Genomic DNA, 57,671 nt, shown 5'->3' on the forward strand with positions numbered 1-57,671 from the left:
GACGCCAGTCCGTTATTTCTCCGTTATTGCCAATATCACTGTCGCCATTCAGGCCGTATACTGCGCTCCAACCCGATATTTTCCCGAGCTGGTTAAATATCGGGCTGGCATGGGTATTGCTGAACCCAATCAAGCATGATTAACGACGGGCTTTTGACATGGCAAAGGACACGGGCAAACCGGCAGACGGCGCAGCGCCCAAAGTAAATAATCGAAAAAAATACCTGATGATCGCGGTAGCGGCTATCGCTCTGGTCGGTATTTCTGTTGGCGGCACGCTGGCGGTGGTCGGGTTGGGCTCTTCGGATACCACGCCTGCTACACAAAGCGACGCGGCAGCCGTCAAAAAACCGGCCATCTATTACGCTCTGCCTCCTGCCTTTGTGGCGAACTTTTCCGTTGGCGGCCGCCAGCGGTTTTTACAAACCGACGTCGCCTTGTTAATTCGTGATGCCGATGTTTCCGCCGCGCTGGATTTACACAAACCTGCTATTCGCAATAGCCTGGTCATGTTGTTCAGCGCCCAGAATTTTGAAACCCTGCAAACTATTGAAGGTAAAGAGGCGTTGCGCGAACAGGCGTTGGCCAATGTGCAGGCAGTGTTGCAAAAAGAAATTGGTAAAGCCGGGGTAGAGCAGGTTTTGTTCACCAGTTTTGTGATGCAATAACACGATAAAAAATGGCCGCTGAGGCGATTGAAGGGTATTCATTGTGCAAGATTTATTATCACAAGATGAAATTGATGCGTTATTGCACGGTGTTGATGACGGCGATATCAACACCGATGCCGATCAGGACTCGGGTTCAGTTCGCTCCTATGACCTGACCAGTCAGGATCGGATTGTTCGTGGGCGTATGCCCACGCTGGAAATGATCAACGAACGTTTTGCCCGCTACACGCGTATCAGTTTGTTTAATTTGCTGCGGCGCACCGCGGATGTTTCGGTGGGCGGTTTGCAGATTCAAAAATTTGGCGAATACGTGCACACGCTTTATGTGCCCACCAGCCTTAATATGGTGAAGTTTCGTCCTTTGCGTGGCACGGCGCTGATTATTCTCGACGCCCGGCTGGTATTCAAACTGGTTGATAACTTTTTTGGTGGTGATGGTCGCCATGCCAAAATCGAAGGCCGTGAATTTACCCCGACAGAATTACGCGTTATTCAAATGGTGTTGAATCAGGCTTTCGTGGATCTTGCCGAAGCCTGGAAAGCCATTATGCCCATCAACTTCGAGTACATTAACTCCGAAGTGAATCCCTCCATGGCCAACATTGTCAGCCCCAGTGAAGTGGTGGTGGTAAGCACCTTTCACGTAGAGCTGGATGGCGGCGGCGGTGAAATTCATATCACTATGCCTTACTCGATGATCGAGCCAATCCGCGAAGTGCTGGATGCGGGTTTGCAAAGCGATAGCGATGAACAGGACGAACGCTGGGAAAAAGCACTGCGGGAAGATGTATTGACCGCCCGCGTTGATCTCGAATGCGATATCGCCCGTCGCGATATTTCGCTGCGCGATGTTGCCGCACTCAAAGCCGGTGATGTGATCCCGATTGAGTTTTCTGACGTACATGTCATTACCGCCAATGGGGTTCCTATGTTTCGTGCCGAGCTCGGCCAGCATAAGGGCAATCTGGCATTAAAAATTAACGACTTTATCGACAGAAGTCATACACAAAATATTACGGCAACCGGAGGAGTACCCGATGACAACAAATGATGACATTGATCAGGATTCCATGGCCGATGATTGGGCCGCTGCCATGCAGGAACAGGCAGCGGTGGACGCGATTGATGTCAGTCGCGTGCCATTGGACGAGCTGCATGTTGAATCGGAAAAAAATATTCACAACCCGGATCTGGATGTCATTCTCGATATTCCAGTGAGCATTTCCATGGAAGTAGGGCGCACCTCGATCACCATTCGCAACCTGCTGCAACTGAACCAGGGCTCGGTTATTGAGCTGGATCGTCTTGCTGGTGAGCCGCTGGATGTACTGGTTAATGGCACACTCATCGCCCACGGTGAAGTGGTGGTGGTGAACGAAAAATTCGGCATCCGCATGACCGATGTTATCAGCCCCTCCGAGCGTATTAAAAAATTACGTTAATAATAACTTGCTGGTAATGTCCAGGATCCGACACATGCTCGCGTTAAAACGCTTCATTGCATTTTTTATAGTACTGGCGGCCATCGGGTCGCCATTTGTTATGGCCGAAGAAATAGCCAATGGCCTATCCTCAAGCAGCAGTGGCTCGATCGAGTCGATAGAAAATGCTCAAGCTATCGATGCGGCTGAAAACGCTGACGCTGGTGAGCTGGAAGAAAACTCTGGCTCTGCCGATGTTAAAAACAGTGCTGAAGCTCTCACGTTGGAAGACAAGGCACAAGCTATTCCATTAAAAGAGGCGGCCCCATTAAAAGAAGGGGCTGAATCTCCTGCTACTGAACAGCCGGTAAGCGGTAAAGCGAAACCGGTACCGCCGCCCGCCGCTCAATCTCCTGTCAAGGTAAACGGTGTAAGCAGTTTACTCAGTGTTTTTGTCGGGTTGTTGTTCATTCTGGGGCTTATTCTGGCCTTGGCCTGGTTTGTAAAACGTATCGGGCAGGGCGGAATTACCGCCAACAACCATTTACGTATTGTAGCCAGTTTGCCGTTGGGTACGCGCGAAAGGCTGGCACTGGTTGATGTTGGTGGTAAGCAAATTCTGCTCGGTTTAACCCCGCAAAATATTAATACCCTGCATGTGTTCGATGAACCGGTGATTGACTCAGCGTCAGCTGAACCTTCGGAGTTCGCATTGAAGCTGCGCAGTTTACTTAACCCGACCGCTGCCAAAAATAATCAAACCACGGAGCCTCACCCTTGAAACGCTTCGCTGATGGTCAAATAAATACCGGTATCGAACATACCTGTAAAAAGTTGATACAGGGCATTTTGCTATTGCTTTGCATGGTTTTGCTAGCGTCTCCTTTGCACGCCCAGGCGCCGGCACCGGTCAATGACCCGACCGCACCTTCGGCAACAGCGATTGGCGGCAGTTTACCGGCTATTCCCGGGTTGCCTGCCTTGACGGTACAAACCAACCCGGACGGCAGCCAGGACTATACGGTTACGCTACAAATTTTAATGATCATGACAATGCTGACATTTTTGCCAGCCATTCTCATGATGATGACCTCCTTCACCCGCATCATTATTGTGTTTTCCATCTTGCGCCAGGCGCTTGGTTTACAGCAGTCGCCGTCCAACCAGATTCTTATCGGTCTTGCACTGTTTTTAACGTTTTTTATTATGCAGCCGGTATTGAATCAGGTTAACGAAAACGCCTTGCAGCCGTACATCAATGAACAAATCACCGCGCAGCAAGCCATAGCCAATACCACGGCACCGTTTCATGATTTTATGTTGTCGCAAACCCGCGAAAGCGATATCGCCTTGTTTGTCGGTATTGCCGGCTTGGAGCCTATCGCAACGCCGGAAGAAACGCCTTTCAATATTCTCGTACCGGCTTTTATCATCAGTGAATTGAAAACCGCCTTTCAGATCGGCTTTATTATTTTTATTCCCTTTCTTGTGATTGATATCGTGGTATCCAGCGTGTTGATGGCGATGGGTATGATGATGCTGTCGCCGCTGATTATTTCTCTGCCGTTTAAAATTATGCTGTTTGTACTGGTCGATGGCTGGGCGATGATTGTGGGTACACTTGCCGCCAGTTTTGGCGTGTAGAGGGCAAAGCCAATGACTCCCGAAGTGGTAATGGATATTTTTGCCGACGCCTTTTTCCTTACCATGCTCATGGTGTTGGTGATTGTTGGTCCGAGCCTGGTGGTGGGCTTGATCGTCAGTATGTTTCAGGCTGCCACCCAGATTAACGAACAAACCCTCAGTTTTTTGCCGCGGCTTATCATGACTATCGCGACCATCATGATGGCTGGCCCCTGGCTGATTACGCGCTTTATGGATTTGTTTGACCGCTTGTTCAATAACATCCCCTATCTCATCGGCTAGCGTATGAATGAGCTACTGATCAGCGAAGCGCAACTGAACCAGTTTATTGGTCAGTATCTGTGGCCCTTGCTACGTGTCAGTGCTTTCTATTTTGCCGTCCCGGTTATCGGCGCGCGGATGGTGCCAGCGCGCGTGCGTATCTTGCTATCGCTGTTAACCGTCATGCTGCTGTCGCCCATGCTACCGGAAATTCCCACTACACCTTTTCTATCTCTGGGTGGCATGGTAATGGTGGTCAAGGAAGTATTGATTGGCCTGGCGCTGGGCTTTATGTTGCAAGTGGTGATGCATGTGTTTGTGCTGGCCGGGCAATTGATAGCGATGAAAATGGGGCTGGGTTTCGCGTCCATGAATGACCCGTCCAACGGCGTTAGCGTTACCGTGTTATCGCAATTCTATCTGTTAATGACCACCTTGCTTTTCTTGTCTATCAACGGACATTTAATTGTTATTCAAATGCTGGTCGATAGTTATGAGGCTTTTCCCTTAACCGGGGAAGGCTTGCAACCTTCGCACTTTTTTACGGTGTTCAGCATGGGCTCGTGGATGTTCAGCGTGGCCTTGGTGATTTGTTTACCGCTGTTTACCTCGCTGCTGGTGGTGAATATGTCGTTCGGCGTAATGAGCCGTTCAGCACCGCAAATGAACGTGTTTACCGTTGGCTTTCCCATCACGCTGATCTTTGGTTTGTTATTGATGTGGTACGGCCTGGGTAATTTTTTACCGCTGTTTGAATCCATTATGCAGGAAGGTTTCCTTATTGTTCTGCAATTGCTGGAGGCGCCCTGATGGCAGAAGGCGGCGACAGTAGTCAGGAAAAAACCGAAGAGCCCTCGGCACGAAAACTTGAAAAGTCTCGTGAAGAGGGCCAGATTCCCCGATCGCGAGAACTGACCACCACCGCTATTTTGTTAGCAGGCACAGTTGGCCTTTATATTTTTTTCGGTTTCATGACCTCCAAAATAGTGGGCATAACCCGCCATAACTTCACCATTCCCCGCGAGTCCATTTTTGATCCGGACGCGATGATCGCTTATTTGTCTACGTCTTTTTACGACGGCTTTGTCAGCATGTTTCCGCTGTTCGGTATTTTGCTGGTAGCTTCTGTGGCGGGCCCCATTGCGCTCGGCGGCTGGTTGCTCAGTGGCAAAGCGATGGCTCCCAAATTCAGCCGCATGAACCCTGCTGCCGGTTTGAAACGCATGTTTTCGATGAAGTCACTGATTGAACTGGCTAAAGCGCTGGGTAAGGTGGTGGTGATTCTGGGCGCGACTATTTTGCTGCTATTGGCGTTGCAGCAAGCGATGTTTCGTTTGTCCGATGAAAACGTGAATACCGCCATTGTGCATTCGCTGGAGCTGAGCGGTTATGCGGCGATTATTTTGTCGGCGGTTACGGTGGTGATTGCGGCGGTGGATATTCCTATTCAGCTGTGGGAGCACAACAAAAAGCTGAAAATGTCGAAACAGGAATTGAGAGACGAATCCAAAGATACCGATGGCAAGCCGGAAGTAAAAGGGCGCATTCGTCAGTTACAACGGGAGATATCACAACGGCGCATGATGTCCTCGGTGCCGGATGCGGACGTTATCATTACCAACCCGACCCATTTTGCGGTGGCGCTTCGCTATGATCAGGACAATATGTCGACGCCTGTTTTGTTGGCGAAAGGTGGTGATCGGGTTGCTTTGAAAATCCGCGAGATTGGCAAGGAGCATAAGGTCGAGATTATTGAATCGGCGGCGTTGGCGCGGGCGATTTTTTATACGACTGATATTGATCAGGAGATTCCTTCCGGACTGTATGTGGCTGTTGCTCAGGTGCTTGCTTACGTTTTTCAGTTGCGTACTTACCGTAAAGGCAAAGGTGAGCGGCCGCCGTTTCCTCGTAATATTAAATTGCCGAAAGATATGCAGTTTGATTGATTTGGCCGGTGAGGCGGCGAAATAACAAAAGCTATTGTGCAGGCAGCGGCGTTAAACCGTGGTTCAGAAGACGCCGTGAACCCATCCCTGGGGGCTCGACTGCCGCATCCATGCGGCAGACGCTTCTGAACCACGGTTTAACACCGCCGCTTTGAGGTTGGTGGTTTTTATTCTGTCGGATATCTCAAATATTTCCCGTATCTCTGGCCTTGAGGTATCGCAGACGCTTCTGAGCTACTGTTTAACACCGCCGCTTTGAGATTTGGGGTTTTCATTCTTTCGGGTATCCCGAATATCTCCAGTATCTCTGGCTTTCATACATCTCAGACCGTCTGCCGCATGGATGCGGCAGTCGAGCCCCCATGGATGGGTTTACGGCGAGTCTGAGATGTATGAAAGCCAGAGGTGCATTACACAATTTCTTTCGATTACGACTATTTTTAACCTTTTTTACAAATCGGTACGCTTTTTGCGATATGGGTCACACAGACTTATAACCGTCAAGAATCCGTACTCTTATGGCTCTACCAGGACTTCCGCAATTTCGTAAACCCGACGCCAGAGTTGTGTGGAGCCAGGCGCGTGGCCTGAGCAAAGGCAATTTGGGTATCCCGTTATTGCTGCTCATGTTGCTGGCAATGATCATATTGCCGATGCCGGCCTTTTTGCTGGATACGTTTTTTACCTTCAACATCGCGCTTTCTATTGTGGTGTTAATGGTTGGTATCTACAGCAAACGTCCGTTGGACTTCGCGGTTTTCCCCTCCATTTTGCTGATCGCAACCCTGCTGCGTTTGTCTCTCAACGTTGCCTCCACCCGCGTAATTCTGCTAAACGGCCACGAAGGTAGCGATGCTGCCGGTAAGGTGATCAAGGCGTTCGGTGAAGTGGTAATTGGCGGTAATTACGCCGTAGGTATTGTGGTATTCCTGATTTTGATGATTATCAACTTCGTGGTAGTGACCAAGGGTGCCGGTCGTATTTCAGAAGTAAGCGCCCGTTTTACCCTGGATGCAATGCCAGGCAAGCAAATGGCGATTGATGCCGACTTGAACGCAGGTCTGATTGATCAGGACGAGGCGCGTGATCGCCGTAAGGAAGTTGCCAAAGAGGCTGACTTCTATGGCGCGATGGACGGTGCGAGCAAGTTTGTGCGCGGCGATGCGGTGGCGGGCATTTTGATTATGGTGATCACCATCATCGGTGGTCTGGCTATCGGTATGATCCAGCACGGCCTGAGTTTTCAGCAGGCAATGGAGTTGTACATTCTGCTGACCATTGGTGATGGTCTGGTGGGTCAAATTCCGGCGCTGTTATTGTCTGTGTCTGCCGCTATTCTGGTAACCCGCGTTAATACCTCCGAAGACATGGGCCAGCAGGTGATCGGCCAAATGTTTGCTACGCCCAAGGCGCTGGCGATTGCCGCTTTTATCCTGTTTATGATGGGTTCCATCCCCGGTATGCCGCACGTGGCATTTATGGGGTTAGGCGCGGCGGCGGCTGGCCTGGCGTATTTTATTCACTGGAGAAAAAATCAGCCGGTCGCGGTTGAAGATAATGGCTATATTCCCTCGTCTGCGCGCATGGCACCGGACGCGCAAGGGCAGGGCGGCGGTATGCCCGCTGCTCCTCGTACGGTGGCCTCTCTGCCGCCGGCGGCAGAACCGACCGAAGTAGGTTGGGACGATGTACAGCCGGTGGATGTGATCGGTCTGGAAGTGGGTTACCGGCTTATCCCGATGGTGGATAAAAACCAGGGCGGCGAATTGCTGGGGCGAATCAAAGGCGTCCGCAAAAAACTGTCTCAGGATATGGGTTTTCTGGTGCCTACGGTTCACATTCGCGACAACCTGGATCTGTTGCCCAATGCCTATCGCATCAGTTTGATGGGCGTTGCTGTTGCCGAAGCCGAAGTCTATCCGGATCGCGAGATGGCGATTAACCCGGGCCAGGTATTTGGCACCCTGGACGGTATTAAAACCAAAGACCCGGCGTTTGGTCTGGATGCTATCTGGATTCAGGCATCACAAAAAGAGCAAGCGCAAACCCTCGGTTACACCGTGGTAGATGCAAGTACCGTGGTTGCCACTCACCTTAACCAGATTCTGCAACAGCACATCCACGAATTGCTTGGCCATGAAGATGTGCAAAAGCTGCTGGATATGCTGGCCAAATCCTCTCCCAAGCTGGCAGAAGAGTTGGTGCCCAACACCATCAACCTCAATGTGTTCCTGAAAGTTCTGCAGAATCTATTGCGGGAGCGGGTGCCCATCCGTGATATCCGCTCCATCGCCGAAGCGTTGGCGTCTACCGGCGGCAAGAGTCAGGATCCCGCCACTTTAACGTCAATTGCACGGGTTGCCCTGTCTCGCCAGATAGCCCAAAACATTGTCGGTTCCGAGCTAAACCTGCCAGTTATCTCGCTTGAGCCCGCGCTGGAACAGTTATTGCTGGGTAGTGTGCAACAGGCACAAAAATCTGGCGCTGATGACAGTGCGTTTATTGAGCCGGGGCTGGCTGAGCGCTTGCAGCAATCGCTGATAAGTGCGGCACAGAAGCAGGAAATGGCGGGTAAACCGCTGGTACTGCTGGTTGCAGCGCCCCTGCGCATGATGCTGTCACGGTTTGTTCGCCACAGCGTGCCGGATATGCGGGTATTGGCCTACACCGAAATACCTGACAACAAGCAAATTACGATTGATGCCAGCGTTGGCGCCAACAATTAATCGCCCCAGTGCGGGTCCGGAGAGACACCATGCAAGTAAAACGTTTCGTGGCTGCCGATATGCGTCGCGCACTGGAGCTGGTTCGTCAGGAGCTTGGCCCGGACGCTATTATTCTCTCCAGCTCCCGCACAAAAGACGGTGTTGAGCTGCTGACAACGCTTGCTGCTGACAGCGAATTGGCGCAGTTACAACAGGCGGCCCAAGTGCGCAGCCTGCCAACCCCGGCGGTGCAGACAGCTCCTGAACCTGCGCATCGCCCCACCTCCTTTGCCCCGGCTTTTGCCGAAGCCTCAGCGCTTTCAAGAGCCATGGACGCTGAAAATTATTCAGCATCCGGAAAAAGCGAACAGGAGTTGGCCGATGAAATGGAGCGCGCACGCGAGCGCATGCTGGCCAGTCGTCGTGCCGAAGCCTCTGCTAAAAGCTTGCTTCGCGAACAGCAGGAGCGTATTTCGCAACCTGCACCGCGTATTCAGGAAGATATGCCTGTCCGCGCCGCTACGCGTGCGCCCAGCGCTGCCGAGCGTTACCCGCTGGTTGATACCCAGGAAGAAAATTACCCGGTGCGTGCGGCGGCAGAAAGCCAACAATTATCCGATTTGCAAGCCGAGCTGGCGGACATGCGTTTTATGCTCGAGCAGCAACTGCAAGCGCTGACCGGGCAGCAAGGTATGGCGTCATCGCCGGTGCTTGCCAGCGTGGGTCGTCGTTTGGAACGGATGGGCTTTACGTCGAACATCATTGCCAACGTTTTGACCCGCTGCAAGCGTCAGGATGTATTGCCGGAAGCCTGGGCCGATGCGCAGGCCAATCTCGCCCGCCAATTGCCGGTAGCCGGCAGAGACGTGGTAGATCAGGGCGGAATCTATGCGTTTGTTGGCCCAACCGGTGTCGGTAAAACGACGACTATAGGAAAGTTGGCAGCGCGTTTCGTATTGCGCCATGGCGCTGACAGTGTCGCGCTAATAACTACAGATACTTATCGCATTGCGGCGCACGATCAATTACGCTCTATGGCGCGTATTATGCGCGTGCCGGTAAGGGTGGTAGAGGACAAACAGGAGCTCGGCCAGGTTATTGACAGTTTGAAAAATTACAAACTGATTCTCATTGATACGGCGGGTTTTCGACATGGTGATCCGCACCTGACTGCTCAGTTACAATCGCTGGCCAAACAGCCCGAGATTAAAACACTGCTGGTATTGTCGAGTAACAGCCAGCAGCAAATGTTGAAAGCGTCCATTCATGCTTACGGTGCTGCGGGTTTGAAAGGTTGCATTCTTACCAAGCTGGATGAAACCGCCAGTCTGGGAGAAGCCCTGAGTGTAATCCAGCAGAGCAAATTGCCGTTGGTCTACACCACTGACGGCCAGGATATTCCAAAGCACATTGAAGTTGCGCGTGGCCATCAACTGGTAACACGGGCAGCCGGTTTGTTAAAAAGCCAAATGCGACCGTCAACCCCGGTCAGTTCGCAACAGCGAACTCGTGCATTGGTGTAACAGCATTTTTATTAACTTCTGCGTTGCCACTGTTGGCAGCGCAAGCGTACAGAACAACAGACGTAGCAAACGTCAGGAGACAGCGCTCAAATGAGTCAATTGCGTCCCGTGCAGGTAATTGCCGTATCCGGCGGAAAAGGCGGGGTAGGTAAGAGTAATATTTCCGTCAACCTCAGTATTGCGCTGGCAGAATTGCGCCGTCGCGTGGTCTTGCTGGACGCTGACCTGAGTTTGGCCAACGTGGATGTATTGCTCGGACTAAAAGCCGAACATACCCTGGCAGATGTACTCGCCGGCACCCATACCTTGAGCGAAGTGCTGGTGACCGGCCCTGCTGGTATTAAAATTGTGCCGGCATCCTCCGGTGTGCAGCGCATGGCATCGCTGGGTCCTGCTGAACACGCCGGTCTTATCAACGCGTTTAACGATCTCGGTGACCAGGTTGATATTCTGGTGATTGATACCGCCGCCGGTATTTCCGAGACGGTGGTGAGCTTTCTGCGTGCTGCCAATGAAATCGTGGTGGTGGTGTGTGACGAACCCTCATCCATCACCGATGCTTACGCTTTGATCAAATTGCTCAATAAGGAATATCAGGTACAACGCTTCCGCGTTGTGGCCAATATGACCCGCACCCAGCACGAAGGCGCGCACATGTTTAATAAGTTGAACAGCGTCTGCGAACGATTCCTCGATGTGAGTCTACAATTTCTGGGTAGTGTGCCGTTTGATGAGAATGTTCGTAAATCGGTACAAAAGCAAAAGGCTTTGCTGGAGTTCGCCCCTTCTTCAAAAGCTGCTGTTGCCATTCGTAATCTGGCCAAAACTGTCGATCAATGGCCGTTACCCGGCGCACCCACCGGTCGTCTGGAGTTTTTTGTCGAGCGCCTGTTACAGGCTGCCAACAATCGCTATTAACCGCCTGCGAGAGTTCCGTTATGGCCGCAGTTGATGGATTAGCCATGTACGACAAGACACAACAACTGAATCAGCCTATCCGTGTTGAGGAATACGCCCCTCTGGTGAAACGCATTGCGTACCACATGATGGTGCGTATGCCTGCGTGTGTGCAGGTAGATGATCTGATTCAGGCGGGCATGATCGGGCTGCTGGAAGCGGTACAAAAATATGACGGTACGCGCGGCGCCAGTTTTGAAACTTACGCCGGTATTCGCATTCGTGGTGCAATTGTTGACGAAATGCGTCGTGGTGACTGGGCTCCCCGCTCGGTGCATCGCAACACCCGTTTGATCGCCAGTGCCATTCGCACGGTAGAAGCCCGCTGCGGGCGCGATGCCCAGGATTCGGAAATCGCCGCCGAGCTGGATATTCCTCTCAATGAATACCACGCGATGTTGCAAGACAGCAACAGCAGCCGCCTGTTCAGTTACGAAGAAACCTTTGGTGACGACGACAGTAACATTGATGCCAGTGAATCCAGCAGCGCCTACGCCAGCCCGCTGGAGGGGTTGCAACGCGATGCCATGAAACGCGCGCTGGCAGAAGCCATTATGCAGTTGCCCGAACGCGAGCGGCTGGTGCTGGCGCTGTATTACGACGAAGAATTAAACCTGAAAGAAATCGGTCAGGTATTAGGGGTAAGCGAGTCGCGGGTGAGTCAAATACACAGCCAGGCAGCGCTTCGCCTGCGTACCCGATTGACCGATTGGAAGAGCAAAGATTGACCCTGAACGCATTTATGAGTAATTTGACGCCATTTTAGCGTAATGAATGGCTTTTTTATCAAAATGCCACTCAGGAAAAGTGTTTCCAGGCCGACATAGTCAGCAAACACCGCATAATAGTGGCGGCTATAACACTCGTATTTGCCAACAACTACATCGCCGGTATCTGCCGGTTTGATAATGATTAGAGTTTCACGCTTGAGTAGCTGGAGGTTGCATTGGATAAGAATATGAAAATCCTGATCGTTGACGACTTTTCGACGATGCGACGGATTATTAAGAATCTGCTCAGAGATCTCGGGTTTTCCAACACCCATGAAGCAGATGATGGCGTGACGGCATTACCTATGCTCAAAGGCGGTGATTTTGATTTTCTGGTCACCGACTGGAATATGCCCGGTATGACCGGTATTGATTTGCTGCGTGCGGTACGCGCCGACGAACGTCTGTCGTCTCTGCCAGTGCTGATGGTAACCGCCGAAGCCAAACGCGATCAGATCATTGAAGCGGCGCAAGCCGGTGTGAACGGTTATGTGGTTAAACCCTTTACCGCTCAAGCTCTCAAGGAAAAAATCGAGAAAATTTTCGAGCGTGTCGGCTGAGACTGATTTAACGGAGCGCGTTATTCCGCCTGACTGTTGTGCTGTTCGCCGCCGGTCTTGCTGTTGAGTGATAAAACTCTGATTGTATTTCTCCGCTTTCATCATAAAACGTTCAGGCTTCGGCAAAGGCGTACCCATGACATCAGACATTCAGTTGCACACCAACGAGGATTTTATTGGCGAGCTGAAAGAGTGTGCCAAATTATTGACTGAGAAATTGCAAGACAATCAATTTGAAGACGCATCACACTTGATCCACCAAATGTTGGCCTCTCGTGATCACCATATTTTCCAATCCGTTGGTCGCTTGACCCGCGGTCTGCATAACGCCATCGTTAATTTTCATGTTGACGCCGATCTCTCCCGCGAACCGCCGCACATCGAATCTTCTGAAATTCAGGATGCCTCCAATCGCCTCAACTATGTCATCGAGCTGACCCGCAAGGCTGCCGAAAAAACCATGGACATGGTTGATGAAGCATCACCGATTGCGATGAATCTCGGTCAGGAAGCCAGTGTATTGCGCGACCAGTGGGCGCGTTTGAAACGCCGCGAAATGGGTCCGGATGAATTCCGTGAACTTTACGGCCGCATGGACGACTTCCTCGCGCAAATGGCGGTGGGAACCGAGCAGCTGGGTCGCAACCTGCAGGAAATTATTCTGGAGCAAGGCTTTCAGGATCTCACCGGGCAGGTGCTTAAGCGCGTTATTGGTTTGATTAACGATGTGGAACAGGATCTGGTGAGCCTGGTTCGCATCGCCGGGCAAGTAGAAGAAGTGGCCGGCATTACCAGCTCCGGTGATCAACAAGACCGCGCTGCACTGATTGAAAAACGAAAAACCGAAGCGGAAGGGCCGCAAATCAACCCGGTCGGGCGCAACGATGTTGTGTCCAATCAGGATGAAGTTGACGACTTGCTTTCCAGTCTCGGGTTCTAGAGGGTAAGGGCAGATGAGTTTTGGTGATGACGAAGATATTCTTCAGGATTTTCTGGTAGAAGCCGGCGAAATTCTCGAAAGATTGTCCCAGCAGCTGGTAGATCTGGAGCAACGTCCGGACGATACCGATTTGCTCAATGCAATTTTCCGCGGCTTCCATACGGTCAAGGGCGGCGCCGGCTTTTTGCAGTTGACCCCCATGGTGGAATGTTGCCACCTGACTGAAAACCTCTTTGATATCCTGCGCACGGGCAAGCGCACGGTGACCTCTGAACTGATGGACGTGGTGCTGCAGGCACTGGATGCGGTGAACCAGCAATTTGAGCTGGTATCGCGTCATGAAACCCTGCCACCGGTTGATGCATCGCTGATTTCTGCACTGGAGCGTCTGGTGTCCTGCGAAGATGTTGCCCCCGCTGCTGCACCCGAGCCGGTGGCCACTGCGCCAGCGCCTGCCGCTGCAGTACCCGATGGCGACATTACCGATGCAGAATTCGAGCAACTACTGGATGCACTGAGTCCGGAAACCGCTGCCAGCACAACGCCGTCTGTTGCTGCGGCCGGTTCTGCCAGTGATATTTCCGAAGATGAATTTGAAGCCTTGCTGGATCAATTGCACGGTAGCGGTAAAGCACCGGGTAAAACAGCACCGGCGCCAGCCGTAAAAGCCGGTAACACGGACGATATCAGCGATGACGAATTTGAAGCCTTGCTGGATCAATTGCACGGGAGCGGTAAAGCGCCGGGTAAAACAGCACCTGCGCCGGTAGCCGCTGCCGCACCTGCACCGGCTGCCTCAAGCTCTGCAAGCACGTCTGACTCCATCAGCGAAGATGAATTTGAAGCCTTGCTGGATCAATTGCACGGCAAAGGCAAAGCACCTGCCGCGGCCGCTAAACCGGCTGCGGCAAAACCTCTGCCGCAAGCTCCTGCTGCCGCTCCGGCGGCTGCAACACCCGCAGCAGCGCGTCCCGTAGAAGCTCCCAAAGCTGTGGCCGCCGCCAACCACGACCGGGAAACACCACCGGCTGTTGAAACAACAGTGCGTGTGGATACCCAGCGTCTTGATGACATCATGAATATGGTGGGCGAGCTGGTGCTGGTAAGAAATCGCCTGGTTCGCCTGGGTATTGGCTCGCAGGATGAGGCGCTGGTTAAAGCCGTTGCCAACCTCGACGTTGTTACCGCCGATTTGCAAACCTCGGTCATGAAAACCCGGATGCAGCCGATCAAAAAAGTGTTCGGCCGCTTTCCGCGTGTGGTTCGCGATCTTGCCCGCAACCTGAAAAAAGAAATCAACCTTGAGCTGGTTGGTGAAGAAACCGATCTCGATAAAAATCTCGTGGAAGCGCTCGCCGATCCGTTGGTGCATCTGGTGCGCAACTCGGTGGATCACGGTATTGAACTGCCGGAAGTGCGTGAAACCGCTGGCAAACCGCGCATGGGTCAAATTGTTCTTTCTGCCGAGCAGGAAGGCGATCATATTTTACTGGCAATCAGTGATGATGGCGCCGGCATGGACCCGGTCAAATTGCGTCGCATTGCCGTTGAGCGTGGCATGTTTGACGAAGACACTGCGGCGAGACTGTCTGACACGGAAGCGTTCAATCTGATTTTCGCGCCGGGTTTTTCTACCAAAAAAGAAATTTCCGACGTGTCCGGCCGCGGTGTCGGCATGGACGTGGTGAAAACCAAAATTACCCAATTGAATGGTACGGTTGAAATTCAATCCACCATGGGTAAAGGCACCCGGTTAATTATCAAGGTGCCCTTGACGCTGGCCATTATGCCGACGTTGATGATCATGCTGGAGAATCAAACCTTCGCACTGCCGCTGGCAAGCGTGAATGAAATTTTCCATATGGATTTGCGCAAAACCCACATTGTCGACGGGCAGGAATGTATTGCAATTCGCGATCAGGCGATTCCGCTTTTCCACCTCAAACAATGGTTGGTGAAGCGTCCCTGGCAACACGACAAAAGCGATTTCGCACACGTGGTTATCGTTACAGTAGGTACCCGTCGTGTCGGTTTTGTGGTGGATCAATTGATCGGTCAGGAAGAAGTGGTTATCAAACCGCTGGGCAAAATGTTGCAAGGCACTCCAGGTATGGCGGGCGCTACTATCACCGGCGATGGCACTATTGCATTGATTCTGGATATTCCCAGCATGTTGCGCCGTTATGCGCGCGGCTCAGCCAGCTGGGGTCATAATTAATGCTGGCTGAAATCTGGCAATTGCGTTTGTCTCATGGCTTGCTGATGGAGTTGCTTTCATGCGGCTGAGAGTTCTTGTGGTGGACGATTCGCATTTTTTTCAATTGCGATTGAAAGAAATTATTAATCGTCATCCGCAACTGGAAGTAATCGGCATTGCCAACAATGGCCGTGAAGCGGTAGAAAAAGCAGCGGAGCTGCGCCCTGATATCATCACCATGGATTTTGAAATGCCGGTGATGGACGGCATTACGGCGGTGCGACATATTCTGGCGCATCGTCGCGTGCCTATCCTGATGTTTTCATCGCTCACCTACGAAGGCGCGCGCGTTACCCTGGATGCGCTGGCTGCCGGGGCGATGGATTTTATTCCCAAGGATTTTGCCGAAGTATCGCGCAGCTCGGATGCTTTGACAAAAAAATTGCATGAACGGCTGGTAACCCTGGCTACCGCCGGGAAAAGTTTTTCAACGCAATCTACGCCGGCAATTGCAGCGCTGCGTCAATCGCGCCTCGCTTCTGCGGCTACTACACCCGCGCCAGCTCCCGCTGCACACCATGCACCGCTGCGTTCCCTGCGCGAGGCGGGTGCGGCGACGCCCGAACATTCTGCGTTGGAAAAAAATTCGGCTGATGATCGTTTAAAAAAACGACCGAATTTATTAATTATTGGCGCATCAACCGGTGGTCCGGTCGCGTTAAATGATGTTCTGGTTAATTTGCCCGCCAATTTTCCGTTGCCCATTGTACTGGTGCAGCATATGCCGGAGAATTTTACCCGTGCCTTTGCGGAACGCCTCAACAAGCAATGCAAAATTGAAGTGCGTGAAGCGGTTGATGGCGATGTGTTGCATCCGGGGCTGGCATTGCTGGCGCCAGGTGGCAAGCAGTTAATGCTCGATAAACGCCTCGGTGGCAGTGTGCGTATTTTGCCGGATGATGAGCGGGTAAATTACAAACCGTCACTCGATATTACCTTCGGCTCGGCCGCCAATGTTTATCACGACCGGGTATTGGGTGTGGTATTAACTGGCATGGGTTCGGATGGTTGCAAAGGCGCCGGGTTATTAAAAACCGCCGGTTCGGTTATCTGGTCTCAGGACGAGGCCAGTTGTGTTATTTATGGTATGCCGATGGCGGTTGCACGTGCCGGCTTTAGTGACAAGGTTTTACCACTATCGGATATCGGCCCACGTCTGGTTCGTGAGGTGATGTAATGGACATATTGAGCATCCTCGGTGTCATCATCGGTTTTGCGGCATTGATCGGCGGTAATTTTATTGAAGGCGGTTCCATTTATTCGTTAATTAATGGGCCTGCCGCGCTGATCGTTATTGGTGGCACTTTGGGTGCCGCTATTTTGCAAACGCCGCAACACAGCCTCAAGCGGGCGCTCAATATGTTTTCCTGGGTATTTCGCCCGCCGGTTAATCCCTTCAAACAATGCATCGCGCAAATCGTGCGCTGGGCAACCGCCGCCAGAAAAGAAGGTTTGCTGGGGCTTGAGCAACTGGCAGACCGCGAAAAAGATAAATTTGCCCGCAAGGGTTTGCAGCTGCTGGTTGATGGCAATGAACCGGAAGTGATTCGCCGTATTCTTGAAGCGGATTTGATTATTGATGAGCAGCGCGATCACGACGCCATCAAATTTTATGAAAGCATGGGCGGTTACGCACCGACCATCGGCATCATCGGTGCGGTGATGGGGTTGATTCATGTTATGCGCAATCTCGCCGACCCGGAACAATTGGGGCCGGGCATTGCGGTAGCTTTTGTGGCAACGATTTACGGTGTCGCCCTGGCCAATTTGTTGTTATTACCCATCGCTAATAAATTGCGGATGTGTGTGAACGAGCGCTCCCAGTACCGTGAGCTGGTGATTGACGGTATTACTTCCATTGCGGATGGTGAAAACCCGCGTTCCATTGAAATGAAACTCAACAGCTATTTGCATTGAGATTGCCATGGTACGTCGCCGGCGCCAGGAAATTCACGTAAACCACGAGCGCTGGCTGGTTTCCTACGCGGATTTTATTACCTTGTTGTTTGCTTTTTTTGTGGTGATGTATTCCATCTCCCAGGTCAATCAAAGTAAATACCGGGTGCTGTCTGAAACTTTTGTTCAAGCTTTCAATTCTCCCTCCCATTCCCTGCCGTCTCCGGATGAACAATCGGAGGAGGCGGCGCTGCCAGGCACCTTAAACCCGATTCAGGTCGGCGAACCGGCAAAAACACCAGCGCCCAGCAGCATTGATATTCGCAATGAACACACCGGCTTTAATGACACCAATCAGCGCGATGTGCTGACCGAAATATCCGATTTGTTTGTAGAGCGGTTTGCCGATTTGATCGCTGACAATATGGTAAGTGTGGCGGGTAATGAGCTGTGGCTTCAAATTGAATTGAATGACAGCATTCTGTTTTCTTCCGGTAGCGCCGACCCCAGCGCTCAGGCGCAGTCGATTTTTGACGAAGTTTCCCTGATCCTGAAAGAGTATCCCAACCCTATTCAGGTAGAAGGGCATACCGATAACGTGCCAGTCAATTTGCCGCGCTATCCGAGCAACTGGGAATTGTCTGCCGCGCGCGCGGCGGCGATTGTGAAGTGGATGGTGCAAAAAGGGGTGGATCCGGTGCGTCTTTCTGCCGTGGGTTATGGCGAGTTTCAACCGGTTGCCGAAAACACCACGGATGCAGGGCGTGCACGTAATCGCCGGGTGGTGCTGATGATCGCCCGTAAATCCATGCCTCGGCCTGGCGTAACGGTCAGCGCTGGTGCGCCAGCGGCGCTGTCGGCATCACCGGCAATGGATGATCTGCTGAATAATCAGGCAACCGCCGCAGCCGCACAATTTACCGGGAGCGTGTTGCAGGCCGACAGCGCGGCATTTACTTCCGCCAATACACAAGAGACGCTGGCTACAGACGGTGTATCGGGGCAGAATAGTAGTATTTCACTTTCATCGGAAGCGAGCGCCGCCAGTGTTTCCCAATAGTGGAGAACACGGCATGGGCTTTGCTTTTTTAATCAGTAAGTTTGGAAATTTGACACTTTTTGTGAGTGAGGAATCTGCAGTTTGCGTGTCCTGACAGTTGCCAATCAAAAAGGAGGGGTCGGAAAAACCACCTCCAGCGTCTCACTTGCGGGCCTCGCGGCCGAGCAAGGGCAACGTGTATTGTTGTTGGACCTCGATCCGCATGGTTCATTAAGCAGTTATTTCCGGCAAGACCCCGACACCCTGGCGTTGAGCGCTTTCACCTTGTTTCAGGAACGCAGCCAACTGACATTTGCGTCGGTAATGCGGTTGATTCAGGCTACCAGCGTACCGGGGCTTGATATATTGCCGGCCTCTACCGCGCTGGCCACACTTGAACGGCAGTCGGCGGGTGATGGCCTCGGTCTGGTGCTCACCCGGGCGCTGAACCTTATTGCCAGCAATTACGACTGGGTCATTATTGATACGCCACCGGTACTGGGCGTGCTGATGATCAATGCGCTGGCGGCTTGCGATTATCTGCTTATTCCGGTGCAGACCGAGTTTCTGGCCCTCAAAGGGCTGGAGCGCATGGTCAATACCTTGAATATGATGGGCAAGTCCCGCCGCAAAACACCGGAATACACCATCGTGCCGGTCATGTTTGACCGGCGGACGCAGGCATCGGTGAGCAGTTTGCTTACCATGCGACAGGCCTGGCGGGAGCGGGTCTGGCCCGGCCATATCCCGGTGGATACCCGTTTTCGTGATGCCAGTCGCGCCGGTGTTCCGCCCAGCATACATTCTCCCAGTGCCAGGGGTGTTGAAGCCTACAGCTCGTTGTTTCGCTTTCTTCAGGGGCAGTTACAGCAACTGGATGCCCGGCAGTCAGCGGAAACCATGAACAGCGGAATCAGGAGGTAAGTCGCCATGCAACGTGTTTCTCCTGATACCGCTCTGCAACATTATTTTGACGAATTGCTTAACGAGGCCGAACCTCAGGTTGCGGTGGCACTTGCCGAACCTGAGCCGGCTTTTGTTGAGCCGGCGGTTGAAGCAGAGCGTCAGCAAGAATTGCAGCGATTGCTGCAAACCTTTGCCTTGCCTGCGGTCACTGCACCAGCACCAGCACCAGCACCAGCACCAGCACCAGCACCGGCCGTTGTCGTTGCGGAGGTGGTCAGTATTCCCGAGCCGGCCCCGGTAGTCGCAAACGTTGTAACGCCTGCGCCGCCTGTTACTCGTACCGTTGTAGAGCCGGTTGTGCCACCGGTGGTTGAGCCGGAAGTCATAGTTGCACCGGCCACCAGTGAGGATGAGCCGCCCGCCTGGAACACCAATGGTCGGCCATCCTGGGCGCAGCAACGTTTTGATGTACTGCTGTTTCAGGTGTCCGGTTTAACCCTGGCAGTGCCACTGATGTCGTTGGGGCAAATACAACCGCTTACGGACGAGTTAACGCCGCTGTTTGGCCAGGCTGACTGGTTTATGGGACTGCAACCCACACCGTCAGGAAAAATTCGCACGGTGAATACCGCCAAATTTGTGATGCCGGAGCGGTACGACGAAAACTTTTTAAAAACCGCGCGCTACGTTGTTTCCATCAATGGCGTTCCGTGGGGGTTGGCGGTTGATTCGGTCAATCAGCCCATCACTTTGATGCCGGAAGATGTCAAATGGCGCAGCGAACGTGGCAAGCGCCCCTGGTTGGCCGGTACAGTGAAAGAGCACATGTGTGCTTTGCTGGACACAGAAACCATGGGGCATATGCTGGTGGCCGCCGACAAGAATGCAAAACGTCTGACCTGATTGTCAGATTTCACTAACCAGAGCAGTTGATTGTTCGCTGGCGAACAAACAAAAAACCGGATAACACCGAGGACATTATGGGCAGCAAAAATTTTACACAGCAAAGCAACGACGATCCGGTTCTGCAGTGGGTAACTTTCCGTCTCGACGGTGAAACCTACGGCATCAACGTGATGCAGGTTCAGGAAGTATTGCGCTACACCGAAATTGCACCGGTGCCAGGTGCACCGGCGTATGTGCTCGGCATTATCAATTTGCGCGGCAACGTGGTGACGGTGGTGGATACACGTCACCGTTTTAATTTGCAGAGCGGCGAGATTACCGACAACACCCGTATCGTGATTATCGAAACCGACCGTCATGTTATCGGTATTCTGGTTGATAGCGTGGCAGAAGTGGTTTATTTGCGCCAATCCGAAATCGAAATGGCACCCAATGTAGGCAACGAAGAAAGCGCGAAATTTATTCAGGGTGTTTGCCACAAGAACGACGAATTGCTGATTCTGATTGATCTGAACAAATTGTTGAGCAGTGAAGAGTGGTCCGAGCTGGACGACATTTGATTGCTTGATGACGGAACTGTTGCAGATGTCATTCTCTCTGGTCGAAATTGCGTTGGTAGTGAGTTTGCTGTTAAGTGTGGCTGCGCTGACGGTGGCAATCATTGCGCTAAAGCGCAGCGGTCAGCAAACCCATGAGAGCAAGGAACTGTTGGCGCGCGTAAATCGCGAATTGACAGTAGCCAATACCGGTGCGGTGGGCATGGGGCAGCGTCTGGTCGCGATGGAAAAACGCTTGCGGGATCAGGAAGCCCGTCCGGCAAGCAGCGCGCAAGCGCAGGCGCCCGTTGCGGATTATGCCGGTGATGATGAGTTTCGTACTTACAGCGAAGCGGTGCGGTTGTTTCGTTCCGGGCTGGGCAGCGAAGAGGTTGCGCGGCGTTGCGGGTTGTCGCGGGCGGAGGCTTCGCTTATCGAAGCGATGCAAAACGCAGGAAAAAATGCCGGTCGCTAACGATTTTCGGATTGCCTTTTCGGGTTTACCAAAAGGTCGGTTCGGAAATACATAGCGCCGGTATTTTTTTAGCTATTGGAAATGTTTTCTTCTGGCAGCGTTGCCGGTTCTGACCAGGAAAATTGTTGGCCGGAAACGCCATCAGACGCATCACTCAACAAAAATAAATAAGCAGGCATCAAGGCTTCCGGTGATTTGACGCTACCGGGGTTTTCCGCAGGATAAGCCGTCGCGCGCATGCGCGTGCGGGTTGCGCCCGGGTTAATGCTGTTAACGCGAATACGGCTGGTTTCCTGCAGTTCATCGGCAAGGGTTTGCACCAGGTTTTCCATAGCGGCCTTCGATGCCGCGTAAGCGCCCCAGAATGCTCGCCCTTGCAGGCCCACCGTAGAGCCGGTGAACAACACGGCCGCAGACGGGGCTTTTTCCAGCAATGGCATTAACGCCCGCGTCAGCATGAAAGGCGCATTGACGTTAACCTGCATGACGCGCAGCCACACATCCGGTGCGTAATTGATAATCGGTGTACGCTGCCCAAGTTCCGAAGCATTGTGCAAAATACCGTCCAGATGGCCGAACTCGTTGTTCAGCGCGTTGGACATATCCAGATAATCCTTTTCCTGAGCACCTTCAAAATTGATCGGGTAAATAGCCGGTTGCGGATAGCCGGCTTTTTCAATTTCGTCGTACACCATTTCCAGCTTGGCAAGCGTTCTGCCTGCCAATATCACCGTGGCGCCATGACTGGCGAAAGTGATCGCTGCGGTTTTACCAATGCCATCGCCTGCGCCGGTTATCAGAATAATTTTGCCTTGCAGGGCAGCCGAGGGCGGTTGAAATTCAAAAGGATTATTAATGGTCATAGGCATAAAATTTTTAATCAAATAAAAATAAAATGAAGTTGTCAGTCGCGAAATTAAACAAGCTGCTAACAGCCTGGCAGCAGGGGAGGTGTTTTTCCAAAGACCACCCGGCGAGAGTTCACAATCTGCGCAGCTGCTTGTGCGGTTTCGTGATGCTGCTCAATTCAACAGCTTTTCGATAATGGGCCAGATATCACTTGCTTGCTCAACACGGTAGTCCGCACCCCAGGCATCAATGTCATCGTTTTCTTCAATGTATCCGAAAGCTGCTGCGATGGTGATAGCGCCGGCATCTTTGCCGCAGTCGATGTCGCGCTTGTGGTCACCAATGTAAACGATGTTTTGCGGCGTGCAATCAAGGTGCTCGCTGGCGAGAAATAAAGACTCCGGGTGCGGTTTTCTGAATTGCACATCGTCCGGACATATTACGCTTGCCGGCGCCGGTTGAATATCGAGAACGCTTAAAAGCTTGTGGGTATACAAGGAGGGTTTGTTGGTGGCGATCCCCCAGGCAATGTTGTGCTGCGCCAATTTTTGCAACAGCTCATCAATGCCCGGGAAAAAGCGGGTATGGGAGCCAATTTTTTCCTGATAACGATCAAGGAGTTCGAGGCGCAGCGGCTCAAAACGGTCGTCTTCGGGTTCTACCTTGAAAGCGAAGCGAATCAACGCAGCAGCTCCATTGGAAACCTGGGCGCGAATGGCGTCGGCCGGGAGGGCAGGTTGGTTTTTTTCAACCAGCAACTGGTTGATCAGAACAACAAATTCAGGTGCGGTGTCGAGCAGCGTACCGTCAAGATCAAACATGACAGCCTTGATAGAGGGGGCGGACACAGTAGTTTCCTTTTATAGAGCCGGTAATGTTTCAATCAGGATTGGATGCTCAACCGTTGTCTGCAACGGCTGAGGTATTACCGGTGGTCGTGAATTCAGTCGCTGAATAAATCAGTTTTGCACAATGCGGCGCGCATGAACCATGTAGTTCACATCCACATCATGGGGATGCAATTTGTAGTGTTTGGTCAGCGGGTTGTAAGTAAGGCCGATGGTGTTTTGCAATTCCAGACCATTGTGGCGCAGCCAGCGCGCCAGCTCTGACGGGCGGATAAATTTGCGGTATTCATGGGTGCCACGGGGCAATAAACGCAACACGTATTCCGCGCCTATCACCGCCAGCGCGTACGCCTTGGGGTTGCGGTTGATAGTGGAGAAAAACAGGTCGCCACCGGGCTTTACCAGTTTTGCACAGGCGGCAATAACCGACGAGGGGTCAGGAACATGCTCCAGCATTTCGAGGCAAGTGACTACATCAAAACTGCCCGGCGCCTGTTCTGCCAGCGCTTCTACCGTAATTTGCTGGTAATCAATGGTTACACCACTTTCCAGCGCATGCAGCCTGGCAACCGCCAGCGGTGCAGCGCCCATGTCGATAGCCGTTACCTGTGCGCCACGCTTTGCCATGGCTTCGGCCAGAATCCCGCCACCGCAGCCGACATCCAGCAGCACCTTACCTGCGACCTGGGCGCGCTCATCAATATAATTGGCTCGCAGCGGGTTGATTTCGTGCAAGGGTTTAAATTCGCTGTTCGCATCCCACCAGCGGCTGGCAAGTGCTTCAAACTTGGCAATTTCAGCCTGATCTACATTGGTTTGCATGGGCATAGACTCCTGCATTTAACGGGTTAGGGGATTTTGTTGCCACCAGCGTGCTTTTGCAATGACTTCGCGTTCATTCAGGGTTTCCAGCTGCCGGTTTTGCAGCAAAGGCTTGCCCGCTACCCAAACATGGCTGACGCGGTGCCCGGTTTGGGTGTAAACCAGTTGTGACGCCGGGTTGTACAAGGGCTGCGATTCGAGGTCGTGTAAATCAATGGCGATGACATCAGCTGCTTTGCCGGTTTCCAGGCTGCCGATGCGATGCTCCAGCCCCAGCGCGAGGGCGCCGCTCAGGGTCGCCATACGCAAGGCGCGGTGTGCGTCCAGCGCGGTTGCGTCGCCTGCCACGGCTTTTGCCAGCAGGGCGGCCATATTCATCTCGGCGAACATATCCAGGCTGTTGTTACTGGCAGCCCCGTCGGTGCCAAGCGCGACATTGATGCCTGCTCCAAGTAATTGATGTACCGGCGTAAAACCGCTGGCCAACTTGAGGTTGGAGCGAGGGCAGTGCACTACATGAGCACCGCTATCATTCAATAGTGCCATGTCGGCTGCATTGACCTGGGTCATATGTACCAGCTGGAGTAACGGCGAGAGCAAGCCGGCATCGGCGATTTGTTGCAGCGGGCGTTTGTCATGTGCCTGCACAAATTCTTCAACTTCCTGCGCTGTTTCATGGGCGTGAATTTGTATGGGCGCATCAAGCTCCTGGGCCAGCACGGCAATTTTTTGCAGTATCTCAATCCCGACCGAGTAGGGCGCATGGGGGCCAAACCCTACGCTGATCAAATCACTGGAGCGATAGGCGTCATGCAGCTCAAGACCCTTGGCGAAGCATTCTTCAGCGCTATTGCTCCAGGGTGTGGCACCGCTGAACACAGGAAACATAATCTGGCTGCGTATGCCCGCCTGGCGGGCCATGTGAGCGGTTTGTTCCGGGTAAAAATACATATCGGAAAAGCAGGTGGTGCCGCTACGGATCATCTCGGCAATCGCCAGCATGCTGCCGTCGCGCACGAAATTGTCTGATACCAACCGCTTTTCCGCAGGAAAGATATGATCCTGGAGCCAGATTTCGAGCGGTTGGTCATCGGCTATGCCGCGTAGCAGCGTCATGGGCGTGTGGCCGTGGCAATTGACCAGCCCCGGCATCAGCAAATGATTGGGTAGCTCGATAGTGCGGGCAGGTATAAAACGGCGTGTGGCTTCTTCCTGAGGTAAGAGGGCGACGATGTTGCCCTCGCTGTCGATGGCCAGCGCACAATCTTCCAACAGGCGATTTTCGGGAATAATGGGCAGCACCCAGCGGGCTTTAATCAGTAATTCAATAGGTTGCGGGCCTGACATATCCAATCCTGTTGCTATCGAGGGCTTTGCGGGCGCGCAGTATACCTGCCGTTGCCAGCTGGCGGCAGCCATCGCGCGCGTTAGTGCCTATACGATTGATATTGTGGTATTATTTCAGGCTTTGTGTGGTCGCCTGAAGCAATATTGCAGCCGGGCTGGCCGGGGCGTCAGCGCAGGTTTATTTTTGCGCCAGAATCGCGCTTTCCGGCATCACCCGAGCTTTGAAGGCTGCCACCATCACTGTTTGCCACAATAAGGAACGCTGTATTCCATGGTCGAATTCGCGAAAGAAATTTCACCGGTAAATATCGAAGACGAACTCAAGCAGTCTTACCTTGATTACGCGATGAGCGTTATTGTCGGACGTGCACTTCCCGATGTGCGCGACGGCCTCAAGCCGGTTCACCGTCGTGTGCTGTTCGCTATGAGCGAGCTGAAAAACGACTGGAACAAGCCTTATAAAAAATCCGCCCGTGTGGTGGGTGACGTTATCGGTAAATACCACCCGCACGGCGACTCTGCTGTTTATGACACCATCGTTCGTATGGCGCAGCCTTTTTCCCTGCGTTACATGCTGGTCGACGGTCAGGGTAACTTCGGTTCGGTAGACGGTGACAGCGCGGCAGCGATGCGTTATACCGAAATCCGTATGGCGAAAATTGCCCACGATCTGCTCGCTGATCTCGATAAGGAAACGGTAGATTTCGTTGCCAACTACGACGGCACCGAACTGATTCCGGCGGTATTACCAACCCGTATTCCCAACTTGCTGGTTAACGGCTCGTCCGGTATTGCGGTGGGTATGGCGACCAACATTCCGCCACACAACCTGAAAGAAGTGGTGCAGGGCTGTCTGGCGCTTATCGACAATGCCGACATCACCATCGACGAATTGATGGAATATATTCCCGGCCCCGATTTCCCCACCGGTGCCATCATCAATGGCCGTGCCGGCATCTTGCAGGCTTACCGCACTGGCCGTGGCAGTATCATCGTGCGTGCAAAAGCAGAAGTTGAGCGCGATGAAAAAACCGGCCGCGAAACCATTATTGTTCACGAAATTCCTTATCAGTTGAACAAAGCGCGTTTGATTGAGCGTATTGCCGAGCTGGTTAAAGAAAAGAAAATTGAAGGCATCAGTGAACTGCGCGATGAGTCTGACAAAGACGGTATGCGCATTGTTATTGAAGTCAAACGCAACGAATCCGGCGAAGTACTGCTTAACAACCTGTACAAGCAAACCCAGCTGCAAACGACCTTCGGCGTAAACGTTGTTGCGCTGGATGATGGTCAGCCGAAGATTCTCAACCTGAAACAATTGCTTGAAGCCTTTGTTCGTCACCGTCGCGAAGTGGTTACCCGCCGTACCGTTTATTTGCTGCGCAAAGCGCGCGAACGCGGTCATATTCTCGAAGGTTTGGCGGTTGCTATCGCCAACATCGACAAGGTTATTGAACTAATCAAACGCTCATCTACACCGGCTGATGCCAAAGACGGTTTGATGACGCAAGGTTGGGACGCCACCGAAATGGCTCCTTTCCTTGAGCGCGCCGGTGACGATGCCTGCCGCCCGGAAGATCTGGGTGCGGAGTTCGGACTGCGCGATGGCAAATATTATTTATCGGCTGCGCAAGCCCAGGCGATTCTGGAATTGCGTCTGCACCGTCTGACCGGCATGGAGCACGACAAGCTGCTTGCCGAATACGACGAAAAGCTGATTCAGATCGCTGAATTCCTCGAAATTCTCGGTAACGCTGTTCGTTTGATGGAAGTGATTCGCGAAGAGCTGCAACAGGTTATTGCCGATTACAGCGATAACCGTCGCACCGAAATTGTTGCGTCGAGCATGGACCTGACAATTGCCGACCTGATCACCGAAGAAGAGCGCGTTGTCACCATCTCCCATGGCGGTTATGCCAAGAGCCAGCCGCTGACCGCCTACGAGGCACAGCGTCGCGGCGGCAAGGGCAAATCGGCCACTGGCGTGAAAGACGAAGACTACGTTGAGCACCTGCTGGTGGCCAACAGCCATGCGACACTGTTGCTGTTCTCCAGTAAAGGTAAAGTTTACTGGTTGCGCACCTTCGAAATTCCGGAAGCCTCGCGTACCGCGCGTGGTCGCCCGCTGGTCAACCTGTTGCCGCTGGATGAAGGTGAGCGCATCACCGCCATGCTGCAAATCGACCTCGAAGCCTTGCAGCAAAGCGCTGGCGATGATGAAGATCTGGACGACGACAGTGTAGTGCTCGAAGGTGAAGTTGTAGAAGCCGAGGAAGTTGAAGAGGTTGAAGGCGAAACTGCCGAGCTGGTTGCTGAAGCGACCGGCGCGTTCATTTTCATGGCCACCGCCTTCGGTACCGTGAAGAAGACACCACTGGTACAGTTCAGCCGTCCGCGTAGCTCCGGCCTGATTGCCCTCAAGCTGGAAGAGGGCGACACCCTGATCGCTGCTGCCATTACTGACGGTGCGAAAGAAGTTATGCTGTTCTCCAGCGCCGGCAAAGTACTGCGCTTCGCCGAGAGCAAAGTGCGCACCATGGGCCGTACTGCCCGCGGTGTACGCGGTATGCGTTTAGGTAAAGAGCAACAACTGATCTCCATGCTGATCCCGGAATCCGGTGCTCAAATTCTTACGGCTTCCGAGCGCGGTTTCGGTAAGCGTACCGGCTTGGGCAAGTTCCCGCGTCGCGGTCGTGGCGGCCAGGGCGTTATCGCCATGGTTACCAGTGAGCGTAACGGCAAGCTGGTCAGCGCTATTCAAGTGCACGACGGCGAAGAGATCATGCTGATTTCCGACCAGGGCACACTGGTGCGCACCCGTGTTGATGAAGTGTCCAGTTCCGGACGTAACACCCAGGGCGTTACCCTGATCAAGCTTGCCAAGGATGAAACACTGGTTGGCCTTGAGCGTGTGCAGGTGCTGGCGTCTCTCGACGACTATGCGGATGAAGACACCGAAAGCGAATTGACTCATAGCGAAGCAGACGATTCTGCTGTTGATGCGGCGCCGGAAAATGACGCAGCAGCGGATGATAGCAGCGAAAATTAATGACGCAGCCACCCGGTAACGGGTGGCTTTTTATTTTTCACAGAATTTCATTTATGTCGACAGAACTCACCGAAGCGCAAAAATTACTGGAACTGCGTAATCGCATTGATGCCATTGATGATGACATCGCCCGGCTGATTGCCGCACGCGCCAGATGTGCGCAGGATGTTGCAGAAGTAAAAAAAGCCAACTTGCCCGATGACGCGCGCATTTTGTTTTATCGCCCCGAGCGTGAAGCGCAAGTGCTGCGCAAGGTGATGGAGCAAAACCAGGGGCCGTTAAGCAACGAAGAAATGGCGCGTTTGTTCCGCGAAATTATGTCTGCCTGTCTGGCGTTGGAAAACCCGGTCAAGGTTGCTTATCTCGGACCGGAAGGCACCTTCACCCAACAGGCGGCCTTGAAACATTTCGGCCATTCTGCGGTGGTATTACCTTTCCCCACCATTGACGATGTATTTCGCGAGGTGGAATCCGGTGCGGTAAATTACGGCGTGGTGCCGGTAGAAAATTCTACCGAAGGTGTGGTTAACCATACGCTGGATAATTTTCTCGGCTCCAACCTGAAAATTTGTGGCGAAGTGGAATTGCGTATTCATCACAATTTGCTGGTTTCCGATGTTACCAGCGTTAACAATATCAGCCGCATCTACTCTCACTCGCAGTCGTTGGCACAATGCCGCAACTGGCTCGATGCGCATTACCCGAAAGCTGAACGTATCGCCGTGAACAGCAATGCTGAAGCGGCAAGACGTCTGAAGGGCGAGTGGAATGCTGCCGCGATTGCCGGCAGCCTGGCGGCAGAGCGTTACGAGCTGAAAATTCTTTCTGAAAAAATTGAAGACCAGCCGGATAACTCCACCCGCTTTTTAATTATTGGTACCCAGCAGGTGCCAGCGAGCGGTGTTGATAAAACATCCATCGTGGTGTCAACCCGCAATGAGCCGGGTGCGCTGCACAATTTGCTGGAGCCGTTCCACCGTCATGGCATTGATTTGACGCGCGTGGAAACCCGCCCGTCGCGCAGTGGTGTGTGGACCTACGTATTCTTCATTGATTTCTCAGGCCATGTAGACGACGACGCCATTCGTCAGGTACTGCAAGACTTGCCGGAACGTGTAGCGGATTTGAAGCTGCTCGGCTCCTACCCGAAAGCGGTGCTGTAAAATCGATGACTGTCAGTACGCCTTCTGTGAATAAGCTGGTTATTATCGGCATCGGTTTGATCGGCGGCAGTCTCGCCACCGGTTTGAAACAGCGCGGCGGTTGTCGTGAAGTTATCGGAATCGCTCGCAACCAACAAACCTGTGCCGATGCGGTACGTCTCGGTGTGGTTGACCGCGCTTATGATAATTTGGAGGCCATTGCCGGTGAGCTGACGGCAGGGGATGTTATTTTTATCTCGGTGCCAACGCTGTCGGTTGACCTGGTGTTAAGCCAGGTTCGTGAATTGATATCGCCGGACGTAACCATCACCGACGGCGCCAGTGTTAAAGGCAGTGTGCAAAAAGCGGTTGAGCGAATTTACGGTGACGTTCCTGCGCAGTTTGTGCCGGGGCATCCTATTGCCGGCTCTGAAAAAAGCGGCGTTACCGCAGCCAACCCTGACCTTTATGTAAACCACCGGGTAATTTTGACCCCTTCGGCAGAAACCGGTGCAGCGCATTTGCAGCGCGTCACTACCATGTGGCAGACAGTCGGCGCCGAAGTGCTTGAAATGTCGGTAGCCGAACACGACGATGTGTTGGCGGCGACCAGTCATTTGCCCCATGCCATTGCCTATTCGCTGGTTGATACGCTGGCGCAAGACATTGGCAACCCGAACATTTTTCGTTATGCCGCAGGCGGTTTTCGGGATTTTACCCGCATCGCCTCCAGTGATCCGATCATGTGGCATGACATTATGCGGGCAAATAAAGACAGCGTTTTAACGGCGCTGGATTTGTTTATTGATAATCTGATGCGCTTGCGCAGCAGTATTGAAAGTGAGGACAGTGACTATTTGCTGGAAGTATTCACGCGAGCGAAAACAGCGCGTGATCATTTTACAAATATGCTGACCAAAGAAAGTTAATCATTAATCCGGTTGTTGTCGCGCTCACACCGCTGCAATAACTGACCTGCGCTCACACCGCGGGGTTTATTTTATATTTACTCGGTAGTCCCTGAATGTCGAATTACAACCTGACACACCTGAAGCAGCTCGAAGCGGAAAGCATTCATATTATCCGCGAAGTCGCGGCAGAATTTGATAAGCCGGTGATGTTGTATTCCGTCGGTAAAGATTCTGCGGTCATGATGCATCTGACCATGAAAGCTTTTTATCCCGGTAAACCACCATTCCCGTTAATGCACGTTGACACTACCTGGAAATTCCAGGAAATGATCAAGTTCCGTGATGAGCGCATCAAGGAACTCGGTTGGGATCTGATTGTACATATCAATCAGGAAGGTGTGGACATGAACATCAATCCGTTTGTGCACGGTAGCGCCAAACACACCGATATCATGAAAACCCAGGGCCTCAAGCAAGCATTGAACAAGCACGGTTTCGACGCTGCCTTTGGTGGTGCGCGTCGCGACGAGGAAAAATCCCGTGCAAAAGAGCGCGTCTATTCTTTCCGCGACAAAAACCATCGCTGGGATCCAAAAAATCAGCGCCCCGAGTTGTGGAATATCTACAACGGCCGTGTTGATAAAGGCGAGAGCATTCGCGTCTTCCCGCTGTCCAACTGGACCGAGCTGGATATCTGGCAATACATTCACCTGGAAGGCATCCCGATTGTTCCGCTTTACTTTGCCGCCAAACGCCCGGTTGTCGAGCGCGATGGTACTTTGATCATGGTTGATGATGATCGTATGCCGATTGGTCCGGAAGACAAAGTAGAAGAAAAAATGGTGCGTTTCCGCACTCTCGGTTGCTACCCGCTCACCGGTGCGGTGGAGTCGGAAGCGACTACTCTGCCGGAAATTATTCAGGAGATGCTGTTAACCACCACCTCCGAGCGCCAGGGTCGTGTGATTGATCACGATAGTTCCGGTTCCATGGAAAAGAAAAAGCAGGAAGGTTACTTCTGATTACAGAAGTCCTGTTGTCATCCAGCCGGAATATCCAGTTAATACTGTAATTCGTTTCACGGATTACTATCGGGAGTGAATAGGTTTTATGTCTCACCAGTCAGATTTAATCGCAACGGATATCGATGCGTATCTTAAACAGCATGAGCAAAAAGAACTGCTGCGCTTTTTGACCTGCGGTAGCGTCGATGATGGCAAAAGCACATTAATTGGTCGCTTGCTGCACGACACCAAAATGATCTATGAAGATCAGTTGGAAGCGGTGCGTTCCGACAGCACCAAACACGGCACCACCGGTGAAAAAATTGACCTGGCGTTGCTGGTTGATGGCTTGCAGGCCGAGCGGGAGCAGGGCATTACTATTGATGTTGCTTACCGTTATTTTTCTACCGCAAAACGTAAATTTATTATTGCCGACACCCCCGGTCACGAACAGTACACCCGCAACATGGTTACCGGTGCATCCACTTGTGACCTGGCTATTATTTTGATTGATGCGCGTTATGGCGTGATGACGCAGACCCGTCGCCACAGTTACATTGCTTCGTTGCTGGGTATTCGTCATATTGTTGTCGCCATCAACAAGATGGATTTGCTGGGCTTTGACCAGCAGGTATTTGAGAAGATCAAGGCCGATTACCTGGCATTCGCTGCCGGTTTGAATATGAAAGACATTCACTTTGTGCCCATGTCTGCATTGGAAGGCGATAACGTCGTTAATCGTTCTGAAAAAGCTGACTGGTACAAAGGCCAGACGTTGATGGAAATTCTGGAAACTGTTCCGGTTACCGCCAACAACAACTACGATGATTTCCGTTTCCCGGTGCAATACGTTAATCGCCCGAACCTCGACTTCCGCGGTTTTTGCGGCAATGTTGCCTCTGGCGTAGTCAAGACTGGTGATAGCATTCGTGTATTACCTTCCGACAAAACTGCAGTTGTTAAATCCATCGTTACTTATGACGGTGAATTGGCCGAAGCCTTTGCAGGACAGGCCATTACCATCACGCTGGATCGCGAGATTGATGTGAGCCGTGGCGATACTCTGGTACTCGCTGACGACAATGGTGTAAAAGAAACCAGCCGTATCAAATCGCATCTGGTATGGATGACTGAGAAGCCCTGTCAGCCGGGCACAGAATATCTGTTCAAATTTGCCAGCAAGGTTGTCAGCGGTCGTGTTGAGTCGGTTGAGCATCGTATTGATGTCAACACTCAGGAACATACTCGCGTAGATAATTTGCAGCTGAACGACATCGCGTTGGTTGATATTGCGCTCAATCAGAAAGTGGTGGCAGATCGTTACGTTGATAACCGCGCAACGGGTGCTTTCATCGTTATTGATCGTCTTACCAATATCACTGTAGGTGGCGGTATGGTGACAGAACTGCTGGCAGACAGCGCTGCTGCGTCAGCGGGCTATAGCGAATTTGAGCTGGAATTGAATGCGCTGGTTCGTAAGCACTTCCCGCACTGGGGCGCGCTGGATCTGAATCGTTAATCGATTTTTTCGGCAATAAAAAACCGGCAGTTGCTCTTCAAGGCAACTGCCGGTTTTTTTTAATCTACGTAAGGGCGATGTTTCAGGACGGAATGGATGACGTGGTCGTTTTCAAAATACACCACGAAGTCTTTATATTCCCAGGATGAAATTGGCGGGTTGCCTTTGCCGGCCGTTTTGCTGATGGGTTCACCGAATTGTCTGCTAACCTCGGAACGCAGCGCTCCGGTTTTCGGGCGTTCCATATCTGCCGCATCGCCGGCTTGCTGGCCAACGGGAATAATCAGGGTATCGGCGTGTGCGGTTACACTGGTGCTAAGCGCAGCCAGTAGCAACGTGGCTGAAAAAATAAAAGTTCCTGCTTTAATCATTGTTCTCAATCCCGGATATGTTGTCTTCGGTCTGCCATTTGCGCACGCATTATTTGCTGGCCGATAATTTGCAATTGCGCATCCCGCGCTCTGATAAATTTTGCAGCAATTTGGTATTCGCCGTGTGGGTCGAGTTCACAGCGGATAATTTTCGCAAACACTACCACGCCGGCATAGCTCGGTAAAAATGTCATGCGCAAGGCAATGTGGCTATTAATATCAATCGGTTTGGTTGAGCCAAAAGCGATGCCGCCTTCACTCATATTCACCTGGCTGGGCAAGCTGGCCAGCGCCGGTGGCATATGGGAAGACATTAATTGCTGGCTGACCAGATCAATTTTTCGATTGATGTTGTGCAAATATTCGCCAAGCGTGCGGTTGTCATTCTTCAATTGAAATAACAGCGCGGCATTCTCGCTATCAATTTTCTTCAGCTCGGCATAGAGCGCCAGCGAGGCGGCATTCACATACAGATGCTCCGGCTCTTCCTGCAATGCGGTGGCTTCATCAACCTGCCGATACTCGAGTGCGATATTCTCGTTGATACGAAAAAAGCTGCGACGTTCTGACATGATTCCGACCCTTTCGATGGATAGCGCAACAATAGCACAAGTCCCATTTTGCGGTAATTGTTGTATCGAATAAGCGGCTATGCTTGTGCTGGATCAGACGTTGGGTTTAAATGCTGCCATGTTGAAAAATATCCCTTTGTATATCGGGTTACGCTACACCCGCGCCCGCCGGCGTAACCAGTTTATCTCTTTTATCAGCGCGTTTTCGCTGATAGGCATGGCGCTGGGCGTTATGTCGCTGATCGTCGTACTGTCGGTAATGAACGGCTTTGATCGGGAGATGAAACAGCGCATTCTCAGTGTTGTTCCGCACGGCTTTATTGACCAGCAACCCTACCTTGAAGATTGGAACGCAACCTCCCTTCGCATTGCTGAGCACCCGGAGGTCATCGCGTCTGCCCCTTATCTCAGCCGCTTTGCCATGGTCACTTACGAGCGCGGCGTCGAGAGCATTCAACTGCAGGGCATTCTGCCAGAGGCCGAAGGCAAGGTGTCTATTGTTGATCAGCACATGCTGGTTGGCAGTCTGGAGCGTCTTCAGCCAGGTGAGTTCGGCATTATTATGGGCAGCTTGCTGGCCCGCAGCCTGGGGCTGGCGCCCGGTGACAAAGTTACTCTGACATTGCCGGATATCAGTATCACCATGGCGGGCGTTTACCCTCGCACCAAGCGCTTCACGCTGGTCGGCGTATTTGAAGTGGGCGCCGAGGTAGACCAGACGCTGGCGATGATTCATCTGGATGATGCCCGGCGCCTGTTCAGAGCCTCCGGGCCGCAGGGTCTGCATGTTAAAGTCAATGATATTTACCGTGCCGGCCCGGTGATGTCCGAATTGGCCAATCAATTGGGTGGTGACTTTTCCGTAAAGGACTGGAGTCAAACCCAGGGCAGCCTGTTTCAAGCCGTCAAGATGGAGAAAATTGTTATCGCGACCTTGCTCAGCATTATCATTGCTGTGGCTGCGTTTAATATTGTATCCAGCCTGGTGCTGATGGTGGCCGACAAGCGGTCTGACATTGCGGTGTTGCGCACCCTGGGTTTAACGTCTCGCCAGGTGATGGCGATATTCGTGGTGCAGGGCAGTGCCGTCGGGTTTATCGGTACCTTGATTGGCGCGGTGTTGGGTTGTGTGCTGGCACTGACTCTGAATTCGGTCATCGCTTCAATACAAGCCATTACCGGCGTGCAAATTTTTGATCCCAACGTATTTTTTATCAGTTATTTACCATCGGTATTATTGGTTGATGATGTGCTGCGTATCTGTTTGACAGCGCTCGTTCTGAGTGTGCTGGCAACCTTGTACCCGGCCTGGCGTGCAGCGCAAATTGAGCCTGCTGAAGCCCTCCGTTATGAATAACTGCCAGAGGTTTTCATGAGTGAACAACATGTGGTGCTGCACTGCGACGCGGTAACCAAGGGTTACCGTCAGGGCGCCTTGAATGTCAATGTGCTTAAAAATATCAATTTTTCTGTGGTCGCCGGTGAGCGGGTGGCCATTGTGGGGGCCTCGGGCTCCGGTAAATCGACGCTATTAAATATTCTCGGTGGTCTGGATACGCCTGATCACGGCCAGGTGGCCGTTGCCGGCCAACAGCTGTCGGCACTGAATGCGGATGCGCGCGGCCGTTTGCGCAATCGCAGCCTGGGTTTTGTTTACCAGTTTCATCACCTGTTGCCGGAATTTACCGCGCTGGAAAATGTGGCCATGCCGTTGTTGATTGGCCGGCTGGATCGCAATGAAGCCAACGCGCGCGCCGCGGCAATGCTGGAGCGGGTAGGGCTGGCACACCGTGTTGAGCACAAACCTTCGGAGCTGTCGGGTGGCGAGCGTCAGCGGGTAGCGATTGCCCGTGCATTGGTTACTCAACCCGCGTGCGTATTAATGGATGAGCCTACCGGCAATCTCGATAGCCATTCGGGTGAGGGTATTCATCAGTTAATGCTGGAGTTGAACCACACACTGTCCACCAGTTTTGTGGTGGTAACCCACGATCAACGCCTCGCCGCGCGCATGGATCGCACCCTGACCTTGATTGACGGCGAATTATTTACCGACGTTCCGGCCAGTGTGTTCAGTCATGCGCAAGCGGGCAGGGTTTCGTCTTGATTAACCGGCTGACATTTTTTATCGGTGCGCGTTACGGCATCTCCCGCCGTCATAGTCGGCTGGTTTCTTTTATTTCCACGCTCTCTACGGTCGGGTTGGTTATCGGTGTGGCACTGCTGATTGTGGTGCTGTCGATCATGAATGGTTTCGACCGCGAATTGCGTGAACGTATTCTGGGCATCATGCCGCAGGCAACGCTCTATCACAGCGCCGGCAGCATTGCCGATACCGGCCCTTTAATTGATCTGGCGATGCGTCAGCCTCATGTGCTGGGCGCCTCGCCATTTGTTCAGGTGCAAGGGCTGGTTTCCTGGCAGCGCCGCGCTGAACCAGTCAACCTTTTCGGTATTGAACCGGCGCTGGAGTTGCAATATTCAGCACTGAAAAATTACTTGCCCGCGCGTGTGTTTGACGAGTTGTCCAACAACCCGCAAGCGCTGGTATTGGGAAAAGGCATTGCGGATAAATTGCAGGTAGCGGTTGGCCAAACAATCAGCCTGGTTATTCCGGCCAGTGGTCGTGATGGTCAAACGGCACCGCGTATTCGTGCGCTCGATGTTATCGCCATCCTCGACAGCGGTACCGGTATTGATCAGTACCTGGCATTAATGGGGCTATCGGCAGCATCCTCATTAACCCCCTTTCCGGGCGAGGCTACCGGGATTCGCTTGCAGCTTGATGATTTATTTGCGGCACCGGAAGTGATGCGGCTGATGGTTAACGAATTGCCTTCCGGCTATTACGGTTCCAACTGGACGCGCACCCAGGGTAATTTATACGAAGCCATTCATATGTCGAAGCGGCTGGTAGAGTTGCTGTTATTTTTGATTATCGCCATCGCAGCGTTCAATCTGGTTTCCACATTAATTATGGTGGTGGTCGACAAGCAGGGCGATATTGCCATCCTCCGCACGCTGGGTGCATCTACCTCCGACATCGTTGGCATTTTTATGGTGCAGGGTGGTTTGATCGGTTTGATCGGAACCTCTGCCGGTATTGTTCTCGGCGTCGGCCTATCGCTGGTGGTGACTGATCTGGCGCAGGGCATCGAACGCATTACCGGCATACAATTTCTTCATTCGGATGTGTATCCCATCAGTTATTTGCCATCCGACTTGCAGTGGGGCGATGTCATTTATATTGGCGGCACCGCTCTGGCCATCAGTGTGATCGCCAGCCTTTACCCCGCCTGGCGTGCCAGCCGGGTGCAACCGGCAGAAGCCTTGCGTTACGAATAGCCTGACATTCTACACCGCTGCCAGGGAGGGCAGATGTCATGTTACCTGCATTACTGCTCGCCGTTTCCTTTGGCATAATTGCCATCAGTTTATTGCCGGTGTTACCACACTGGCTATTCATCTTTGTGCCGCTTGTTCTGCTGCCGGTTTATCTGCGTTTTACGTCCCGTCCTCTTTTATTTTTCATCGCCTTGTCTGCTGGTATGTCGTGGGGAATCGGCTACGGCCATCATTTGCTTGATAATGTATTGGACGAGCAATGGGTAGGGCAGGAGTTGTTGTTACAGGGAAAAATAGTCGATCTTCCGGTAATAGATGAACAGCGGCAGGGGTTTGTAATAGCGGTTTCCCACCTTGAAAGCCTTGATGGTGTTTTGCCAGCGGCGGCACTGCCCAAAAAAATTCGCCTGAGCTGGTTTAATTACACCCACGAGGTTCAATCGGGCGAGCATTGGCAGTTCCTCGTGAAATTAAAAAAGCCGGGAGGCTTTGTTAATCCGGGTGGTTTTGATTATCAGGGTTGGTTGATGCGGCGAGATGTGGGCGCGATCGGAAGCATTGGGCAACACCATCGTATTAATAAAAAATTGCAAAACGCGGCGCTTTATGACGTCGACCACTGGCGCTTTCAAATACGCCAATGGATGTTGGCAACCACCGATAGCCCATGGCGAGGTATCGCGCTGGCGCTGATAATTGGTGATCGCTCGTTAATCCCCGCCGAACATTGGCAACTCTTGCAGCGCACCGGTACCAATCATTTAATTGCCATCTCCGGCATGCATGTCAGCTTTGTGGCGGTGCTCGCTTTTTTCATCGGCATGACGCTGGGGCGATTGCGTTTATTATTCAATGAGCGGGCATCGCCCTTATGGCTGGCATGCAGTTGTTCTGTAGCAGCAGCGGTGCTTTACAGTTTATTGGCCGGACTCAGTTTGCCCACCCGGCGAGCCATTGTTATGGTGCTGGTGGCACAACTGGTGGTCTTGTGTCAGCGCAGTTTTCGCAGTCGCGATGCCTTGTTGCTGGCGTGGGTGCTGGTATTACTGGTAGACCCGCTGGCGGCTTACGACCCGGGTTTATGGTTGTCTTTTGGTGCTGTGGCCACCTTGCTGGCAAGTTTTTCGGGTTACGCGTTTTTGAAAGAAAAACACTATCCCGGAAAAAGTCTGGTGCGTGCACAAACGGTTATTTTTGCCGGTTTGTTTGTACCACTGGCGCTATTAATTCACTCCGTCTCACTGGTTGCTCCCATCGCCAACCTGCTGGCCATCCCGTTGGTAACGCTGTGGGTGGTTCCCTGTTTGCTGCTCGCCTTGCCTCTGGAAATACTCTCGCCTACGCTGGCCGGGATGCTGGTGTCGCTCGGGTTGTACGGTATTCAGTTGTTATTGCAGTGGGATGCGTTACTGCTGACGCTGGCCGGCGATAAGGTGAACCCGGTGATCGCCTTGAATGGTTTGCAGGTGATACTGGCATTGCTGGCTTGCGCCTTGTGTTTGTTGCCGAAAGGTTTGCTCGGTCGTTGGTTGGCGGCACCTTTATTGTTGTTGGTAATCTGGCTGCCTTATGAACGCCGGTCGCCGTTGCAGCTGACTTTTCTGGATGTCGGGCAAGGGCTGGCGGTGGTTATCAAAACACCGTCGCAAACATTGCTTTACGACACAGGCCCGCGTTTTAGCGAAAAATTTGATGCGGGCAGTGCCATTGTTGTTCCTTATTTGCACCGCACGGGTACCCGGGTTCTTGACACATTAATTGTCAGTCATAATGACAACGACCACGCCGGTGGTCTGGACGGTGTGCTGAATGGCTTGCAGGTCAACCGTGTTTTGTGGGGCGATATGACGGCCATACCGGACACCTTGCTTGATGTTTCCGGCAATTGCCACGAAGAGGCATCCTGGCAGGCAGACGGTGTTGAATTTTCCTTTGTCGGTATTCCCGCTCACCTTGCCAGTACGTCGAATAATCACTCCTGCATTTTTCAAATAAGCTACGGCGAACATCGTTTCCTGTTGCCCGGCGATGCCGAGCAGGCTGTTGAGCGCTGGCTGGTTACACAACCGGCACTGACCAAACCGGTAACCTTGTTGGCAGCTGGCCACCATGGCAGCCGCACCTCTTCTACCGAAACCTTTGTAAGCGTACTCGCCCCCGAGGTTGTGGTATTCAGCGCAGGTTACCAAAGCCGGTTTGGCCATCCCCATGCCGAGGTGGTGAGGCGTTTCGAGGCACAAGGCAGCGCTATGTTCAACACCGCCTACGGTGGTGCCGTGATGGTGCGCTCCACCGGAGCCGGCCCGCTGACCATAACCGGGCAGCGGCAGATCAGTCGGCGTTACTGGCATGACAACCGGGAGCAATGACTTGCCGCGCTGCGCAAATGTGGGAATCGGGCGACAAAAAGGCGTGCTGCAACATGGTTTTCGCCGACGCTTGTGATAATGTACGCAGCGCTATTTGCAGCCGCCAGACGAGCGGAAAAATAAAAGGAGCCGTTACGTGTTTGAAATTATTGTCGCCGGTGGCTGGATGATGCTACCCATCATTCTTTGTTCAGTCGCGGTAATCGCCATTACGGTAGAGCGTTACTGGACCTTGAATCCGGCAAAAATTGCACCTCGCAACTTACTGGCACAAGTATGGAGCTGGATTAAAAACAACCAGATTGATGCAGCACGCCTGCGCGAGCTGAAGCAATCGTCCCCGCTGGGACAAATTCTGGCGGCCGGCTTGAGCAACTCCCGCCATGGCCGCGAAGTGATGAAAGACAGTATTCAGGAAGCTGCCAATCAGGTTATTCACCAATTGGAAAAGTACGTTGGTTTGCTCGGCACTATTGCCGCCATTGCGCCACTGCTCGGCCTGCTCGGCACCGTTTTTGGCATGATCAAGGTGTTCAGCGCAATTATGCTGGAAGGTGGTAGCGGCAACACCGCGGCGCTTGCCGGTGGTATTTCCGAAGCGCTGATTACTACCGCAGCCGGGCTGGGTGTGGCGATTCCTGCCATGATTTTCCATCGCTTCTTTCTGCGCCGTATCGACTCTATCGTAGTTACGATGGAAGAAGAGTCGATCAAACTGGTTGATGCGCTGCACAGCGATCGCCGTGTCGATGTAAAACTGGTGTAATTGCGAAAGGAGTAGCTGCCGTGCAATTTCGCAGACAGCGTCGGGAAGATGACATGATCAACCTGACACCATTAATTGATGTTGTATTTTTGTTGCTGATTTTTTTTATGGTGTCGACCACCTTCACCAAAAATACCCACCTCACCATTGATCTGCCGGAAGCCGTTGGCAACCCGTCAACCGAAACCGGTAATCGGCTGGATGTGGTAATTGGCGCGGATGGCGGTTACCAGGTGAATGGTCAGGGCCTGATTAACAACCAGGCTGAAACCCTGAAAACAGCGCTGTTGCAATTATCAGACGGTGATACGCAAACGCCGTTAACCATTACCGCCGATGCCCGCACACCGCACCAGGCGGTTGTAACGGCAATGGATGTGGCAGGGCAGGCCGGGTTTGTCCGGTTGAGTATCACCACCCGTGAACCGCAAGCCGAATCGCCCTGAGTTATTATCATGAGCGAACAACACATTGACTGACAATCGCGAAACCCGTTGGCTGGATGCCTGGTATGGCAAGGCGCGCTGGACGCTCTGGTTATTACCTTTGGCGTTGCTGTACCGGCTGGTGAGCTGTTTGCGGGCTTTCTGGCTAAAGCGTTTTGCGCAGAAAAAAATACCGCTGCCGGTGATTGTGGTGGGCAATATTACCGTTGGCGGCACCGGAAAAACGCCGTTGCTAATCGCCCTCGTAAGCCATTTGCAAGCACGCGGCTTCAAGCCCGGTGTGGTCAGCCGTGGTTATGGTGGTCGTTCCGCACATTACCCGCTACTGCTGAATGAGCAGACCCGGGCAGAAGAAAGTGGTGACGAGCCGCTGACCATTTTTCAACGCACCGGTTGCCCGGTGTGTGTGGGTTCTGACCGGGTTGCCAGCGCCCATACGTTGATGGCTTCCGGGTGCGATATTCTCCTCAGTGATGACGGCTTGCAACATTACCGCCTGGGGCGTGATATCGAGATTGTTGTTGTCGATGGCATTCGCGGTTTCGGCAATGGTTTTTCGCTACCGTCAGGCCCTTTGCGAGAGCCCGTTTCGCGACTTGCTTCGGTGGATTTGATCGTACTTAACAGCGCCCGGGAAATGCCATTGATTCCTTACGCCGTTCATTCGATGAGCATGCAACCCGTTGCATTGCAGCCGTTGCTGGCTGGCAAAGCCAAAGAATTTTTTCCGGACGGTGAACGTGTTCATGCGGTTGCCGGTATTGGTAATCCGGAACGTTTTTTTTCGACACTGCGCCAATTGCAGTGGAAACCGGTCACGCATGTTTTTCCCGATCATCACAATTATGGGGTTGGCGATTTTCAGTTTGCCGAAAAACTGCCCATTGTGATGACCGAAAAAGACGCGGTGAAGTGCCGCGCTTTTGCAAAAGATGACTGGTTTTTTCTGCAGGTAGAAGCAGCATTACCCAACGATTTTTTTACCGCATTTGATCAACTCGTTGATCGCAGTTTACTTTCACATTTTTCCAAAACGGATATCCAATGAGCTTTTACGTTGTCATTCCCGCCCGTTATGCCTCTACCCGTTTGCCTGCCAAGCCGCTGCGTGATATCGCTGGCAAACCGATGATTCAGCATGTTTACGAACGCGCCTGCGAAAGTGAGGCAAAAGAAGTCATTATCGCCACCGACGATGAGCGCATTGCCGACCTGGCTCGCAGCTTTGGTGCGCGTGTCAGCATGACTTCAAAAGATCACCCGTCGGGCACGGACCGTTTGCAGGAAGTTGCCTCGCAGCTCGGCCTTGCTCATGATGATATCGTGGTGAATGTTCAGGGCGACGAGCCGCTGATTCCTGCGGCGGTTATCAATCAGGTAGCGGCCAATCTGGCCTCGGCAGCGCACGCCAGTGTTGCTACGCTCAGTGAGCCTATTCATGCCCGTAGCGATTTTGAAAACCCCAACATTGTAAAAGTGGTGGCGGACAAAAACGGTCGTGCTTTGTATTTCAGTCGCGCCGCCATTCCCTGGCCGCGCGAGCATTTTGCCGGTGAGGATAAAACAAGCTTGCCGGATAATTTTGTGTTCCAACGGCACATTGGTATCTACGCTTACCGCGTTTCTTTATTGAATGAATTCGTTCATTGGAGCGTTGCGCCTATTGAGCGCGTGGAATTGCTGGAGCAATTACGCGTGATGTGGAATGGCCATATGATTCACGTTGATCAGGCTTGTGTTGATGTACCCGGCGGGGTAGATACCGAGGCAGATCTGGCACGGGTAAAAGCCATTCTGGAAACCGCATCATGACTGTCAGTGTACTGTTTGTGTGTCTTGGCAATATTTGCCGCTCACCCACCGCCGAAGGTGTTTTCCGCAAAAAGGTGGAAGATGCCGGCTTGTCGCATCTGATTCATATTGACTCTGCCGGTACCGCTGACTGGCACCGGGGCAAAGCGCCGGATGCCAGAACCATTCGTGCCGCGGCGGCGCGCTCCTTCGATTTATCGGCGTTGCGAGCGCGTCAGGTAATCGCTGCGGATCTGGATCAATTTGATTATGTACTGGCAATGGATGAAGCCAACCTTGCCGATATCCATCTGCTGGGCGTTGCCGCTTTTTCTGCAAAAACCGGTTTGTTTTTAAGTTTCTCCCGCCAGCAAACGCATACCGAAGTGCCAGACCCTTACTACGGCGGTGAAGATGGCTTTTCGCTGGTACTCGACTTGATTGATGATGCCGCAGAAGGACTGTTGGAGCATATTCGCCAGCATCACCTGAACCCGCCAAAGCAGGCCCGTTTGTGACAAACCTGTTTTCCCGTAATGTCGATTTGCAACCGCATAACACCTTGGCGATTACCGCCCGGGCCGAATGGTTTGTTGCCATTACCGACGAGCGCCAGTTGCCAGACGTGCTGGCCGCCGCCCGTCAGCAACAGCTTGCATTAACCGTGATCGGCGGCGGCAGCAATATTGTGCTGCGGGGCGATGTGCCCGGCCTGGTTGTGCATATCGCCAATAAAGGTTTTAGTGTAGTTGGCGAAGATGAGCAAACTGTCTGCGTAACTGTTGCCGCCGGTGAGGTATGGGATGACTGGGTAAGGCAATCGCTGCAACTGGGCTACTACGGTCTGGAAAATCTCTCTCTCATACCGGGCACGGTAGGGGCCTCGCCGGTGCAGAATATCGGCGCCTATGGTGTTGAGATTGGCGAGCTTATCGAGCAAGTGCAGGGTATTGATGCCGTATCGGGTGAGCCGATTACGCTTGCCGCTGCCGATTGTGCTTTTGCCTATCGTGACAGCGTTTTCAAACATGGCCTGGCGGGCAAGATTATTATTACCGCGGTTACCTTCCGGCTTTTCAGGAAGCCTCGCACCAATCTGGTCTATCCGGCATTGCAAGAGGTGTTATCTCCCACGGATGTTGAAATTGACCCGCACCGGATTCGTGAAGCGGTTTGCAACCTGCGCCGCGCCAAACTGCCAGACCCGGCGGTCATCCCCAATGCCGGCAGCTTTTTTAAAAACCCGGTGATCAGCCTGGTTCAGGCGGAGCAACTGCAATCCCGCCACCCTGATATGCCCGCTTACCCGGTGGATGCAACTTGCGTTAAGGTGCCGGCTGCCTGGCTGATTGATCAGGCAGGATGGAAGGGCAGGGTAAAAGGCCCGGTTGCGGTGCATCATTCGCAGGCGCTGGTGTTAACCAATCCCGGGCGCGGCAGTGGTAATGAACTGCTGGCCTTGGCGCAGGAAATTGCTGACAACGTTAAAGATTGTTACGGTATTTGCCTCGAAATGGAGCCGGTGATTATTCCGTTTCAATTAGATTGAACTAAAATGTGATTGAATTCCGAGCCTCGCCATTACCCGGTTGAAATGTCGGAATTGCTGTTGCATGATGCGTCGCACGCACGAATCAGGAGGGATTTGATCCTATGCTGAAAATCCGCTTTAAAAATAATAAGTACAATGCGGTATGGTTGGTCGAACCCCGGGTAACGATTGGCAGTTCCAGACGTAACGATTTGGTTATCAACGATACCAACGTGGCTGATGAGCACCTTGAGGTTCTCGTTAACCATGAGCAGCTGACACTTAAAAATCTTGCCGTTTCCCGCCCGGTTCATGTTAACAATGAGCCCGTGCACAGCTTTTGTGAATTGAAACCCCATGACATTATTTTGATTGGCAGTACCGAGTTACAAGTCGTCGACCCCAAACGGGAAGTGCTGGACACTCCGGTAGAGCCTATGCGGGTGGCTCGCAATCGGCCATTAGCCGCTACCGGCTGGTCATTAAAATCCTTGCATCCGGCGTTGAATAACCGGGTGTACTCACTGAAAGAAAGTAACCTGCTGGGGCGTTCCAGCGAGTGCGATATTACGCTGGCGGCCGCACATCTTTCCCGTCGTCACGCACGTCTGGACGTTGTTGATGGTGTGCTTTATGTGAAGGACCTGGGTTCTGCCAACGGCACATTTATTAATGGCAAGCCTGTACGCGAAGCGCGCGTGCGGCGCGGCGATGAACTGAAGTTCGACACAGTGGCCTTTGGCGTAATAGGCCCACCCGATGAGTTTGCCAAAACCTCGGTTCGTCGGGCGGCTTTCCCGGCCGATTCCGCTGCCGATAATGCCACCAAAAACCATCCGATCCTCACCAATGCACCTGAGAATCAGCAAACCAATCCGCTCATCAAAAAGCACAAAGGGCCCTACAGCATGGCCATCCTGATTGTGCTGGCTGCTGTTATCGTGCTTTCGCTTTATTTGCGGACGGCATAAACTCCTTTCAACCAACGATTATTCTGTCTACAAAACCGAAGGAAAAAGAAGTGACGGTGTTGACCTTATACAGCACGCTCGGGTGCCATCTTTGTGAAAATGCCAAACAGGTGTTATGGCCAGTGTTGAGCGAGGCGGGTTTGCAATTGCAGGAAGTAGACATTGCGGACGATGATCATTTGCAAGAACAATATGCGATTCGTATTCCAGTGATTCGCCTGCAAAATGCCACTGAAGATGTGGGCTGGCCATTTGATGGTGACGATGTACGCCGCTATCTTGAGCGTCAAAAATAATTTTCTCCCGCACTAAAAATTATTCCCAATAAAAAAGCCCCATGAAATAAAAATCTCATGGGGCTTTTTTGCGTGTTGGAAATTAAAGGGCGCTATCAATTTCCTGACGCGTTACCAGGGGTTGTTTTTGCCCGGTGCGGTAGGCATAAATCACAGAGAACGACAGCACATTTTGCACATAGCCACGGGTTTCCTGGAAGGGAATCGTTTCAATCCAGACATCGTAAGGTAATTTGGCGGCGTCCTTACTCAGCCATTGTCGCACTCGCGATGGCCCGGCGTTGTAGGCGGCGGCGGCGAGAATCCGGTTACCATTAAATTGCTGCAACAACTGGTTGAGGTAACGGCTACCCAGCGCAATATTTTTTTCCGGTTTTAACAAATCCTGGGGGGTAAAAGGAATGCCGGAGCGTTGCGCAGTTTGTTTGGCTGTGGCGGGCATTAACTGCATTAAACCGGTAGCGCCAACCGGTGAACGCGCGTCAACCGCAAAAGAGCTTTCCTGGCGAGCAATGGCGTAAAGCAACAGCGGATTGATAGAGGTGGCAGAAGCCGCCTGATTGACTTGTTCCTGATAGGCAATCGGGAAGCGCACCTGCAAATCGTCCCAGTGCTGTGCTTCAATCATTGCCTGAATGCCGTGGCGGTGCCAGCCCCAGACATTGGCAATGCGTCCGGCGGCTACCATCTCTTCCTGGGTCATGCGTCTGAGGGTGTGGTACCACTCGCGGTTGGCTGACAGCATATCGCCAACGACATAAAATTCCCGCGCCCGCTGCACACCGGGTGATTGTTCAACGCGATCCATAATCGCTTGCGATACCACCATGGGGCGGTCAACCAGGCCGTATTCAAAGCCGAGTTTATCGGCGGAGAGAAAGCCGTAAAAGGTGCGTGTGGTGGCAACGCTGGCATAAATATCTGCCGGGGTTTTACCGTTGATTTCACGAATTTTCAGTTCTTCCATCAAACGGGCTTGCCAGTAACTCCAGCGCTCGGTGGCACGACTTTCTTCTGGCAGGCGCGCCAGCCACTCGTAGGCTTTTTCCCAATCCTGTTTGCGCAAGGCGTCGCGAATCAGCCATTCCGCGAGGTCTGCACGCGTGACTGAAGAAATGCTGCTGAGTAATTTCTCCGCTTCTTCCGGATACTTTTGACGCATCAGGCGCGATGCGAGGTAGTACTGGGTTTCCAGGCGCTCATCATCGGTAAAGAGCTGCTGGGCATCGTAACCGACCCATAAATCCAGAGCGGTTTTGGCATCCTGACGAGCGAGCTTTTGCAAACCGTAAAGGAGTATTTCCCGCATTCTCGGTGTTTGCGCGGTGAAACGATTTTTTTGCAGTAACAGGCGCGGATTTTCATCAACATCCTGCAGCAGTTTTGCCAGTGGTTGATGTTGAGGATTCAATTGCCGTACTAAAAAAGTGGCCAGCGACCGGTTACCTGCCGTCAGCGCTTTCAAATGACGCACTTCGATCAGGCGCTGGGTTTGCATACCGGCAGCGTTCCATTGGGCAAATACCGGGTCGCAGGCGTCATGTTGCGATTTGCCAATCGTCCATAAATCACCCACTTCATTCAAGGCGGTTTTGTCGCCGGTTTGCATGCGTGCGTTGAGCGCGTTGCAAGCCAGTTCCGCGTCGCTGTTGAAGCGGGTAGAGTAGTAATCGTTGTATTCCTGCCAGCGTTTGTGCTGCGCCAGGGTTTTTAGCCAGGCGCGGGTGAGGCGATCTGCCAGTAATGAGTCCGGGTATTTCACCAGAAACGCGGTCACATCTTTACCGGGGAAGCTGCTTAACCGGCGCGCAATTTCATCATATTCAAGGTAAGGCAACAGCGGATATTGCTGCAATTTGGGCAGCAATTGGCGATAGGTAGAAAGCTGTTTCTGATCCAGCGCTTTGCGAGCGGCGGCATAATCCTTACGCTGTTGCAAACGCGCTTCCGATATTTTTACTTCAGCGGCTTGCGCAGGTGCTGGCAAGGTAAGCAGCGGAGCGCTGGCACTTCCGATGAAGGCCGCGATGCAGAGTGCTTTTAATGCAGGCGTGAATAATTTTCGCATATGAGAACCTCGAATATCTCATGACCTGTGGTCGTGCGTGTGGTTCAGTTTGCCACTGGCACCGCGCTCGAACCAGGCTTTTATAGTAGGAGGGTGGTGCCAAACAGGGTATGATCCCTCGCTCCCGATTGCAGGGCTTTATTTGAGCATATCAGGGTCTTTAATGGCTCGCCAGCTGTGTTCATCCTCCGGTTTCTTTTATACAGTTTTCTTCTATGTCGTTGATAAAAATTGAAAAAGCGTTTCTGAGCTACGGTTTGCAAGTATTGCTCGATAACGTTGAGCTTACTATTGAGAAAGGCCAGCGCCTTTGTTTGATCGGCCGTAACGGAGCCGGAAAATCCAGCCTGTTAAAAGTCATTGCCGGGGATGTAGACCTCGATAAAGGCGATGTGATCCGGCAATCGGGGATTCGTGTGGCGCGCCTTGAGCAGGATCTTCCCGAAGCGGATGACCAGCGCGTGTTTGACGTGGTGGCCAGCGGCTTTGGCGGCACCGGCGCGCTGCTTTCCGAGTACCAGATTCTGGCTTACGAAACCACCTTTGATGAAGCAGTGGGTGAGCGCATGGGCCATTTGCAGCAGCAAATTGAAGCTGCTGATGGCTGGCTGTTGCAGCAGCGAGTGGAAGAGATTCTTACCCGCCTTGAATTGCCTGCGCAAAAATACATGCGTGAATTGTCCGGCGGTTGGCGCCGTCGTGTGGCATTGGCGAAAGCGCTGGTGTTGAACCCGGATGTACTGCTGCTGGATGAGCCGACCAACCATTTGGATATCGCCGCCATTGATTGGCTGGAGAAACAACTACTGAATTTCAACGGCGCGCTGGTGTTTATCACCCACGACCGGGCGTTATTGCAGTCATTGGCAACTCATATTGCCGAGCTGGACCGGGGCAACCTGCGTTACTGGGCCGGTGATTACGCCGGCTACCTGACTTACCGTGAACAGGTGTTGGCCGACGAGGCACGCCACAACGCGCTTTTTGATAAAAAACTGGCGCAGGAAGAAGTCTGGATTCGTCAGGGCATCAAGGCACGCCGCACCCGCAATGAAGGCCGGGTACGGGCATTGAAAGCGCTGCGCGAAGTGCGCAATGAGCGTCGCGAGCAAACCGGTAAAGCCGGTTTCTCCCTCGCTACCGGCGATGCATCGGGCAAGCTGGTTGCCGAAATGGATATGATTTCGTGGCATTGGGGCGACAAAGTCATTGTCAGCGATTTTTCCACCCGCATCATGCGCGGCGATCGGATCGGCCTGGTAGGCGCCAACGGGGCCGGAAAAAGTACTTTCCTGAAATTGTTGTTGGGCGAGCTGTCACCGCAGTCCGGCACTGTTCGTCTGGGTACCAACCTCTCCGTGGCCTATTTTGACCAGCTGCGTGACCAGCTGGATCTGGACAAAAACGCGGTTGATAATATTTCAGAAGGCCGTGATTTCATCGAGATCAACGGTAACTCCAAACATATTTTTTCTTACCTGAGCGACTTTCTTTTTACGGGCGAACGGGCGCGTACGCCTCTGCGCGCCTTGTCGGGTGGCGAGCGCAACCGGGTGTTGCTGGCGAAACTGTTCAGCAAACCGGCCAATCTGCTGGTGCTCGATGAACCTACCAATGATCTGGATGTGGAAACCCTTGAGCTGCTGGAAGACATTCTCACCGAATATCAGGGAACCGTATTGCTGGTAAGTCACGACCGGGCATTCCTGAACAACATCGTCAGCAGTGTTATTGCCTTTGAAGGTCGCGGTAACGTGCTGGAGTATGTGGGCGGCTACGATGACTGGATTCGCCAGGGCGGCAAGTGGACCGAGAGCGATGAAGTTGTACCTGTGGTGGAACCGGTTAAAGCGGTTGTTGCGAGCCCGGCCACAGAAGCCGCACGCCCTGCGGCGAAAAACCGCAAGCTGAGCTACAAGTTACAAAAGGAGTTTGATGAGTTGCCAGCGCTGATCGAGACGCTTGAGCAGCAGGTAGAAAGCCAGCAAAAAATGGTATCGGCAGACGGTTTTTATCAGCAGACATCGGCTGAAGTCGAGAAAGCGCTGCAGGCATTGTCCAGCGCGCAAGAGAAGCTGGACAATGCCTTTGAACGCTGGGCAGAGCTGGAGTCGTTGCAGGTCGAATAATTATTCGGCCGCTTCGGTTTCACTTACCCGCACTGCCAGCACATCACAAATGGCACCATGCAGTACGCTGTTTGAGGTTGAGCCCAGCAATAGCGCGAAACCTTTGCGGCCATGGCTGCCGACGATAATCAGGTCGGCCTCCTGCTGTTTGGCCAGATAGTGAAGTTCGGTAGCGGGCTGCCCCACCAGCACGTGCTCCTGTTGAATGGGGTAGGCCAATTGAGCGGCCAGTCGTTGCAGTTCGTGTTCTGCCTTGAGCTGCAGCTGCTCCTGTACTTCTGATAAGTCCACTGGCATATCACCACCATAAGCAAAGGTGATGGGTTCAATAACGTGAGCTATGCTCAGCTGAGCCTGGCAGGCTTTGGCCAGCGCCACGGCTTTATCGAGCACCTGAGGTGCCTCATCCGAAAGATCCAGGCCGACAATAATGTGCTTGTACAGGAAGGGGGTCGCAGTCATGGCTATGCCTTTTTTTATCCAATTGTAATCAGGGGTCGCGACGAAACGTCAACAGCTACAGGATACTAGCGCTATTTTTTCCAACTGACCAGAGAGAGATAATATGGATTCCGGTATGTGGTTAATCCTGTTGATAGTCGGCGTTATTGCCATGATTTTCGGGCCAATTATGATGTTGCAGCCCAACTCCAGTCAGCGTCGGCAGGAAAAGCTCAGAAGTCACGCACTCACCACCGGCTTTCGGGTGGCAATGCGCCCCTTGTCCAAGGCAGTAAAGGGGTTGGAAGTGGGCACCATGATACCGGTGTACACCTTTTTGCAGCAGCGGGATGCAGAGAAGTTTGGCGGCTGGTTTTTGCAGCGTTCGGATTACGCCCATGAAAGCCATTTGCTCGACTACTGGGAGTGGCAGGATAGAATCAAAGCCGGTGCTGAAGATCTGCAGTGGCTTACCCGGATATTACCGGAGGTTCCCGGCTCGGTTGTGGCCATAGCCGCCAGCGCTCAAGGTATTCATTGGTACTGGATGGAGTCGGGCGGTGAAGATACTCTGGCCAAATTAAAAGCCCTGTCGCAGGGCTTACCAAGCTGAATAATTCTATAGTTAACTTTAATTTTGGGTTTTATCTTTTTGAATTTAAAGGCTTAATTTAAAATTATCAGTCCGCCTCAAAATACTCTCCAATCAGGTCGGCGCCCGGGCGTTCAGTATTGCCTGCCAGTAGCTCACTCATATCCCGAATCATCCGCATGCGTTTGCTGTTGGGGTGGGTAGATTCCATCAGTTTATTTTGTGCGGTTTGATAGTAAGCAAAGTTTCCCGGCAGGTTGCCTCGTAACTTGGCTTTATATCCTTGAGCCACCAACGATTGAACGTCAATCATCAGGTCGGCCCAACTTAATTCGGTCAGGTAAATACGCAGCTCCACCTCCGGCAGCTTGCCGATGCTGCAGCGCTTTTTTAGCGTCTGTGCTGCTTCATTTAAATAGTATTGGCTGCGGGCAATCTCCACATCGTTAGCTTTGCGGTAACTGAATTCACTGTTGCTGCTCATCTCGGCCAGGTGTTCTGACTTTTGCGTCGCATTATCCAGCGAAGCTTGCACACCGGCACTGTTGTCGCCGGCCAGCGGCAACATCTCTTCCAGCCGTTCAATCAGTTCGTCGTTAATGCTACGAATGATCGCCGGGTTGGGGATGGTTTGTTCCATTCCATTAACAATTTCATCGAGATTGTCCGCCTCGTGGCGCAACCGGCGCAGCTTGAGTCGGTTTTTTCGCTTGCGTTTCTGTATGGTATTGATGGTGTTGACCGTCACCAGGGCAATTATCAACAACAACAGCGGTATCAGGATCATCCACATAAAAAATATTCAGACACAAGTTGATGGCAGCATTGAAAGTAAAGTCTTAAATGAATATATTTTTCTTAAAAATATAAAAATCAATAGCTTAATATAATCTATTAATGTTATTTATTAAAAATGAAGTGGCACTTGAATTCGCCTTACGGGCATTATGCGCCATCAACATTCGCTTGACCCTGAGAGATTGACATCATATATATGCGCACCTTTGCTGTTGTCAGCGCCTATATTGTCAAGCATTACGAACGCGGATCAACTATTTTTCATGCGTAAGCTGTTTCAGGCGCAAGCTGATATTGCCGGATAGTACGCCCTTTTGGACCTGGTTTTGGGAAGCATTGCGCTCCTGGCCTGGCCACACCGACCAATTGTTTTGGGACATAGAACACTCATGGGTAAATCGCTAGTTATTGTGGAGTCGCCAGCCAAGGCGAAAACCATCAACAAGTATCTGGGCAACGATTTCATCGTGAAATCGAGTATTGGCCATATTCGTGATTTACCGACCAGCGGTGGCGCCAAGACCGTGGATGCCAAAGAGCGCGCCAAACAGGCTGCCGCTACCCGTAAATTATCCGCCGAACAAAAAGCTGTTTATCAGGCAGAAAAAAGTAAAAAACAGTTGATCAACCGCATGGGGATCGACCCTGAAAACAACTGGCAGGCACACTACGAAATTCTTCCCGGCAAAGAGAAGGTCGTTGAGGAGCTGCGTAAATTGGCGGAAACCGCCGACACCATCTATCTCGCAACCGATTTGGATCGCGAAGGGGAAGCCATTGCCTGGCATTTGCGCGAGGCCATCGGTGGCGACGAAAACCGCTACCGCCGGGTGGTGTTTAACGAGATTACCAAAAGCGCCATCCAGAACGCTTTTAAAGAGCCGGGCCGGGTTGATCAGAACCGTGTAGACGCACAACAAGCGCGACGCTTTCTGGATCGGGTCGTGGGCTATATGGTTTCGCCCTTGCTCTGGGAAAAGGTCGCCCGCGGATTGTCGGCTGGCCGGGTACAGTCAGTTGCTGTAAGGCTGGTGGTGGATCGCGAGCGCGAAATTCGCGCCTTTGTGCCGGAAGAGTATTGGACCGTACACGCCAACCTTGCTGCTAACAAAAAAGAGCAGGTACTGTTTGAAGTTAAAAAGCAGGGTGACGAAGCCTTCAAGCCGTTGAATGAAACCCAGGCGATGGCCTCGGTGGCTATTCTCAACAAGGCGGCCTACGAAGTTATCAGCCGCGAAGACAAGCCCACTCAGTCCAAACCGTCTGCACCTTTTATTACCTCAACGCTGCAACAGGCGGCGAGCACCCGCCTCGGGTTTGGCGTGAAGAAAACCATGATGATGGCGCAGCGCTTGTACGAAGCGGGCTACATAACCTACATGCGTACCGACTCGACCAATCTGAGCCAGGAAGCGGTCGAATCCTGTCGCGAATTTATCGTCAGCCAATACGGCGACCGCTATTTGCCGGCCAAACCGGTGGTTTACTCCAGCAAAGAGGGCGCCCAGGAGGCGCACGAAGCGATTCGTCCTTCCAGTGTTACGGTAAAACCGGAAAACCTCAGTGGTATGGAACGTGATGCTGAACGTCTTTACTCGCTCATCTGGCAACAATTTCTTGCCTGCCAGATGACGCCGGCGGAATACACCAGCACCTCCATCGTGGTGAAGGCGGCCGACTTTGAGCTGAGAACCCGTGGTCGGGTTATTCGTTTTGACGGCTTCACCCGGGTACTGCCGCAAGTTGCCAAAAAAGATGAAGACGTGGTGTTACCGGATATCAAGCCAGGCCAGGTATTATCCTTGCTCGAAGTAAAACCCGCGCAACATTTTACCAAGCCGCCAGCGCGTTACAGCGAAGCGACTCTGGTAAAAGAGCTGGAAAAGCGTGCCATCGGCCGCCCGTCAACTTATGCCTCGATCATCTCCACGATTCAGGAACGGGGTTATGTGCGGGTTGAGAATCGCCGTTTTTACGCAGAAAAAATGGGTGATATTGTTACCGAACGCCTCTCGGAAAGTTTCGAAGATCTGATGGATTACAGCTTTACCGCCAACATGGAAGAATCGCTGGATAAAGTCGCGCAGGGCAGTCGCGACTGGCGCGGCCTGTTAAATGAATTTTATGCCGGTTTCAGTGCCCGCTTGAAGCAAGCTCAAGGCAATGATCACGGCATGCGTGACAACGACCCGACCGATACGGACATTCCGTGCAGTCTTTGTGGTCGTCACATGCAAATCCGAACCGGCAGCACCGGGGTTTTCCTCGGTTGCTCCGGCTACGCGCTGCCACCGAAAGAGCGCTGCAAGCACACCATGAATCTGGTGTCCGGTGACGAAGTGATTGATGCCGATGCCGATGATGAAGCGGAATCACGACTGCTGCGCAACAAGCATCGCTGTAAAATTTGTAATACAGCCATGGATAGTTATTTGCTGGATGAGCACCGCAAGTTGCACATCTGCGGCAACAACCCTGACTGCTCCGGCTATGAAATAGAGCAGGGCACTTTCAAGCTGAAAGGCTACGAAGGGCCGGTGCTTGAATGCGACAAGTGCGGCAGTGAGATGCAACTGAAAACCGGCCGCTTTGGCAAGTATTTCGGTTGTACCAACAGCGAATGTAAAAACACCCGCAAACTGTTGCGTAGCGGCGAAGCAGCACCACCGAAGGTTGATCCTATCGCGATGCCGGATTTACGCTGTCAGAAAGTGGATGACTATTACGTACTGCGTGATGGCGCTTCCGGTTTGTTCCTTGCTGCCAGCCAGTTCCCGAAAAATCGCGAAACCCGGGCGCCACTGGTCGCAGAGCTTCTGCCTTACAAGGAAAAAATTGATCCCAAATACCATTTCCTGCTCTCGGCACCCGCTGCTGATCCCAATGGTCTGCCCACGGTGATTCGCTTCAGCCGTAAAACCAAAGAGCAATATGTGCAGTCCGAGGTAGAAGGTAAGGCGACCGGCTGGAAGGCGTTTTACCAAAAAGGAAAGTGGGTAACGTCCGAAAAATAGCCGCCCTGGTAATAAAAAAACAGCCTTCGCCTCACCGGCAAGGCTGTTTTTTTATGGCAAAAGTCAATCTGCGGTAGCCATCTCCCGGTTTGCCGCTTCACAACGTTTACAATGGCTCCCGGCCATTTCTATGGGGGTTAGCATGTCTGCTACCAGTCAGTCGCTGGTGAATCAAAAGTTGGCATTTGCGCGTTTTTTGCTGGCGCAATACGCACAGATACCCGCTTCTACAGAGGCGCGCTTGCAAAAAGGCGCGGTGCTGGAGGGCGCCTTGATGCACCTCGCTTGTGCTTACCGGCACTATCTTCATGAGCTGGCCGGGAATGCGCGCCTTAAGCAGGTCAACCGGTTTGCTACGGAAGATGCTGTGCTTGAGGCGTTGGCAGAGGAAGGGCGCTTTGATGCCAGTGTTGATGCGCTGCGTGAGCTCCGGGCAGCCGATGGCAGCTGGCTGAAAGCCATGTTATTAGCGCAAGAATCACTCTGGTTGGCACCGGCGCCCGTTGCCATTAAAAAAGCCTTTCAGGAGTCGGAGGGTATCTCTCTGATTGCTGTGGCTGAAGTGCAGGACGATCCGCTGCAGAGCCTGTACCAGCAAGTTTCCAGCTGGTCAAAAGCCCTGGAAACGCTGGTAAATGATTACCGGCAAACGTTTTTTGAGTGTTAGATATGCAGGATTGGTTGAACCGCTGGTTTGACTATGGCACAATCAGCACCCTTCGCTAACCCGAACCCCCAATAAATGATTTTTTGTTGTTTAAAATCAAAGGGTTGTATGTTTTAGTTGCGAATTTTCCTGTCGGGAAAGAATTGCGGTCGTGGTGGAATTGGTAGACACACCAGGTTTAGGTTCTGGCGCCGCGAGGTGTGAGAGTTCGAGTCTCTCCGACCGCACCATATTTGAGAAGAGAATAAGTTGAGGCTGTCCCGATCGTGCGATCAACGATAAGACCGACTTATTCTGAAACGAGTTGCTGATCCCGGCTCAATTACCCATACGAGAGATCGTCCGTTATTTCACGAGGAACATATGCAGGTTTCAATCGAAACGACTTCTGGACTGGAACGCCGCCTCACAGTAGGTGTCCCCGCTGAGCAGGTAGAAAACGAAGTAGAGAAGCGTCTGAAGCAAGCAGCTCAGAATGTACGTATCAACGGTTTCCGTAAAGGCAAAGTGCCAATGAACGTTGTTAAACAACGTTACGGTCAGGGCGTTCGTCAGGAAGTGGTTGGTGATGTTATCAGCCGTTCTTTTTACGAAGCCGTACAAAAAGAAAATGTAAAACCTGCCGGTCAGCCGAGCATCGAAGCCAAGCAATTGGCCGCCGGTAAAGATCTGGAATACGTTGCTACTTTTGAAGTTTACCCGACTGTGGCACTGGGTGAATTCAACGGTTATGAAATTACTCGCGTTAAAGCTGAAGTAACCGAAGCTGACATCGACAACATGGTGGAAGTGCTGCGCAAGCATCAGGCGACCTGGAAAGTTGTTGATCGTGCCGCTGCTCTGGAAGATCAGGTGAACATCAACTTCACCGGCACCAAAGACGGCGTTGAATTTGCTGGCGGTAAAGCGGAAAACCAGAATCTGGTGCTGGGCTCCAAAACCATGATTCCCGGTTTTGAAGACGGTATCGTTGGTCTGAAAGCTGGCGAAGAAAAAGTTATTCAGGTTACTTTCCCGGAAGACTACCAGGCTGAAGAGCTGAAAGGCGCTGCCGTAGAATTTACCATCAAGGTGAATACCGTTTCCGAGATTGAACTGCCAGAATTGAAGAAAGAATTCTTCATCAAATTTGGTGTTGAAAAAGGTGGTGAGAAGCAATTCCGTAAGGAAGTGAAATCCAATATGGATCGCGAGCTTGCCAATGCCATTAAAAACAAAACCAAAACCCAGGTCATGAATGCACTGTTGGCATCTCACTCTCCTGAGTTGCCGAAAGCTTTGGTTGCCAGTGAGATTGATGTATTGCGCAATCAAATGCTGCAACGTTTTGGTGGTCAGCAACAAAATTTTGACGTGAAAAGCATTCTTCCGGACAGCATGTTCTCCGAAGAAGCAGAGCGCCGTGTAGCCCTTGGCCTGATCGTTGGTGAAGTGGTAAAAAGCAGCAAGCTGAAGCCGGATGCAAAACTGGTTAAAGGCATGATTGAAGAAATCGCTTCTACCTACCAGGATCCGCAAGAAGTTGTTGATTACTACGCCAGCAACCGCGAATTGACTGCTGGTATCGAATCAGCCGTGCTGGAAGATCAGGTGGTTGAATACATTTTGAGTCAGGCAAAAGTAACGGATGAAGAGTCCAGTTACGATGACGTAATCAAAGCCAATACCCAGCAAGCCCAGTAATCGTTGTTCAAAAAAGCCGCAATTGAGAATTTGCGGCTTTTTTCCCTCCGCCAAATCATTCCCGATACTGGCATATAATCGCTTCACAGGTTAAGCTCGACACTGTCTCCTGAAATATTCCAGACTTCCTGGAGCACTCTTTCCCTGCACAAGGATATAAACAGTACGATGTTTTACGATCATTTAAAATCAGCATCTGCAACGGTTGAAAATGCACTGGTCCCTATGGTGGTGGAGCAAACCGCGAGGGGTGAACGGTCTTACGATATCTATTCGCGCCTGCTTAAAGAGCGCATCATCTTTCTGGTTGGCCCGGTAGAAGACTACATGGCTAATCTGGTAGTTGCCCAATTACTGTTTCTTGAAGCTGAAAATCCGGACAAGGACATTCATCTTTATATTAATTCGCCTGGCGGTTCAGTAACTGCCGGCCTGTCAATTTATGACACCATGCAGTTCATCAAGCCCGATGTCAGCACCATGTGCATTGGTCAGGCTTGCAGCATGGGCGCATTCCTGTTGACGGCAGGCGCCAAAGGCAAGCGCCTTTGTTTGCCGAATTCCCGCGTCATGATTCACCAGCCCAGTGGCGGTGCGCAGGGCCAGGCATCTGATATCCACATTCAGGCGCAGGAAATTTTGAAAATTCGCTCGCGATTGAATGAACTCATGGCCTTCCATACCGGTCAACCGGTTGAGAAAATTGAAATTGACACCGAGAGGGACAATTTCATGTCGGCGCATCAGGCGAAGGACTATGGTCTGGTTGATTTTGTTAAAGAAAATCGTGGTATCGCCGCCAAATAGACCTTATATTTCAATGCAATGAATTGTGTCGTGGCCGACACAGAGCGAAAGTTGCAATAGTGGGTAATTATTTAAATAGTTACCCCTGAGTTGATTAACGGAGTGGTTTC

The 57,671-nt window shown here is 52.3% G+C and carries 55 protein-coding genes and 1 tRNA gene (1 of these 56 cut by a window edge); 47 read left to right on the forward strand and 9 right to left on the reverse strand.

Annotation, left to right across the window (positions count from 1 at the left end; translation table 11 throughout):
- From C4F51_RS09310 to C4F51_RS09420, 23 genes are all read left to right on the forward strand, one after another.
- Positions 1-2: a 2-nt sliver of a flagellar hook-length control protein FliK gene (locus C4F51_RS09310; protein ID WP_193909243.1), read on the forward strand. The gene continues 1,384 nt to the left of window position 1, outside the view; just 2 of its 1,386 coding nucleotides fall inside the window; the start codon falls outside the window, past its left edge; only part of the stop codon is in view: it crosses the left edge, with 2 bases visible at positions 1-2.
- A gap of 156 nt (positions 3-158) precedes the next feature.
- A complete protein-coding gene (locus C4F51_RS09315; RefSeq protein WP_193909245.1) occupies positions 159-668 on the forward strand; it encodes a flagellar basal body-associated FliL family protein in 510 nt (169 codons plus the stop codon).
- A gap of 43 nt (positions 669-711) precedes the next feature.
- Entirely contained in the window at positions 712-1,722 is a 1,011-nt protein-coding gene (gene fliM / locus C4F51_RS09320) for a flagellar motor switch protein FliM (RefSeq protein ID WP_193909247.1), read from the forward strand.
- Positions 1,709-2,113 (forward strand): flagellar motor switch protein FliN, encoded by a 405-nt coding sequence (gene fliN, locus C4F51_RS09325; protein WP_193909249.1) that lies wholly within the window; start codon positions 1,709-1,711, stop codon positions 2,111-2,113. The genes fliM and fliN overlap by 14 nt, the downstream gene beginning before the upstream one ends.
- Positions 2,114-2,147: 34 nt before the next feature.
- A complete protein-coding gene (fliO, locus tag C4F51_RS09330) occupies positions 2,148-2,873 on the forward strand; it encodes a flagellar biosynthetic protein FliO (RefSeq protein WP_193909251.1) in 726 nt (241 codons plus the stop codon).
- 83 nt (positions 2,874-2,956) lie between these two features.
- Positions 2,957-3,736 carry a flagellar type III secretion system pore protein FliP gene (gene fliP / locus C4F51_RS09335; protein ID WP_193912498.1) on the forward strand — a complete coding sequence of 260 codons (780 nt, stop codon included), beginning with the start codon at positions 2,957-2,959 and terminating at the stop codon, positions 3,734-3,736.
- A gap of 12 nt (positions 3,737-3,748) precedes the next feature.
- Entirely contained in the window at positions 3,749-4,018 is a 270-nt protein-coding gene (fliQ, locus tag C4F51_RS09340; protein ID WP_193909253.1) for a flagellar biosynthesis protein FliQ, read from the forward strand.
- A 3-nt stretch (positions 4,019-4,021) separates the two neighbouring features.
- Positions 4,022-4,807 (forward strand): flagellar biosynthetic protein FliR, encoded by a 786-nt coding sequence (gene fliR, locus C4F51_RS09345; protein ID WP_193909255.1) that lies wholly within the window; start codon positions 4,022-4,024, stop codon positions 4,805-4,807.
- On the forward strand, positions 4,807-5,943 hold the full coding sequence (gene flhB / locus C4F51_RS09350) for a flagellar biosynthesis protein FlhB (RefSeq protein ID WP_193909256.1): 1,137 nt from the start codon (positions 4,807-4,809) through the stop codon (positions 5,941-5,943). The genes fliR and flhB overlap by 1 nt, the downstream gene beginning before the upstream one ends.
- A gap of 626 nt (positions 5,944-6,569) precedes the next feature.
- Complete coding sequence (flhA, locus tag C4F51_RS09355) at positions 6,570-8,669, forward strand: flagellar biosynthesis protein FlhA (RefSeq protein WP_235992445.1); 2,100 nt, start codon at positions 6,570-6,572, stop codon at positions 8,667-8,669.
- Between the two features lie 29 nt (positions 8,670-8,698).
- Positions 8,699-10,171, forward strand: coding sequence for a flagellar biosynthesis protein FlhF (gene flhF / locus C4F51_RS09360; protein WP_193909259.1), 1,473 nt, complete (start codon positions 8,699-8,701; stop codon positions 10,169-10,171).
- Between the two features lie 90 nt (positions 10,172-10,261).
- The gene (locus C4F51_RS09365; RefSeq protein WP_193909261.1) at positions 10,262-11,089 is read left to right on the forward strand and encodes a MinD/ParA family protein; all 828 of its coding nucleotides are present in this window, start codon (positions 10,262-10,264) and stop codon (positions 11,087-11,089) included.
- Positions 11,090-11,109: 20 nt separating this feature from the next.
- Entirely contained in the window at positions 11,110-11,856 is a 747-nt protein-coding gene (locus tag C4F51_RS09370) for an RNA polymerase sigma factor FliA (RefSeq protein ID WP_193909262.1), read from the forward strand.
- A gap of 218 nt (positions 11,857-12,074) precedes the next feature.
- Positions 12,075-12,458 (forward strand): chemotaxis response regulator CheY, encoded by a 384-nt coding sequence (gene cheY / locus C4F51_RS09375; protein ID WP_193909264.1) that lies wholly within the window; start codon positions 12,075-12,077, stop codon positions 12,456-12,458.
- Between the two features lie 136 nt (positions 12,459-12,594).
- Entirely contained in the window at positions 12,595-13,398 is an 804-nt protein-coding gene (locus C4F51_RS09380) for a protein phosphatase CheZ (RefSeq protein WP_193909266.1), read from the forward strand.
- Positions 13,399-13,411: 13 nt separating this feature from the next.
- Positions 13,412-15,616 (forward strand): chemotaxis protein CheA, encoded by a 2,205-nt coding sequence (locus tag C4F51_RS09385; protein ID WP_193909268.1) that lies wholly within the window; start codon positions 13,412-13,414, stop codon positions 15,614-15,616.
- Between the two features lie 58 nt (positions 15,617-15,674).
- The gene (locus tag C4F51_RS09390; protein WP_193909269.1) at positions 15,675-16,832 is read left to right on the forward strand and encodes a protein-glutamate methylesterase/protein-glutamine glutaminase; all 1,158 of its coding nucleotides are present in this window, start codon (positions 15,675-15,677) and stop codon (positions 16,830-16,832) included.
- Positions 16,832-17,572, forward strand: coding sequence for a flagellar motor protein (locus tag C4F51_RS09395; RefSeq protein ID WP_193909271.1), 741 nt, complete (start codon positions 16,832-16,834; stop codon positions 17,570-17,572). Before C4F51_RS09390 ends, C4F51_RS09395 begins: the two co-directional genes overlap by 1 nt.
- 7 nt (positions 17,573-17,579) lie before the next feature.
- The gene (gene motD, locus C4F51_RS09400) at positions 17,580-18,611 is read left to right on the forward strand and encodes a flagellar motor protein MotD (protein ID WP_193909272.1); all 1,032 of its coding nucleotides are present in this window, start codon (positions 17,580-17,582) and stop codon (positions 18,609-18,611) included.
- Positions 18,612-18,692: 81 nt separating this feature from the next.
- Complete coding sequence (locus tag C4F51_RS09405) at positions 18,693-19,514, forward strand: ParA family protein (RefSeq protein WP_193909274.1); 822 nt, start codon at positions 18,693-18,695, stop codon at positions 19,512-19,514.
- A 6-nt stretch (positions 19,515-19,520) separates the two neighbouring features.
- Complete coding sequence (locus C4F51_RS09410) at positions 19,521-20,399, forward strand: chemotaxis protein CheW (protein WP_193909276.1); 879 nt, start codon at positions 19,521-19,523, stop codon at positions 20,397-20,399.
- 77 nt (positions 20,400-20,476) lie between these two features.
- Positions 20,477-20,962, forward strand: coding sequence for a chemotaxis protein CheW (locus C4F51_RS09415; protein ID WP_193909277.1), 486 nt, complete (start codon positions 20,477-20,479; stop codon positions 20,960-20,962).
- Between the two features lie 25 nt (positions 20,963-20,987).
- The gene (locus C4F51_RS09420; protein WP_235992311.1) at positions 20,988-21,413 is read left to right on the forward strand and encodes a DUF2802 domain-containing protein; all 426 of its coding nucleotides are present in this window, start codon (positions 20,988-20,990) and stop codon (positions 21,411-21,413) included.
- A 68-nt stretch (positions 21,414-21,481) separates the two neighbouring features.
- Here the strand turns inward: C4F51_RS09420 and C4F51_RS09425 are convergent, their stop codons facing one another.
- From C4F51_RS09425 to C4F51_RS09440, 4 genes are all read right to left on the reverse strand, one after another.
- Positions 21,482-22,276, reverse strand: a complete 795-nt coding sequence (locus tag C4F51_RS09425) for a YciK family oxidoreductase (RefSeq protein WP_193909280.1) — start codon at positions 22,274-22,276, stop codon at positions 21,482-21,484.
- A 159-nt stretch (positions 22,277-22,435) separates the two neighbouring features.
- A complete protein-coding gene (locus C4F51_RS09430; protein WP_328701333.1) occupies positions 22,436-23,110 on the reverse strand; it encodes an HAD family hydrolase in 675 nt (224 codons plus the stop codon).
- 111 nt (positions 23,111-23,221) lie between these two features.
- Positions 23,222-23,932 carry a bifunctional 2-polyprenyl-6-hydroxyphenol methylase/3-demethylubiquinol 3-O-methyltransferase UbiG gene (gene ubiG, locus C4F51_RS09435; RefSeq protein ID WP_193909282.1) on the reverse strand — a complete coding sequence of 237 codons (711 nt, stop codon included), beginning with the start codon at positions 23,930-23,932 and terminating at the stop codon, positions 23,222-23,224.
- Positions 23,933-23,950: 18 nt separating this feature from the next.
- On the reverse strand, positions 23,951-25,279 hold the full coding sequence (locus C4F51_RS09440) for a TRZ/ATZ family hydrolase (RefSeq protein WP_193909284.1): 1,329 nt from the start codon (positions 25,277-25,279) through the stop codon (positions 23,951-23,953).
- Between the two features lie 271 nt (positions 25,280-25,550).
- Between C4F51_RS09440 and gyrA the strand changes: the two genes are divergently transcribed.
- The 5 genes from gyrA (at position 25,551) to cysN (ending at position 32,904) form a co-directional block, all read left to right on the forward strand.
- A complete protein-coding gene (gyrA, locus tag C4F51_RS09445) occupies positions 25,551-28,328 on the forward strand; it encodes a DNA gyrase subunit A (protein ID WP_193909285.1) in 2,778 nt (925 codons plus the stop codon).
- Positions 28,329-28,381: 53 nt separating this feature from the next.
- Positions 28,382-29,491 (forward strand): prephenate dehydratase, encoded by a 1,110-nt coding sequence (gene pheA, locus C4F51_RS09450; RefSeq protein WP_193909287.1) that lies wholly within the window; start codon positions 28,382-28,384, stop codon positions 29,489-29,491.
- A gap of 5 nt (positions 29,492-29,496) precedes the next feature.
- Positions 29,497-30,399: a prephenate dehydrogenase/arogenate dehydrogenase family protein gene (locus C4F51_RS09455; RefSeq protein ID WP_193909290.1), complete on the forward strand. Its 903-nt coding sequence runs from the start codon at positions 29,497-29,499 to the stop codon at positions 30,397-30,399.
- A 95-nt stretch (positions 30,400-30,494) separates the two neighbouring features.
- Positions 30,495-31,403 carry a sulfate adenylyltransferase subunit CysD gene (cysD, locus tag C4F51_RS09460; RefSeq protein ID WP_193909292.1) on the forward strand — a complete coding sequence of 303 codons (909 nt, stop codon included), beginning with the start codon at positions 30,495-30,497 and terminating at the stop codon, positions 31,401-31,403.
- Positions 31,404-31,491: 88 nt separating this feature from the next.
- Positions 31,492-32,904, forward strand: coding sequence for a sulfate adenylyltransferase subunit CysN (gene cysN, locus C4F51_RS09465; RefSeq protein WP_193909294.1), 1,413 nt, complete (start codon positions 31,492-31,494; stop codon positions 32,902-32,904).
- A 59-nt stretch (positions 32,905-32,963) separates the two neighbouring features.
- Here cysN and C4F51_RS09470 read toward each other — a convergent pair whose 3' ends face one another.
- Both C4F51_RS09470 and C4F51_RS09475 read right to left on the reverse strand, forming a co-directional pair.
- A complete protein-coding gene (locus tag C4F51_RS09470; RefSeq protein ID WP_193909297.1) occupies positions 32,964-33,275 on the reverse strand; it encodes a hypothetical protein in 312 nt (103 codons plus the stop codon).
- A 5-nt stretch (positions 33,276-33,280) separates the two neighbouring features.
- The gene (locus tag C4F51_RS09475) at positions 33,281-33,847 is read right to left on the reverse strand and encodes a PilZ domain-containing protein (RefSeq protein ID WP_193909299.1); all 567 of its coding nucleotides are present in this window, start codon (positions 33,845-33,847) and stop codon (positions 33,281-33,283) included.
- Positions 33,848-33,926: 79 nt separating this feature from the next.
- Between C4F51_RS09475 and C4F51_RS09480 the strand changes: the two genes are divergently transcribed.
- The 12 genes from C4F51_RS09480 (at position 33,927) to C4F51_RS09535 (ending at position 45,362) form a co-directional block, all read left to right on the forward strand.
- The gene (locus C4F51_RS09480) at positions 33,927-35,204 is read left to right on the forward strand and encodes a lipoprotein-releasing ABC transporter permease subunit (RefSeq protein ID WP_235992313.1); all 1,278 of its coding nucleotides are present in this window, start codon (positions 33,927-33,929) and stop codon (positions 35,202-35,204) included.
- A 15-nt stretch (positions 35,205-35,219) separates the two neighbouring features.
- Positions 35,220-35,954, forward strand: coding sequence for a lipoprotein-releasing ABC transporter ATP-binding protein LolD (lolD, locus tag C4F51_RS09485; RefSeq protein ID WP_193909300.1), 735 nt, complete (start codon positions 35,220-35,222; stop codon positions 35,952-35,954).
- A complete protein-coding gene (locus C4F51_RS09490; protein ID WP_193909302.1) occupies positions 35,951-37,192 on the forward strand; it encodes a lipoprotein-releasing ABC transporter permease subunit in 1,242 nt (413 codons plus the stop codon). Before lolD ends, C4F51_RS09490 begins: the two co-directional genes overlap by 4 nt.
- Before the next feature lie 38 nt (positions 37,193-37,230).
- The gene (locus C4F51_RS09495) at positions 37,231-39,561 is read left to right on the forward strand and encodes a DNA internalization-related competence protein ComEC/Rec2 (RefSeq protein WP_193909304.1); all 2,331 of its coding nucleotides are present in this window, start codon (positions 37,231-37,233) and stop codon (positions 39,559-39,561) included.
- A 136-nt stretch (positions 39,562-39,697) separates the two neighbouring features.
- On the forward strand, positions 39,698-40,327 hold the full coding sequence (locus tag C4F51_RS09500; protein ID WP_193909306.1) for a MotA/TolQ/ExbB proton channel family protein: 630 nt from the start codon (positions 39,698-39,700) through the stop codon (positions 40,325-40,327).
- Between the two features lie 20 nt (positions 40,328-40,347).
- Entirely contained in the window at positions 40,348-40,773 is a 426-nt protein-coding gene (locus C4F51_RS09505; RefSeq protein ID WP_193909308.1) for an ExbD/TolR family protein, read from the forward strand.
- Positions 40,774-40,798: 25 nt separating this feature from the next.
- Positions 40,799-41,821 (forward strand): tetraacyldisaccharide 4'-kinase, encoded by a 1,023-nt coding sequence (lpxK, locus tag C4F51_RS09510; protein WP_202987661.1) that lies wholly within the window; start codon positions 40,799-40,801, stop codon positions 41,819-41,821.
- The gene (gene kdsB, locus C4F51_RS09515; protein ID WP_193909309.1) at positions 41,818-42,585 is read left to right on the forward strand and encodes a 3-deoxy-manno-octulosonate cytidylyltransferase; all 768 of its coding nucleotides are present in this window, start codon (positions 41,818-41,820) and stop codon (positions 42,583-42,585) included. Before lpxK ends, kdsB begins: the two co-directional genes overlap by 4 nt.
- Positions 42,582-43,082: a low molecular weight protein-tyrosine-phosphatase gene (locus C4F51_RS09520; RefSeq protein WP_193909311.1), complete on the forward strand. Its 501-nt coding sequence runs from the start codon at positions 42,582-42,584 to the stop codon at positions 43,080-43,082. The genes kdsB and C4F51_RS09520 overlap by 4 nt, the downstream gene beginning before the upstream one ends.
- Complete coding sequence (gene murB / locus C4F51_RS09525) at positions 43,079-44,113, forward strand: UDP-N-acetylmuramate dehydrogenase (RefSeq protein ID WP_328701335.1); 1,035 nt, start codon at positions 43,079-43,081, stop codon at positions 44,111-44,113. Before C4F51_RS09520 ends, murB begins: the two co-directional genes overlap by 4 nt.
- 104 nt (positions 44,114-44,217) lie before the next feature.
- Positions 44,218-45,066 carry an FHA domain-containing protein gene (locus tag C4F51_RS09530; RefSeq protein WP_193909312.1) on the forward strand — a complete coding sequence of 283 codons (849 nt, stop codon included), beginning with the start codon at positions 44,218-44,220 and terminating at the stop codon, positions 45,064-45,066.
- Between the two features lie 50 nt (positions 45,067-45,116).
- Positions 45,117-45,362: a glutaredoxin family protein gene (locus tag C4F51_RS09535; protein ID WP_193909314.1), complete on the forward strand. Its 246-nt coding sequence runs from the start codon at positions 45,117-45,119 to the stop codon at positions 45,360-45,362.
- 82 nt (positions 45,363-45,444) lie between these two features.
- Here C4F51_RS09535 and C4F51_RS09540 read toward each other — a convergent pair whose 3' ends face one another.
- On the reverse strand, positions 45,445-47,430 hold the full coding sequence (locus C4F51_RS09540) for a transglycosylase SLT domain-containing protein (RefSeq protein ID WP_193909315.1): 1,986 nt from the start codon (positions 47,428-47,430) through the stop codon (positions 45,445-45,447).
- A gap of 215 nt (positions 47,431-47,645) precedes the next feature.
- Here C4F51_RS09540 and C4F51_RS09545 point away from each other — a divergent pair, with 215 nt between their 5' ends.
- Positions 47,646-49,559: an ATP-binding cassette domain-containing protein gene (locus tag C4F51_RS09545; RefSeq protein WP_193909317.1), complete on the forward strand. Its 1,914-nt coding sequence runs from the start codon at positions 47,646-47,648 to the stop codon at positions 49,557-49,559.
- Here C4F51_RS09545 and C4F51_RS09550 read toward each other — a convergent pair whose 3' ends face one another.
- A complete protein-coding gene (locus tag C4F51_RS09550; protein WP_193909318.1) occupies positions 49,560-50,021 on the reverse strand; it encodes a universal stress protein in 462 nt (153 codons plus the stop codon).
- 115 nt (positions 50,022-50,136) lie between these two features.
- On the opposite strand from C4F51_RS09550, the gene C4F51_RS09555 reads away from it, so the two are divergent.
- Positions 50,137-50,613 carry a hypothetical protein gene (locus C4F51_RS09555; RefSeq protein WP_193909320.1) on the forward strand — a complete coding sequence of 159 codons (477 nt, stop codon included), beginning with the start codon at positions 50,137-50,139 and terminating at the stop codon, positions 50,611-50,613.
- A gap of 67 nt (positions 50,614-50,680) precedes the next feature.
- On the opposite strand, the gene C4F51_RS09560 is transcribed toward C4F51_RS09555, so the two are convergent.
- Complete coding sequence (locus C4F51_RS09560) at positions 50,681-51,385, reverse strand: hypothetical protein (RefSeq protein WP_193909321.1); 705 nt, start codon at positions 51,383-51,385, stop codon at positions 50,681-50,683.
- A gap of 394 nt (positions 51,386-51,779) precedes the next feature.
- On the opposite strand from C4F51_RS09560, the gene topA reads away from it, so the two are divergent.
- The 5 genes from topA (at position 51,780) to clpP (ending at position 57,561) form a co-directional block, all read left to right on the forward strand.
- A complete protein-coding gene (topA, locus tag C4F51_RS09565) occupies positions 51,780-54,404 on the forward strand; it encodes a type I DNA topoisomerase (RefSeq protein ID WP_193909322.1) in 2,625 nt (874 codons plus the stop codon).
- Between the two features lie 142 nt (positions 54,405-54,546).
- Positions 54,547-55,071: a DUF6586 family protein gene (locus C4F51_RS09570; RefSeq protein WP_193909323.1), complete on the forward strand. Its 525-nt coding sequence runs from the start codon at positions 54,547-54,549 to the stop codon at positions 55,069-55,071.
- A gap of 145 nt (positions 55,072-55,216) precedes the next feature.
- Positions 55,217-55,301, forward strand: a tRNA-Leu gene (locus tag C4F51_RS09575).
- A gap of 133 nt (positions 55,302-55,434) precedes the next feature.
- Positions 55,435-56,754: a trigger factor gene (tig, locus tag C4F51_RS09580; protein WP_193909324.1), complete on the forward strand. Its 1,320-nt coding sequence runs from the start codon at positions 55,435-55,437 to the stop codon at positions 56,752-56,754.
- Between the two features lie 168 nt (positions 56,755-56,922).
- Positions 56,923-57,561 carry an ATP-dependent Clp endopeptidase proteolytic subunit ClpP gene (clpP, locus tag C4F51_RS09585; RefSeq protein WP_193909325.1) on the forward strand — a complete coding sequence of 213 codons (639 nt, stop codon included), beginning with the start codon at positions 56,923-56,925 and terminating at the stop codon, positions 57,559-57,561.
- Positions 57,562-57,671 lie beyond the last annotated feature (110 nt).

The sequence above is a fragment of the Cellvibrio polysaccharolyticus genome, assembly GCF_015182315.1.
GTDB classification, from domain to species: domain Bacteria; phylum Pseudomonadota; class Gammaproteobacteria; order Pseudomonadales; family Cellvibrionaceae; genus Cellvibrio; species Cellvibrio polysaccharolyticus.

What these genes read in the sequence shown, in the direction of transcription:
- C4F51_RS09315 (WP_193909245.1), top strand. Translation starts at nt 159, where the DNA reads ATGGCAAAGGACACGGGCAAACCGGCAGACGGCGCAGCGCCCAAAGTA.
- fliN (WP_193909249.1), top strand. Translation starts at nt 1,709, where the DNA reads ATGACAACAAATGATGACATTGATCAGGATTCCATGGCCGATGATTGG.
- fliO (WP_193909251.1), top strand. Translation starts at nt 2,148, where the DNA reads ATGCTCGCGTTAAAACGCTTCATTGCATTTTTTATAGTACTGGCGGCC.
- fliP (WP_193912498.1), top strand. Translation starts at nt 2,957, where the DNA reads ATGGTTTTGCTAGCGTCTCCTTTGCACGCCCAGGCGCCGGCACCGGTC.
- fliQ (WP_193909253.1), top strand. Translation starts at nt 3,749, where the DNA reads ATGACTCCCGAAGTGGTAATGGATATTTTTGCCGACGCCTTTTTCCTT.
- fliR (WP_193909255.1), top strand. Translation starts at nt 4,022, where the DNA reads ATGAATGAGCTACTGATCAGCGAAGCGCAACTGAACCAGTTTATTGGT.
- flhB (WP_193909256.1), top strand. Translation starts at nt 4,807, where the DNA reads ATGGCAGAAGGCGGCGACAGTAGTCAGGAAAAAACCGAAGAGCCCTCG.
- flhA (WP_235992445.1), top strand. Translation starts at nt 6,570, where the DNA reads ATGTTGCTGGCAATGATCATATTGCCGATGCCGGCCTTTTTGCTGGAT.
- flhF (WP_193909259.1), top strand. Translation starts at nt 8,699, where the DNA reads ATGCAAGTAAAACGTTTCGTGGCTGCCGATATGCGTCGCGCACTGGAG.
- C4F51_RS09365 (WP_193909261.1), top strand. Translation starts at nt 10,262, where the DNA reads ATGAGTCAATTGCGTCCCGTGCAGGTAATTGCCGTATCCGGCGGAAAA.
- C4F51_RS09370 (WP_193909262.1), top strand. Translation starts at nt 11,110, where the DNA reads ATGGCCGCAGTTGATGGATTAGCCATGTACGACAAGACACAACAACTG.
- C4F51_RS09380 (WP_193909266.1), top strand. Translation starts at nt 12,595, where the DNA reads ATGACATCAGACATTCAGTTGCACACCAACGAGGATTTTATTGGCGAG.
- C4F51_RS09385 (WP_193909268.1), top strand. Translation starts at nt 13,412, where the DNA reads ATGAGTTTTGGTGATGACGAAGATATTCTTCAGGATTTTCTGGTAGAA.
- C4F51_RS09390 (WP_193909269.1), top strand. Translation starts at nt 15,675, where the DNA reads ATGCGGCTGAGAGTTCTTGTGGTGGACGATTCGCATTTTTTTCAATTG.
- C4F51_RS09395 (WP_193909271.1), top strand. Translation starts at nt 16,832, where the DNA reads ATGGACATATTGAGCATCCTCGGTGTCATCATCGGTTTTGCGGCATTG.
- motD (WP_193909272.1), top strand. Translation starts at nt 17,580, where the DNA reads ATGGTACGTCGCCGGCGCCAGGAAATTCACGTAAACCACGAGCGCTGG.
- C4F51_RS09410 (WP_193909276.1), top strand. Translation starts at nt 19,521, where the DNA reads ATGCAACGTGTTTCTCCTGATACCGCTCTGCAACATTATTTTGACGAA.
- C4F51_RS09415 (WP_193909277.1), top strand. Translation starts at nt 20,477, where the DNA reads ATGGGCAGCAAAAATTTTACACAGCAAAGCAACGACGATCCGGTTCTG.
- C4F51_RS09420 (WP_235992311.1), top strand. Translation starts at nt 20,988, where the DNA reads ATGTCATTCTCTCTGGTCGAAATTGCGTTGGTAGTGAGTTTGCTGTTA.
- C4F51_RS09425 (WP_193909280.1), bottom strand. Translation starts at nt 22,276, where the DNA reads ATGACCATTAATAATCCTTTTGAATTTCAACCGCCCTCGGCTGCCCTG.
- ubiG (WP_193909282.1), bottom strand. Translation starts at nt 23,932, where the DNA reads ATGCAAACCAATGTAGATCAGGCTGAAATTGCCAAGTTTGAAGCACTT.
- C4F51_RS09440 (WP_193909284.1), bottom strand. Translation starts at nt 25,279, where the DNA reads ATGTCAGGCCCGCAACCTATTGAATTACTGATTAAAGCCCGCTGGGTG.
- gyrA (WP_193909285.1), top strand. Translation starts at nt 25,551, where the DNA reads ATGGTCGAATTCGCGAAAGAAATTTCACCGGTAAATATCGAAGACGAA.
- pheA (WP_193909287.1), top strand. Translation starts at nt 28,382, where the DNA reads ATGTCGACAGAACTCACCGAAGCGCAAAAATTACTGGAACTGCGTAAT.
- C4F51_RS09455 (WP_193909290.1), top strand. Translation starts at nt 29,497, where the DNA reads ATGACTGTCAGTACGCCTTCTGTGAATAAGCTGGTTATTATCGGCATC.
- cysD (WP_193909292.1), top strand. Translation starts at nt 30,495, where the DNA reads ATGTCGAATTACAACCTGACACACCTGAAGCAGCTCGAAGCGGAAAGC.
- cysN (WP_193909294.1), top strand. Translation starts at nt 31,492, where the DNA reads ATGTCTCACCAGTCAGATTTAATCGCAACGGATATCGATGCGTATCTT.
- C4F51_RS09470 (WP_193909297.1), bottom strand. Translation starts at nt 33,275, where the DNA reads ATGATTAAAGCAGGAACTTTTATTTTTTCAGCCACGTTGCTACTGGCT.
- C4F51_RS09475 (WP_193909299.1), bottom strand. Translation starts at nt 33,847, where the DNA reads ATGTCAGAACGTCGCAGCTTTTTTCGTATCAACGAGAATATCGCACTC.
- C4F51_RS09480 (WP_235992313.1), top strand. Translation starts at nt 33,927, where the DNA reads ATGCTTGTGCTGGATCAGACGTTGGGTTTAAATGCTGCCATGTTGAAA.
- lolD (WP_193909300.1), top strand. Translation starts at nt 35,220, where the DNA reads ATGAGTGAACAACATGTGGTGCTGCACTGCGACGCGGTAACCAAGGGT.
- C4F51_RS09495 (WP_193909304.1), top strand. Translation starts at nt 37,231, where the DNA reads ATGTTACCTGCATTACTGCTCGCCGTTTCCTTTGGCATAATTGCCATC.
- kdsB (WP_193909309.1), top strand. Translation starts at nt 41,818, where the DNA reads ATGAGCTTTTACGTTGTCATTCCCGCCCGTTATGCCTCTACCCGTTTG.
- C4F51_RS09520 (WP_193909311.1), top strand. Translation starts at nt 42,582, where the DNA reads ATGACTGTCAGTGTACTGTTTGTGTGTCTTGGCAATATTTGCCGCTCA.
- C4F51_RS09530 (WP_193909312.1), top strand. Translation starts at nt 44,218, where the DNA reads ATGCTGAAAATCCGCTTTAAAAATAATAAGTACAATGCGGTATGGTTG.
- C4F51_RS09540 (WP_193909315.1), bottom strand. Translation starts at nt 47,430, where the DNA reads ATGCGAAAATTATTCACGCCTGCATTAAAAGCACTCTGCATCGCGGCC.
- C4F51_RS09545 (WP_193909317.1), top strand. Translation starts at nt 47,646, where the DNA reads ATGTCGTTGATAAAAATTGAAAAAGCGTTTCTGAGCTACGGTTTGCAA.
- C4F51_RS09550 (WP_193909318.1), bottom strand. Translation starts at nt 50,021, where the DNA reads ATGACTGCGACCCCCTTCCTGTACAAGCACATTATTGTCGGCCTGGAT.
- C4F51_RS09555 (WP_193909320.1), top strand. Translation starts at nt 50,137, where the DNA reads ATGTGGTTAATCCTGTTGATAGTCGGCGTTATTGCCATGATTTTCGGG.
- C4F51_RS09560 (WP_193909321.1), bottom strand. Translation starts at nt 51,385, where the DNA reads ATGTGGATGATCCTGATACCGCTGTTGTTGTTGATAATTGCCCTGGTG.
- topA (WP_193909322.1), top strand. Translation starts at nt 51,780, where the DNA reads ATGGGTAAATCGCTAGTTATTGTGGAGTCGCCAGCCAAGGCGAAAACC.
- C4F51_RS09570 (WP_193909323.1), top strand. Translation starts at nt 54,547, where the DNA reads ATGTCTGCTACCAGTCAGTCGCTGGTGAATCAAAAGTTGGCATTTGCG.
- tig (WP_193909324.1), top strand. Translation starts at nt 55,435, where the DNA reads ATGCAGGTTTCAATCGAAACGACTTCTGGACTGGAACGCCGCCTCACA.
- clpP (WP_193909325.1), top strand. Translation starts at nt 56,923, where the DNA reads ATGTTTTACGATCATTTAAAATCAGCATCTGCAACGGTTGAAAATGCA.